The organism is Janthinobacterium sp. PLB04 (genome assembly GCF_021165895.1).
Classification (GTDB): Bacteria; Pseudomonadota; Gammaproteobacteria; order Burkholderiales; family Burkholderiaceae_D; genus Janthinobacterium; species Janthinobacterium lividum.
On record NZ_CP088968.1, the window covers coordinates 1,138,025 to 1,194,770 of the forward strand.

Sequence of the window (56,746 nt, forward strand, 5' to 3'; positions counted from 1 at the left end):
CCCTGTGGTATGCGGGTTCGTTTGCGCTGGGCACCATCGCCGCGCGCATGGGCGACGGCCGCAGCCTGGGTTTTGTGGTGGAAACGGAACGCCAGGTGGAAGCGCACCTGGCCAGTCACTTGCAGGAATTGCCGCCGCAGGACGCCAAGTCGCGCGCCATCGTCAAGCAGATGGCCATCGACGAAGTGGAGCACGGCGCCGCCGCCCAGCGACTGGGCGCCATCGATACCCCGGCGCCCGTGAAGGCGCTGATGGGCATCATGGGGAAGGTGATGACGAAAACCGCGTATTACTTGTAGGTCGGATTAGGCCGCAGGCCGTAATCCGACAACATTGCTGGCGTCGGCGGTGTTGTCGGATTACGCGCTGGCGCGCTAATCCGACCTACTCTTCGATGATCTCGAAGGAATGGGTGATTTCCGCCGTCTTCGCCAGCATGATCGACGCCGAGCAATATTTGTCATGCGACAAGGCCACGGCCCGTTCCACGGCCGTCGGTTTCAGGGCCTTGCCCCGCACGGTGAAGTGGAAGTGGATCTTGGTAAATACTTTCGGGTCGGTGTCGGCGCGGTCGGCCTTCAGGGTCACTTCGCAGCCGCTGACGGCTTCGCGCCCGCGTTTCAGGATCAGCACCACGTCATAGGCGGTGCAGCCGCCCGTGCCCAGCAAGACCATTTCCATGGGGCGTGGCGCCAGGTTGTGGCCGCCGCCATCGGGCGCGCCATCCATGGTCACCAGGTGGCCGGAACCCGTTTCTGCCCGAAAACTCATGCCCGACGGGCCATTCCAGCTGACTTTGCATTCCATCGTACTCTCCGAAAATTGTAAGCGTTTTGTATTGTAATAGAGGAATGCCTGTCCATGTGCCGCCCGCCGGCCCGCAGCCGGCCTCGATTGCGGCTTGACGCGGCAAGGCAAAGCCGCTTATACTTGTCGGCTTTCCGTTCGCTCAGGAAAAGTAAATAAGGCAGAGTCCGCACGGCAGCATCGGCGGAACCACCATTTGAGCGTGTAATCTATTAGGAAGTCAACATGAAAACATTTTCCGCTAAAGGACATGAAGTCCAGCGCGATTGGTTCGTGGTTGACGCGACGGACAAAGTCCTCGGACGTGTTGCCAGCGAAGTGGCACTCCGACTGCGCGGCAAACACAAACCAGAATTTACTCCTCACGTCGATACCGGCGACTTCATCGTCGTCATCAACGCAGGCAAACTGCGTGTGACCGGTACCAAAGCTACTGAGAAAATTTACTACCGTCACTCTGGCTATCCAGGCGGCATCTACGAAACCAACTTCCAGAAAATGCAACAGCGTTTTCCAGGTCGCGCGCTTGAGAAAGCGGTCAAAGGCATGCTGCCTAAAGGCCCACTCGGCTACGCAATGATCAAGAAGCTGAAAGTGTACGCGGAAGGTTCCCATCCGCACGCTGCTCAGCAACCTAAAGCACTTGTTCTCTAAGGAACTGACATGATCGGTAATTACAATTATGGAACCGGCCGTCGCAAAAGTGCAGTGGCTCGGGTTTTTATCAAAGTTGGCACAGGCTTGATCGTTGTTAACGGCAAACCAGCAAACGAATACTTTTCGCGCGAAACGGGTCTGATGGTCATCCGTCAACCACTGGAACTGACCGGCAATGTCGAGCGTTTCGACATCAAAGTCAACGTCCATGGCGGCGGTGAGTCGGGCCAGGCTGGTGCAGTTCGTCACGGCATCACCCGCGCTCTGATCGACTACGATGCAGCGTTGAAACCGGAACTGGCGAAAGCCGGCTTCGTTACCCGCGATGCACGTGAAGTCGAGCGTAAAAAAGTTGGTCTGCGCAAAGCACGTCGCGCAAAGCAATTCTCGAAGCGTTAATTTCTACGCTACAGCACCTTCCGGGGTGCTGGTCGAAAAGCCGCTGGACTTCGGTCCCGCGGCTTTTTTGCATTTCAGCGGGATGCGCCGTTGCGCTGTAAAATACGCGAAAACCCGCAGGGGGAGCGTTTCCCCTCTTCTTTATGCAATCTTATGCAATCTATACACAAGGAAAGAACATGATCAAAGTTGGCATCGTCGGCGGCACTGGATATACGGGCGTGGAGTTGCTGCGCTTGCTCGCTACCCATCCAGATGTCGAGTTGACGGCGATTACTTCGCGCAAGGAAGATGGCTTGCCCGTTGCTGACATGTATCCTTCCCTGCGTGGCCATGTGAAACTGGCATTTTCCTCGCCGGACAAGGCGAATCTGGAGCAGTGCGACGTGGTCTTCTTTGCCACTCCGCATGGTGTTGCTATGGCGCAAGCGCCAGCCTTGCTGGCCGCTGGCGTGAAAGTCATCGACCTGGCTGCCGATTTCCGCCTGAAAGACCAGGCCAAGTTCGAGCAGTGGTACAAGATTCCCCATACGGCTCCCGAGCTGATCGAACAGGCCGTGTATGGCTTGCCGGAACTGAACCGCGAAGACATCAAGCAAGCCAAGCTGATCGCCAACCCAGGTTGCTACCCGACCACCATGCAGCTGGGCTTTTATCCGCTGCTCAAGGCTGGCCTGGTCAACGCGGGCGGCTTGATCGCCGACTGCAAGTCGGGCGTGTCGGGTGCCGGCCGCAAGGCGGAAATCGGCATCCTGTTTTCGGAAAGCAGCGACAGCTTCAAGGCCTATGGCGTGGCCGGCCACCGCCATCTGCCGGAAACGACGGCGCAATTGCAGCGTTTCACGGATGAGAAAGTGGCGCTGACCTTCACGCCACACCTGGTGCCGATGATCCGCGGCATGCATTCGACCCTGTACGCGCAGCTGAACAAGGATGTCAGCAATGAAGAATTGCAATCCTTATTCGAAGAGCAATACAAGGATGAGCCTTTCGTCGACGTGATGCCGTTCGGTGCGCACCCGGAAACCCGCTCCACGCGCGGCTCGAACATGCTGCGCCTGGCCTTGCACCGTCCCGAAGGCGGCAATACCGTCATCGTGCTGGTGGTGCAGGACAATCTGGTCAAGGGCGCGTCGGGCCAGGCCGTGCAGTGCATGAACTTGATGTTTGGCTTGAAAGAAACGGCCGGTTTGCAACATATCGCCCTGTTGCCGTAATTATCGGCGCCGCTGCTTGCGCGGGTCCGGCGCCTTTTTGCCGGACCTGTGATAAATTGGACTGCCACGTACCCCGACAGGATGACGTTCATGTTCGAGCGCAATGCGAAAAACCCCATCGACACCCTGATCGGCGCTTCCACGCGGATCGAGGGCGACCTGCTGTTTTGCGGCGGCTTGCGCATCGATGGCCATGTGCGCGGCAACGTCACGGGCGAGCCGGGCGAGCCCACGTATGTGGTGCTGGGCGAGGCGGGCCGCATCGATGGCGAAGTGCGCTGTTCGAGCCTGGTCGTCAGCGGCGAGATCAATGGCCCCGTGTATGTGTCGGAAATGCTTGAAATCCAGCCAAAAGCCCGCATTGTAGGAGAGGTCTATTACAAAGTGCTGGAAATGCACAGCGGCGCATTGGTGCAAGGCAAGCTGAGTCGCCACGACAGCGCTGACCCCGTGCTGCACCTGGCCGTATCGGAAATGTGAGCAGGAACAACACCGTCCAGCCGCATCAGCGGCGGCCGCAGCGCGAGTTGCGCCAACAGTCTATAATGACTTAATGTTTTCTAGTAGGAGTGCCTGATATGAATGCCGTCGCTGAAATGCAAGATGTGATCCCTTCCCCTATTATCTTTACCGATAGCGCCGCCGAAAAAGTCGCGCAGCTGATCGAAGAAGAAGGCAATCCCGACCTGAAATTGCGCGTGTTCGTGCAGGGTGGCGGCTGCTCCGGTTTCCAGTATGGCTTCACCTTCGATGAAATCGTCAACGAAGATGACACCACCATGGTCAAGAACGGCGTCCAGCTGTTGATCGATTCCATGAGCTACCAGTACCTGGTCGGCGCGGAAATCGACTACAAGGATGACCTGGAAGGCGCGCAGTTCGTGATCAAAAACCCAACGGCGACGTCTACCTGCGGTTGCGGTTCGTCTTTCTCCGTTTAAGCACTAAACTGGGCAAGCAAGAAAATAGCGGATCGTTGATCCGCTATTTGTGTTTCTACGCCGGCTCAGCGCGGATACAGCGCGCCCAGTACGCGTAAGCCCTGCGCACCCGTCACGGCCGGCAAGTTGCCCGGCTTGCGCTGGTTAAAACGCCAGGCCAGCCAGGCGAACGCCAAGGCTTCGACCTGGCTGGGCGCCACGCCCAATGCTGCCGTCGATGCCACCGCCATGCCCGGCAATTCATGGGCCAGCGCCGCCATCAGGCTGGCGTTCTGCGCGCCGCCGCCACACACATACACGGTTTCCGCCCGTGCGCCGTCGCGCAGGATGGCGTGCGCCAGGCTGGCGGCCGTCAGCTGGGTCAGGGTCGCCTGCACGTCGGCTGGCTTGGCTTGCGGATAGCTGGCCAGCTTGGCGCCCAGCCAGTCGGCATGGAACAGGTCGCGTCCCGTGCTTTTCGGCGCAGGCAAGTCAAAATAGGGATCGTTGAGCAAATCCGCCAGCATCGCGGGCAAGACTTGGCCCGTGGCGGCCCAGGCGCCGTCGGCGTCGTAGGGCTGGCCCAGGTGCTGCAAGACCCAGCCATCCATCAATGCATTGCCGGGACCCGTGTCGTAGCCCGTCACCGTGCCGTCCGCGTGCAGCACGCTGATATTGCTGATGCCGCCGATATTGGCCAGCACGCGCGTGTGGCCCGGCAGATTGAAGATGGCCTGGTGGAAGGCGGGCACCAGCGGCGCGCCCTGGCCGCCGGCGGCCACGTCGCGGCTGCGCAAGTCGGCGATGACGTCGATGCCCGTCAGTTCGGCCAGCAGGGCCGGGTTGTTCAGCTGACGCGTAAAGCCCAGCTCCGGGCGGTGGCGGATGGTCTGGCCATGCGCGCCGATGGCAGCGATGGCGTCCGGGCCGATACCCGCGTTGCTCAGAAGCATGGCGACGCAATCGGCGTAATGACGCACGAGTCGGTTTGCCGCCAGCGCTTCGCGTTCGATTTCATTCTGGCCCGCACTTTGCAGCGCCATCAGGTCGGCGCGCAGGCTGGCGGGAAAGGGAATGTACGCGTCGCCCAGGCTGCGCGTGCCCTCGTCGGAAAAGTCGACCAGCGCACCGTCGACGCCATCGAGACTGGTGCCTGACATTAAACCGATATACAGCATGGGGTATTCCTTGAATGCGTAAGTGGTGAGGTGCATTGTGCCGCATTTGTGCCGGCCGCAGAAGCGCACGGGGAAAAACAAAGGCACCGGCCATTTGCATGGGCGGTGCCTTTCTTTATATGTTGCCCGAAGGCAGTGTTGCTTAGCGCGCAGCCAGTGCCGTGTCGTTCGGACGCAGCAGCGTGAAGCGGTGCATCATGTCAGCCGACACCATGCGGAAACGGCTCAGCTCGGCGGCCGTCAACGGGGCCTGGGCTTGTACGTTCAGTTTGCTTGGATCCTGTGCCACGCCGCCGACGCGGAATTCATAGTGCAAATGGGCGCCCGTCGACCAGCCGGTGGTGCCGACGTAGCCAATCACATCGCCCTGGCTGACTTTTTGACCTTTTTTCAGGCCCGAAGCAAAGCGGCTCATGTGCGCGTAGGCGGTGGAATAGTTGGCCCAGTGTTTCAGGACAACAACATTGCCATAGCCGTTTTGGCTGCCGACGGAATCGACCACGCCATCGCCCGAAGCGCGGATAGGGGTGCCCGTTGCTGCAGCGAAATCGATGCCCTTGTGCGCTTTCCAGTTGCCGGAAATCGGGTGCACGCGCATGGAGAAGCCGGACGAGATGCGGGAGAATTCGAGGGGGGATTTCAGGAAGGCTTTTTTGAGGGACTTGCCGTCGAAACTGTAGTAACCGCCGCCTTGCTTGCTGGCTGGGTCTTCGAACCAAACGGACTGGTAAGTCGTGCCGCGGTTGGTGAATTCACCGGCCAGGATGCGGCCCGCTCGGACAAATTCGCCATCTTGCCAGAATGTTTCGTAGACAACATTAAACGAGTCACCGCGCTTCAGGTCGGAGCGGAAGTCGATATTGGTGGAGAACATTTCCACGATTTGCGCGGAAATCGAATCTGGCAGGCGGGTGCCGTCCAGGCTGGAGTCGGTGGCGGCGAAGAGGGTGGAAGTAATCTTGCGCGCGTGCATTTCAACGCGGCGTTCCAGCTGGGCAGCTACTTCCGTGGCCACGAACTTGTCGCCCTTGCGGGTGATCAGGATGTTCTTGACCGATTTGTCCGTGCCGTCGACGAGCGTGGCGCGCATCCAGTTGAGGTCGCCGTTTTCGGACGTTTGCGCTTGCACGCGCTTGCCCGATTTCAGCAACATCACGCCGCGCGCGATCTTGTCGGTTTTAATGAAATTGGCGGCCGCCGCATCATCCACGCCGAGACGGGTCAGCAGGGTGGCGAGGGTATCGCCAGCGCGGACTTTTTCTTCGTGGGTGAAATTCTGGTCTACCTGTTCCATCGCGGAAATTTGCGAGGCGAGATCAGGCATTTCCAGGTTCTGGGCGATGGACGTGACCGGCAAGTCCGATGCGTCGGGCGCCATGGGCGACACAGCGACCGCGCCGAAGGCGGCCACGGCGAGCAGCACTGCGGAGGCACCGATAATGCGTGCCTTGCGTGTCGTCGTCAGCTGTGTGTACAAGCGTGAGCCTGTGATTTTATGTATAGGGTTCATGCAATCAGTTAAAATTTGCCCTTGAACGTGACCTGAACTAATGCTCTTTGTTATTGTTATTTTGGTTCGTTTTCATACGGCAAGATTGATGGGATCGAGCATTATAGCAAACTCCGCAAACCTACTACCATTTTGAGATCTACAGTCAAATTTTATGGAAATCAACACCACCGCATCGCCTACAAAGGCTAACGCCGCTCAGACCGCGCTTCCGCTGTCGGACAGAGTACAAGAAGCCCTCGCGATTACCAAGCGTGGCGTCGACGAACTCTTGATCGAAAGCGAATTTGCGCAAAAATTAGCCCGCTCCGAGAAAACCGGTGTTCCGCTGCGCATCAAACTGGGCCTGGACCCGACTGCCCCCGACTTGCATCTGGGCCACACTGTCGTGCTGAACAAGATGCGCCAGCTGCAAAACCTCGGCCATCAAGTCATTTTCCTCATCGGCGACTTCACGTCCATGATCGGCGACCCTTCGGGCCGCAACGTCACGCGCCCGCCGTTGACCAAGGAACAGATCGAGATTAACGCGATGACGTATTTCGCGCAAGCATCTTTGGTGCTGGACGCCAGCAAGACCGAAATCCGCTATAACTCCGAGTGGTGCGATCCGCTGGGCGCGCGCGGCATCATCCAGCTCGCTTCCCACTACACGGTGGCGCGCATGATCGAGCGCGACGATTTCACCAAGCGCTTCCAGGGCGGCATTCCTATTTCCGTGCATGAATTCCTGTACCCGCTGATGCAGGGCTACGACTCGGTGGCCCTGAAGTCGGACCTGGAACTGGGCGGCACGGACCAGAAGTTCAACCTGCTGGTGGGCCGCGAACTGCAAAAGCAGTACGGACAGGAGCAGCAGTGTATTTTGACCATGCCTCTGCTGGAAGGTTTGGACGGCGTGGAAAAAATGTCCAAGTCGAAGAATAACTACATCGGCATCACGGAACCGGGCAACACCATGTTCGCCAAGCTGATGAGCATTTCCGACGTCATGATGTGGCGCTACTACGAGCTGCTGTCGTGGCGCTCGATCGCCGAACTGGCCCAGTTGAAGCGCGAAGTCGAGGAAGGCCGCAATCCACGCGATGCCAAGGTTGCGCTGGCGCAAGAGATCGTTGCCCGCTTCCACTCGCAGCAGGCGGCGGAAGAGGCGCTGGCCGACTTCGTCAACCGCTCGAAGGGCGGCATCCCCGACGATATCCCGGAAGTGACGCTGGCTGGCGCCCCGCTTGGCATCCCGCAATTGCTCAAGCAAGCGGGCCTGTGCCCATCGACGTCAGAAGCCATGCGCAAGATCGACCAGGGCGGCGTGCGCATCGACGGCACCGTCATCAGCGACAAGGGCTTGCAAGTGGCGGCTGGCCAGTTCGTGTTGCAAGTTGGCAAGCGCAGCTTTGCGCGCGTCACCTTGACGGCATGATCGCGCTGCTGCAGCGCGTTACGCAGGCCAAGGTCGACGTGGCCGGCGCCACCATCGGCGCCATTGATGCCGGCCTGATGGTGCTCGTGTGCGCGGAGCGGGGCGATACGGAGAAGGAAGCGGACGCCCTGCTTATAAAACTGCTGGGCTATCGCGTGTTTGCCGACGAGGCGGGCAAGATGAACCGCAGCGTGACGGACGTGTCCGGCGGCTTGCTACTGGTACCGCAGTTTACGCTGGCGGCCGACACCAAGTCCGGCACGCGCCCGTCGTTTACGCCGGCGGCCGCGCCGCAGGACGGCTTGCGCCTGTTCACGCATTTCGTGGACCAGGCGCGCAGCCGCCACGCGACCGTGCAAACGGGACAGTTCGGCGCCGACATGCAGGTGTCGCTGACGAACGACGGGCCCGTCACCTTCTGGCTGCAGGTAAACGCAAAGCAATAACTAAAAAATATAAAGAGGAGCAAGCGATGAAATTGTGGAGCGAGACGTTTCGTGATGGCGGCCTGATGCCGGCCGACCATGCCTTTGCCGAGATCGATCCGGCCAGCCGCGTGCGCCTCGCCGGCAACCGCAATCCTCATCTGGCCTGGGACGAGGTGCCTAACGGCACCGAGTCGCTGGCCCTGTTCTGCATCGACCCCGATGCGCCGCAAGACGCCAGCCTGGCCAACCGCGATGACCAATCGCTGCCGCTGACGGCGCCGCGCGGCGACTTTTATCACTGGAGCTTGCTTGATATTCCCCTGGCCATGCGGGTTATTGCCGCCGGTGAGTTTTCCAGCGGCATCACGCCGCGCGGCAAGCCTGCCGCCAGCGGCGGTGCGTTGCCACTGCGCCAGGGCCTCAACGACTATACGGCCTGGTTTGCCGGAGATGCCGCCATGGCCGGGGACTATTACGGCTATGATGGCCCGTGCCCGCCGTGGAATGACGAGCGCATCCACCATTATATTTTTCGCCTGTACGCGCTCGACGTGCCGCGCCTGGCGCTGCCCGAGCGTTTCACGGGGCAGCAAGCCCATGCAGCCCTGTACGGCCACATCCTCGACGAAGCCCAGCTCGTCGTCGCCTATTCGCTTAACCCCGAATTGGCACTTACCCTGAAGAAATAACGCATGAGCACCACGATTTTACTGATACGCCATGGCGAGACGGCCTGGAATGCGGGCCGCCGCCTGCAGGGCCATATCGACATCGCGCTGAACGAGGCGGGCCTGGCGCAAGCGGAGGCGCTGGGGCAGGCGCTGGCGGACGAACCGCTGGCGGCCATTATCGCCAGCGATCTGCAGCGCGCGCAGCAGACGGCGCAAGCCGTGGCCGATGTGAAAGATTTGCCCGTGCAAACGGATTCCTTGCTGCGCGAGCGCTGCTATGGCGCCTTCGAAGGCTTGCTGTATGCGGACATTGCCGCGCGCTATCCGCACGAATATGCACAGTGGCAATCGCGCCAGATCGATGCCGTGATGCCGTCGGGCGAGCGCCAGGCCGAAAGTTTCCGCCAGTTCTATGCGCGTGCGAACGGTGCCATCGCCCGTTGGGCCGGGAAATATGACGGCCAGACGATCGCCATCGTCGCCCACGGCGGCGTGCTCGAATGCGCCTACCGCGAGGCGGTCGGCATGACGCTCGACAGTCCGCGCGACTTCCAGGTCAAAAATGCCAGCGTCAACCGCTTTTCTTACGCGGAAGGCAAGCTGCATTTGGTGCATTGGGGAAATATCGAACACTTGAGCGCGCCCGCGATGGACGAGCTGGGCTAAGAGCCGGGCGAACCGACGGACGGGCTCGCCGAGCCCCTGTTTTGCTGTGCTGCACAAGCGCGGCGCCCGCCCAAGCGCACTGAAGCAAAAAAATAGTGCTTATTAATTAGGCAGGGAATCGGTTAAAATAGCAGGTTCCTCCGTCCATTCCAGGTTCTTCAGTGCAAATCGGCCCTCACATTCTGCGCAACAACGTTTTCGTCGCTCCCATGGCGGGTGTGACGGATCGGCCTTTCCGCCAGTTGTGCAAGCAGTTGGGTGCCGGCTACGCCGTGTCGGAAATGGCGGCGTCGAATCCGCGCCTGTGGGCGACGGAAAAAAGCTCGCGCCGCACGGACCACGAAGGCGAAATGGAGCCGAAGGCCGTGCAGATCGCCGGTGCCGATCCGCAAGACCTGGCCGACTGCGCCAAGTTCAATGTGGACCGGGGCGCGCAGATCATCGACATCAACATGGGCTGCCCCGTCAAAAAAGTGTGCAACAGCTGGTGCGGTTCGGCCCTGTTGCAAGATGAAAGCCTCGTCGAAAAGATATTGCACGCCGTCGTCAATGCCGTCGATGTGCCCGTCACCCTGAAATTCCGCACGGGCTGGAACCGTTCCAACAAGAATGCCCTGACCATCGCCCGCATCGCCGAGCAAGCTGGCATCCAGATGCTGACTTTGCACGGCCGCACGCGCGCCGATGGCTACAAGGGCGATGCCGAATATGAAACGATTGCCGCCGTGAAAGCATCGGTGGGCATCCCCGTGGTGGCTAACGGCGACATTACCAGCCCTGAAAAGGCCCGCTTTGTGCTGGATCAAACGGGCGCCGATGCCGTCATGATCGGCCGCGCGGCGCAGGGTCGGCCGTGGATTTGCCGTGAAATCGACCATTTCCTGCGCACCGGCACCTTGCTGCCGGCGCCGTACGTGGATGAAGTGCGCACCCTGATGGACGAGCATTTGCGCGCCCATTACGCGTTTTATGGCGAATTCCTCGGCGTGCGCACGGCACGCAAGCACATTGGCTGGTATGTCAAGGATCTGGAAGGCGGCGAAGCGTTTCGCCAGCAAATGAACTTGCTGGAATCGACGGACGCGCAATTGCTGGCCGTCGATCAATTTTTTGAGTCGCAATGGAAATTTGGCGAACGGTTACAATACCGCCTCTCCGAATCCAGTGAAAGTGGCCTGATCGATGTGATCAAACCTGTGGCCACGGCAGCATGAGCAGATAGCAAGGCAGTGATATAAGTTATAAGCAATAGTGACAAGCAAGAGTGATCAGCAGTACAAGGGCGAGCGCCTATACAGAGCGTCATGCAATATTAATTACAACACCGAGGCAAGAGGGCAGCACGCGGACCGCATGGGCGGCGCGGCGCCGGATTGCCAGGTGTTCAGCCGGTTGAAGCATAAAAATGAGCAAAGAAAGCATTCAGGAAGTCGTACAGAAAAGTCTAGAAGATTACTTCAATGACCTGGGCGAACAGCAAGCATCGAATATCTATGACATGGTCGTGCTGACCGTGGAAAAGCCCATCCTGGAAGTCGTGATGACACGCGCCGATGGCAATCAGTCGCACGCCGCGCAGATGCTGGGCATCAACCGCAATACCCTGCGCAAGAAATTGCAGGAGCACGGTTTGCTGTAATGCCGGCATGCAAGTGACGCCAAGATTTGAATCCGCCGCAGCCCGGCACCGGGCCTGCGCCATTCGCCAAGAACACTTAACCACCTAGCCACAGCCATGATCAAACAAGCTCTCCTCTCCGTTTCCGACAAGACCGGCGTTCTCGAATTCGCCCGCGCCCTGTCCGCCCTCGGCGTCAACCTCCTGTCCACGGGCGGCACCGCAAAATTGCTGGCTGACAACGGTGTTCCCGTCACGGAAGTTGCCGATTACACGGGTTTCCCGGAGATGCTCGATGGCCGTGTGAAGACCCTGCACCCGAAAGTGCACGGCGGTATCCTGGCGCGCCGCGATTTCCCTGAGCACATGTCGAAACTGGTCGAGCACGACATGCCGACCATCGACATGGTGGTGGTCAACCTGTACCCGTTCCAGGGCACGGTCGCCAAGGCCGATTGCACCCTGGAAGATGCGATCGAAAATATCGATATCGGTGGCCCGACCATGCTGCGTTCGGCAGCCAAGAACCACAAGGACGTGGTTGTCATCTGCGACCCGACCGACTATGACGTGGTGCTGGCGGAAATGCGTGCGGCCGACGGCAAGGCAGGCGACGTCAGCTACGATACCAAGTTCATGCTGGCGAAAAAAGTCTTTGCGCACACGGCGCAATACGATGGCGCCATCACCAACTACCTGACCAGCCTGGGTCCGACGAAAGTGCACGCCGAGCGCGGCGCCTATCCGCAAATCTTGAACGTTGCCTTTGAAAAAGTGCAAGACATGCGCTACGGTGAAAACCCGCACCAGAGCGCCGCCTTCTACCGCGACCTGGTCACCACCGATGGCGCGCTGGCCAACTACCGCCAGCTGCAAGGCAAGGAATTGTCGTATAACAACATCGCCGACGCCGATGCTGCTTGGGAATGTGTGAAGAGCATGGGCGGTTTCGAGCAAAGCGCCGCCTGCGTCATCGTCAAGCACGCGAATCCATGCGGCGTCGCCCTGGGCAAAAATGCGGCGGAAGCGTATGCGCGCGCCCTGCAGACGGACCCGACCTCGGCATTCGGCGGCATCATCGCGTTTAATACCGAACTGGATGGGGCCACGGCCGGCGAAATCGCCAAGTTGTTCGTCGAAGTGCTGATCGCCCCGTCGTTCTCCGCGGAAGCGAAACAGATTCTGTCGAGCAAGCAAAACGTGCGCATGCTGGAAATCCCGCTGGGCGGAGGCGTGCACGCCATGGACTTCAAGCGCGTCGGTGGCGGCTTGCTGGTGCAGTCGCCGGATGCGAAAAACGTCGGTATCGGCGACTTGCGTGTGGTCAGCAAGCTGCAGCCAACGCCGCAGCAACTGGCCGACCTGATGTTCGCCTGGAAAGTGGCGAAATTCGTCAAGTCGAACGCCATCGTCTTCTGCGGCAATAACATGACCCTGGGCGTGGGCGCAGGCCAGATGAGCCGTATCGACTCGGCCCGCATCGCGTCCATCAAGGCGCAAAACGCCGGCCTGTCGCTGACGGGTTCCGTCGTGGCGTCGGACGCCTTCTTCCCGTTCCGCGACGGCCTCGACGTCGTCGTCGACGCGGGCGCAACCTGCGTCATCCACCCGGGCGGCTCCATGCGCGACCAGGAAGTGATCGATGCGGCGGACGAGCGCGGCGTCGTGATGCTTTACACGGGCACGCGTCACTTCCGTCATTGATAATTGAACCCAACGGCAATGACCGGGGTCGGACCCTAAGGGGCCGACCCCAGATGTTGGTTTGGGTTGCTGCGACACAATACGGCAGGCACCGGTTATTCACCGGTGCCTGCCGTATTCATTATAGAATCTGGCGATGATTATTCTTGGCATCGATCCTGGCCTGCGCACGACCGGCTTTGGGGTCATTGAAAAACACGGCAACAAGCTGCGCTATATCGCGTCGGGTACCGTCAAGACAGGTTCCGAAGGGGAATTGCCGCCGCGCCTGAAGGTCATCCTGCAGGGCGTGAGCGAAATCGTCGGCACCTACCAGCCCGATTGCGCGGCCATCGAGAAAGTGTTTGTCAACGTCAATCCCCAATCGACCTTGCTGCTGGGCCAGGCGCGCGGCGCGGCCATTTGCGCGCTCGTCCATGCCGACCTGTCGGTGGCCGAGTACACGGCGCTGCAAGTGAAACAGGCTGTCACGGGCCACGGCAAGGCGGCCAAGGAGCAGGTGCAGGAAATGGTGTCGCGGCTGCTGTCCTTGCCCGGCTTGCCCGGCACGGATGCGGCCGATGCCCTGGGCGTGGCCATTTGCCACGCCAACAGCATCGATGCGCTGGCCATGCTCGGCGCGCTGGCGCCCCAGCTGCAGGGGCTGCGCATGAAGCGCGGCCGTTTAGTGGGATAGCTGCATGGCCCTCATATATATACACAACATTAGGAACACGCGATGATAGGCCGTCTCTCCGGTATTTTGCTTGAAAAGAATCCACCACAATTGCTGGTCGATTGCCAGGGCGTCGGCTATGAAGTCGACGTGCCGATGAGCACCTTTTACAACCTGCCCCACGTGGGCGAAAAAGTCGTGCTGTTCACGCACCAGGCCATCCGCGAAGATGCGCACCTGTTGTTTGGCTTCGGCAATGCGGCCGAGCGGGCCGTGTTCCGCCAGTTGATCAAGATCACGGGCGTGGGCGCGCGCATGGCCTTGTCGATCCTTTCGGGCATGACGATAGCCGACCTGGCGCAAGCCATCACCCTGCAGGATTCCGGCCGCCTCGTGAAAGTGCCGGGCATCGGCAAGAAAACGGCCGAGCGCCTGTTGCTGGAATTGAAGGGCAAGCTGGGTGCCGATATCGGCGCCGGCGGCGCGCATGCGGCGCCGGATGCGCAATCGGACATTTTGAATGCCCTGGTTGCGCTCGGCTATTCGGACAAGGAAGCGCTGGCCGCTGTGAAAAACGTGCCGGCTGGCAGCGGCGTGTCGGAAGGCATCAAACTGGCGCTGAAAGCGCTGTCGAAAGGCTGATAACGCATGAGCATCCAGACCGACAGCTTCACGGAACAGCGCATCATCGATGCGGCGCCCATTTCGCACAACGAAGAGGCGATCGAACGGGCCTTGCGCCCCAAGCAGCTCGACGAGTATGTGGGACAGGAAAAGATCCGCGACCAGCTCGAGATTTTCATCACGGCTGCGCGCCAGCGCAAGGAAGCGCTCGACCACACTTTGTTGTTCGGCCCGCCGGGCCTGGGCAAGACGACCCTGGCGCACATTATCGCGCGCGAAATGGGCGTCAATCTGCGCCAGACCTCCGGCCCCGTGCTGGAGCGCCCGGGCGACCTGGCCGCGATCCTGACCAACCTGGAAGCGAACGACGTCCTGTTCATCGATGAAATCCACCGGCTGTCGCCCGTCGTGGAAGAGATTTTGTATCCGGCGCTTGAGGATTATCAGATCGATATCATGATCGGCGAAGGCCCGGCCGCCCGTTCCGTAAAGCTCGATCTGCAACCGTTTACATTGGTGGGCGCCACCACGCGCGCCGGCATGCTGACCAATCCGCTGCGCGACCGCTTCGGCATCGTCGCGCGCCTGGAGTTTTATAACACGGGCGAATTGACGAAGATCGTTACGCGCAGTGCGGCCTTGCTGAAAGCGCCGATCGACCCGGAAGGCGCGCACGAGATCGCCCAGCGTGCGCGCGGCACGCCCCGCATCGCCAACCGCCTGCTGCGCCGCGTGCGCGATTTCGCGGAAGTCAAAAGCAATGGCGAGATCACCAAGGTGGTGGCCGACCGCGCGCTGGCCATGCTCGATGTCGATTCCGCCGGTTTCGACGTGATGGACCGCAAGCTGCTCGAAGCCGTGCTGTTCAAGTTCGGCGGCGGCCCCGTCGGCATCGGGAATCTGGCTGCGGCCATCGGCGAAGCGGCCGATACCATCGAAGATGTGCTGGAACCGTATCTGATACAGCAAGGTTTCCTGCAGCGCACGCCCCGTGGCCGCGTCGCCACGCCGGCCGCCTACCTGCACTTTGGCGTCAGCGCCCCGCGCATGGGCCCGGGCGGCGAAGCGTGGGAACTGTGATGGCGGAAGGCAGCCGGCAGACCACGCCTGGCATGCAGATATGGATCGACGCCGATGCGTGTCCCGTCGTCATCAAGGAAATTTTGTATCGCGTGGCCGACCGCCTGGAATTGCCGCTCACCCTGGTCGCCAACCAGGGCTTGCGCGTGCCGCCCTCGCGTTTTATCCGCACCGTGCAAGTGCCGTCCGGCGCGGACGTGGCCGACCAGGAAATCGTGCGCCTGTTGAATCCCGGCGACCTCGTCATCACGGGCGACATCCCGCTGGCTGCCGACGTGCTGAGCAAGGGCGGTTTTGCGCTCAATCCGCGCGGCGAGTTTTACACGAAGGATAATATCGCCCAGCAACTGACGATGCGCGCTTTCATGGAAGAATTGCGCAGCGGCGGCGTCGACACGGGCGGTCCGGCCGCCTTCAGCCAGTCCGACCGGCAACAGTTTGCCAATAGCCTGGACCGGCATTTGAGCAAGCACCACCGCAAGCCTGCGCCAGCGCAATAATCTCTGGACGAAAAAAAACCGGCGTCAGCCGGTTTTTTTATGTGCATGCAACTTAGCGTGCAACTTTGCGCGTGCCTACCACTTCCACCGTCACGCGGCGGTTCTTGGCGCGGCCGGCGGCACTCGTGTTGTCGGCCACCGGTTGCGTTTCTCCCTTGCCTTCCGTGTAGACGCGGCTCGTTTCCACGCCTTGCGCCACCAGATAGGCCTTGACGGCTTCGGCGCGGCGCTGCGACAGTTTCTGGTTGTAGGCGTCGGAACCGACGGCATCCGTATGGCCGACCGTGACGATGACCTCCAGGTCCATGCCCGTCAATTGACCGAGCAGCTGGTCCAGCGCCGCCTTGCCTTGCGGCTTGAGTGTCGATTGATCGAAATCAAACAGCGCTTCGGAGGCAAACGACACTTTTTCCGCTACGGGGACAGGCGCCGGTGCGGCCACGATGACAGGTGCCGGCATGGCGACGACAGGGGCGACTTCGGGCGCCGGCTGGTAGGCGGGCGTGGCGCTGGCCGGGCGGCCCAGTTTATACACGAGGCTGACGGAATACAGGTCCGCATCGCCGCGGTTGCCGACGGCATCGTTCAAGCGATAACGCTCGACTTCGCCGCGCAGGGCCAGCGCTTCGCTGAACTTGTATTCGAGGCCGAAGCCCAGCTTGGCGTTGAGCTTGCGCTCGCTGGCATGGGTATTGGTCGAACCGAGCAGGCGGTTACCGCTGAACTCCGTGTTGGTCTTGGTGTAGTGCATGCCGACACGGCCCAGCAACGACAGGCGCTGCGACAGCGGCAGCTGGCCCAGCAGGTCCAGGTTCACGCCGCGAAACGCCGCTTGTCCGTTGAGCACGCCGTTGCCGCTGGTGGTCGACTTGAAATCGAACTTGCCCAGGTCAAAGTAGCCCGCTTCCACGGCGACATACTGGTTCAGTTGGCGGCCGACAAACAGCTTATAGCCGGTGTCGCGCTGGTCCTTGCTGAAGCCGGTGACGGTTTCGCCGTTGGCGGCCAGGCTGGCGCGCAGGCGCGGCTCGTCGATGGTGGCGCGCGACTGGCCCACGCCCGCGCCGATGTACCAGGCGCTGTTGGCCCAGTCCGGGTTGATGAAAGTGTTGTCCTGCGCCTGCGCCGATTGCGCCGCCAGCAAGGCGCCGGCCATGACGCTCAGGGCGCCCAGTGTGTGTGCGATAGTCATCGTCATGTCCCGATTATTTGGTGATCTGGTTGTTGCGCAGGGTAACGGCGGCAGCCGTCAGCACGCGGCCATTGAGCAGGGTCGTGTTGTCGCCCACCGTGATGGCGGCCGACTGGCCCAGGATATTGCCCTTGAAGACGCTGTTCGCGGCCAGGGTGGTGGGGCCGACGGGCAGCCAGCTGACGTTGTCGGCCGTGGCGCCGTTATTCAGGGCAACTACCGAATTGACGGTCGAGTCCAGGGTCAGCGCCGTGCGGAAGATGTACACGCCGGGACCGTTCAGTGTCAGCGTACCGGTAATGCTGATGGCACCGGCATAGCAATACACGCCGGGGCCGAAGGTCTGGCCACCGAGGTCGATGCCGCCGGCAAAGGTGACGTCGCAAGTCCGGCTATTGCCGTCCGTGATCGCCGCTTGCAAATCCGTCATGGCGCCGGCCAGGATGGCGCCCGACTTGTAGTTGGTAAAGCCGGCCGCCTGAGTCGGATCGGTGGTCTGCGAAGGCGCGCCGACGTCGCCCGTGATCAGGGTGGTGCCGCCCGAGTTGTTCGTGATCGAGGTGCCGGCCAGTACGCCGAACGGCGCCGCGCGGCCCAGGACGATCGGATTGAGGACGGGCGGGATGGCGACGGCCGTGACCGTCAGCAATGCGCTGCCCGACTGGCCGCCGGCTGTGGCCGTGATGCTGCTGGTGCCGGCGGCGATGCCGGTGGCGACGCCCGTGTTCAGTACGCTGGCGTTGGCAACGGTGCCCGACGTCCAGGCGGCGCTGTTGGTGACGATGGCGTTCGAGCTGTCCGAATACGTTGCGGTGGCAATGAATTGCTGTTGGGCACCAACAGCGATGCTGGCCGTGGCTGGCGTAACGGCGATGCTGACCAGGGTGAGGGCAGGTACGGTCACGGTGGTGCTGGCCGTCTTGCCGTTGAAGCTGGCATTCATGACGCTGGTACCAAAGGCAACGCCGGTGACGAGGCCGCCGCTGGCGACGGTGGCCGAGGCGGGCGTGACTGAAACGAAGGTGCTGCCGGTCGTGACGTCCACGCTGCTGCCATCCGAATACGTGGCAAGGACGGCCAGCTGGCGCGTCGCGGCGGCCGGGATGACGGGGTTTTGCGGCGTGACGGCGATAGCCAGCAGGGTCGCTGGCGTGACGGTCAGCACGGTGCTGGCTGTCAAGGTGCCCGTGGTGGCCGTGATCTGTGTCGTGCCGGCAACCTTACCCAGCGCCAAGCCGCCAGCGGCGATGCTGGCCGTGGTAGGGCTGGCCGAAGCAAAGGTCGACACAGCCGTGACGTCGCGCGTGGCGCCGTCGCTGAAGCTGCCGCTCACCGTGAATTGCTGTGTTGCGGCGATGGCGATGGATGGCGCGAGCGGCGTGATGGCGATCGCCGTCAAGGTGGCCGGCGAGACGGTCAGCTGGGCCGCCGCGCTCTTGCCGCCGAACGCGGCGCTGATGCTGCTGCCGCCTGCAGCGATGCCGGTGCTCAAGCCTGTGGCGCCATTGACTGTCGCACTGGCTGGCGTGGCCGACGTCCAGGCCGACTTGGCGCTGACGTCTTGCGAAGAGCCGTCGCTATACGTGGCGATGGCCGTGAATTGCTGGCCCGCGCCGATGGCGACCGTGGCCGTGGCTGGCGTGACGGCCAGGCTGGACAAGGTGGCAGCCGGCAAGCCGAGGATGGGATCGCGTCCCTGGTCGCCGCCGCCACAGCCGGCCAGGGCGGCCATGGCCAGCAGACCTGCCGAGACGAGCAGCGGGTTCAGATATCGCTTGAAGAGATTCATATAATTCCTTTGTGCATGGCAGTCACTGCCGGGCATCCGCGGATGAGGTCATCCGGCAGAGCCATGCCGCCTTTCGCTACAGGGCGATGGCGTCACAGGCATGCACTATTTCATTTAGGAAACTGAAGGTATGTGCGCTGGCGCGCTTAGCTTGTCTTTGACGGGGAATGGGTTCAAAAGGGAACGATTCGGCCTGAAAAACAACGGCCGTGTGCGGAAAGCAGGCACAAAAAAGCCGGCGCAGGGCCGGCTTCGACAGGGCGGGGCGGTTGCTTACTCTTCGCGCACCCACGTTTGCGAGCGCCCAAACATCGGCACGCCGACATAGCCGCGCACTTGCAGCTTGGTGCCGCCTTCCGTCAGTTCTGCCTTGCTCTTGTAGACCTTGCCGCTGGCCGGGTCCGTGATTTCGCCGCCCGTCCATTCCTTGCCGTCATATTTCAGGCCGGACAGGATCACCAGGCCGATGATGGGCTGGTCCTTGTTGGCGCCCGTGCACTTGTCGCACTTGGGATTTTGATCTTCATTCGGGCCACGGAACAGCTTTTCGATCTTGCCTTGCAAGACACCATTGTTTTCCGTGATGACAACGAGGGATTTCGGCTTGCCGCTGGCGTCATCGATGGTTTTCCACGTGCCGACGGGGGTGTAGTTGCCGTCGCGCGCGGTGGCGCTGCCGGCGATGGCCAGGGCGGCCACCAGTACGCTTGCTTTGAATAGTTTATGCATCGCTAGTCTCCTGTGGTTTTTTTGATCTGTTACGAAACAGTATAGATACCAAGGCAAGACCAGCAGTGCTGCGCGGCGTCAGGAGATGACGCCGCGCAATCCTTCCAAACTTGCCTTATGCGCTGGCTAGTTTAGCAAACTGTTCGCGCAGTTTTTCAATTGTCGCCGAAAAACTGAGCAAACGCTCGTTTTCTTGCGCAACGATGGCGGCAGGGGCGCGCGCAACAAAGCTTTCATTGCCCAACTTGCTGTTGACCTTGGCAATTTCCGCTTCGATGCGGGCGATTTCCTTGCCCAGGCGCTCGCGTTCGGCAGCCACGTCGATTTCCACTTTCAGCATCAGCTTGGTGGTGCCGACGATGGCGACGGCCGCTGGCGAGTCCGGCAGCGCATCGACGATCTGCACTTCGGCCAGCTTGCCCAGCGACTGGATGTACGGTGCGTACGACGCCAGCGCGGCTTTTTCCGTGGCATTGCCCGCTTCGACGATCAGCGGCACGCGCACGGAAGGCGAGATCTGCATTTCGCCGCGCAGGTTGCGCGTTGCATCCGTCAAGGCTTTCAGCTGCTGCATCCACGCTTCCGCACTTTCATCGATCTTCTCGGTGTTGGCGATCGGATACGGCTGCATCATGATCGAATCGCCCTCTGGCTTGAGCGTCTTGCCGGCCAAAGGCGCCACCGTTTGCCACAACGCTTCCGTAACGAACGGGATGATCGGATGGGCCAGGCGCAGCACGACTTCCAGCACGCGCAGCAGGGTGTGACGGGTGGCGCGCTGCTGGCCTTCCGTGCCCTGTTGCACTTGGACTTTCGCGACTTCCAGGTACCAGTCGCAATACTCGTCCCACACGAATTTGTAGATGGTGGCGGCGATATTGTCGAAACGGAAGTCTTCAAAGCCCTTGGCCACGTCCAGTTCCGCTTTTTGCAGCAGCGAGATGATCCACTTGTCCGCTTGCGACAGGTCGGCGTCATTCGGTGTGCAGTCCTTGCCTTCCGTATTCATCATGACGAAACGGGTGGCGTTCCACATCTTGTTGCAGAAGTTGCGGTAGCCTTCGCAGCGGCCCAGGTCGAAATTGATGTTGCGGCCCAGCGATGCATAGCTGGCCATGGTGAAGCGCACGGCGTCCGTGCCGTAGGCGGAAATGCCTTCCGGGAATTCCTTGCGCGTTGCCTTGGTGATCTTTTCCGCGTCGCGCGGGTTCATCAATCCGGTGGTGCGCTTGACGATCAAGCCTTCCAGGTCGATGCCGTCGATCAGGTCGATCGGGTCCAGGGTGTTGCCCTTCGACTTGGACATCTTCTGGCCCGTCGAATCGCGCACGAGGCCGTGCACGTAGACGGTTTCAAACGGTACCTTGCCCGTGAAGTGCGCCGTCATCATGACCATGCGCGCGACCCAGAAGAAGATGATGTCGAAACCCGTCACCAGCACGGACGATGGCAGGAAGGCTTTCATGTCCGGCGTTTCTTCCGGCCAACCCATGGTCGAGAACGGTACGAGCGCCGACGAGAACCACGTGTCGAGCACGTCGTCGTCGCGTTTCAAGGGGCCCGTGCTGCCGGCCGCCTGCGCCTTGGCGATGGCTTCCGCTTCCGTCTTGGCAACGAAGATATTGCCGGCATCGTCGTACCACGCCGGGATTTGATGGCCCCACCACAGCTGGCGCGAGATGCACCAGTCCTGGATGTTGTTGAGCCATTGGTTGTAGGTGGTGCTCCAGTTTTCCGGCACGAACTTGATTTCGCCATTGGCGACCTTGTCCAGCGCCGTTTCCGCGATCGACTTGCCTGGGAAGAAGGTGCCTTCCGGGGCCGGTTTGCTCATGGCGACGAACCACTGGTCCGTCAGCATCGGCTCGATGACGACACCCGTGCGGTCGCCGCGCGGCACCATCAGCTTGTGCGGCTTGACTTGTTCCAGCAAGCCTTGCGCGTCGAGGTCGGCGACGATCTGCTTGCGCGCGGCGAAGCGGTCCATGCCGCGGTAGGCTGCCGGCGCGTCGTCCGTGATCTTCGCGTCCAGGGTCAGGATGACGATCTGCGCCAGCTTGTGGCGCTGGCCCACGGCGTAATCGTTCATGTCGTGCGCCGGGGTGATCTTCACGCAGCCGGTGCCGAATTCCTTGTCGACGTATTCGTCGGCGATGATGGGGATTTCGCGGTCCGTCAGCGGCAGTTTCAGCATCTTGCCCACCAGCGCCGTGTAGCGCTCGTCCGTCGGATCGACGGCCACGGCCACGTCGCCCAGCATGGTTTCAGGACGGGTCGTGGCCACCGTCAGGAAACCGCTGCCGTCGGCCAGCGGGTACTTGATGTACCACATGGAGCCGTCTTCTTCCTCGGACACCACTTCCAGGTCGGACACAGCCGTGCCCAGCACGGGGTCCCAGTTGACGAGGCGCTTGCCGCGGTAGATCAGGCCTTGCTCGAACAGGCGCACGAAGACGTCGGTGACGACTTTCGAGCGCGGTTCGTCCATCGTGAAGTATTCGCGCTGCCAGTCGGCCGAGGCGCCCAGGCGGCGCATCTGGCCGGTGATGATGGAACCGGATTTTTCTTTCCATTCCCACACTTTTTCCACGAATTTTTCGCGGCCCAGGTCATGGCGCGAAATCTTTTGCGCATCCAACTGGCGTTGCACGACGATCTGCGTGGCGATGCCCGCGTGGTCGGTGCCGGGTATCCAGGCCGTGTTGTGGCCCAGCATGCGGTGGTAGCGGGTCAGGCCATCCATGATGGTCTGGTTGAACGCATGGCCCATGTGCAGGGTGCCGGTGACGTTCGGCGGCGGCAACTGGATGCTGAAGGAAGGTTTTCCCGCATCGAGGGTGGCGGTAAAGTAACCGCGCTGTTCCCACTCGGTGCGCCAGAATTGTTCAATGTCGGCGGGCTCGAAAGACTTGGCTAATTCCATGATTTGGCGTGTGATTGGCAAAAGGAACCATTATAGATGACGCGGCATCGCCTGCAGCGTGGCAAGCCGCCTTTTTCAGTGTTTTGGCGGCTTTGCGGGCCGTTGACGGGCAACAGAACGGGGATAAAAGCGCTGCCGATGTTATAATGCCGGCCTTGGCGCCTCCTGCCCTATCTTTGCGGAGAGTGCCAGCGGGCGCAGTTGTATCAAAGTTTCACTCCAACTCTCGTCCGCGTCACCCGGCCAGCGCATCTGCGATGCCAGCCACTTTCAGAGCGTCCCCTGCGGGCTGGGCGCCTGAGCCACGCGCACCGCCAGCGGTGCACCATTCACGGCGGAATCAAGGCGGCTCGTCATTGCACGCCGCTGCCGCCACAGCTTAGCCAGGAATGTTGTTATCTGGCCCGTCGTCTTTCGATACGGCATGTTCCACAGCGCCTGGCCGCTGTGGCGATGCCATGGCCGCGCGCTTTCCCGGTTTTGCCTGCATAAGGAAACCAGCATGAAAAAACTCTCGATCAGTGTCGGCCTCGTTTCGACCATCGCCACCCTGGGCGCCTTGCCTGCCGCCCATGCCCAGTCCTCCGTCAACGTGTATGGCTTGATGGATGCGGGCCTGGTGCAGGAAGGCGGCGTCAGCAAGCTCACCAGCGGCGTGTCGGCCGGCTCGCGTCTGGGCTTGCGCGGCACGGAATCCCTGGGTAATGGCTTGCAAGCCGTGTTCACGCTGGAAGCGGGTGTCCTGAGCGACACGGGGCGCTCGGACCAGGCCGGCCAGTTGTTTGGCCGCCAGGCGTTTGTCGGCATCGACAGTCCGCTGGGCATGCTGACCGTGGGACGCCAGTACAACCTGCAGAGCCAGGCGCTGACCGACGTGGCCGATCCGTTCGAGGGCGGCATGGCGGGCGCGTCGACCAACCTGGCCGGCTATTCGGCCACGCGCATCGACAATACCGTGCGCTACACCTCGCCCGAGCTGCGCGGCGTCACTGCCACGGTCATGGTCGGCTTTGGCGAACACACGGGGATTGCGGCGGACCAGCGTTCGCTGGGCCTGGCCCTCGGCTATGTCAACGGTCCATTGACCTTGCGCCTGGCGCGCCAGAGCCGTGCCGGCGAGCCGGGCAAGGCCGACGTGAACAACACGATATTGGCCGGTAACTACAACTTCGGCGTGGCCACGGCGTTTGCCGGCTATGGCCGCAATACGGGCGATGGCAGCAGCATGTTCTTTGCCGAGAATCCATACGGCGCGGCGCAGGCGCCGGCCCAGTCCACCGACAGCCGCGACGCCATCGTCGGCGTGTCCGTGCCGCTCGGCGCGACTACCCTGCTGGCCTCGTATGTGCGCAAGGATGACCGCGACGCTGCCAACCGCGATGCGCAGCAGCTGGCCATCGGCGCCACGTATGCCTTGTCCAAGCGCAGCAAGGTGTATGTTGCCTACGCGCACATCCGTAACCGCAACGATGCCGCCTACATGGTGGGCAATGCCACCGAAGTGGGCAGCGGCAACCGCGCCTTCAACGTCGGCCTGCGCCACGCGTTTTAAACCGTCACGCTAGGCGGGCAGCATGCTGCCTTCGTGCAGCAGCGCTTCGAAGGCGGGGGCGGCCAGGGGGCGGCTGAACAAATAGCCCTGCATCTGGTCGCAGCCTTGCTGGCGCAGGAAGGCCAGCTGCTGTTCCGTTTCCACGCCTTCGGCGATGACTTTCAGGCGCAAGCTGTGCGCCAGCGAAATGATGGCGCGCACGATGGCGGCGTCGTCGTCGCTGTGCGTGATGTCGCTGACGAAGGTTTTGTCGATTTTCAGCACGTCGATAGGGAAGTGGCGCAGGTAGGCCAGGCTGGAATAGCCGGTGCCGAAGTCGTCGATGGACAATTGCACGCCCAGCGCCTTCAAGTTGGCCATGATGGCCGTGGCTTGCTCCACGTTATGCATGACCATGCTTTCCGTCAATTCCAGTTCCAGATGGGCCGCATCGAGGCCTGTCTCGGCCAGTGCCTGCGCCACCGCGTGCAGCAAATTCCTTTGCTTGAATTGTCGCGCTGACAGGTTGACGGCCAGGCGCAGCGGACCATGGCCGGCCAGTTGCCAGGCGCGCGTCTGGGCGCACGCCGTGCGCAGCACCCAGTCGCCAATGGGGGTGATCAAGCCCATTTCCTCGGCCAGGCCGATGAAGCTGGCAGGTGGAATACGCCCCAGTTGCGGATGTTGCCAGCGCAGCAGCGCTTCCATGCCCACCACGGCGCCGCTGGCCAGGTCCAGCTGGGGCTGATATTCGAGGTGGAATTGCCCGCGTTCCAGGGCGTGGCGCAACTCGCTCTCCAGCCCCAGGCGCTCCAGGGTGCCCGCATTCATGCCCGAGGCATAGAATTGCCAGTTGCCCCGTCCCTGTTCCTTGGCGCGGTACATGGCGATGTCGGCGTGCTTGATCAGGGTGTCGGCATTCTGTCCATCATCGGGATACACGGCCACGCCCATGCAGCAGCTGAGAAAAAATTCATATTCGCCCAGTTGCAGCGGCTGCGCCACGGCGTCCTGGATGCGCTGCAGAATGGCCGCGCCCGGTTCGCCATTGCCATGCTGGGGCAGCAGCAGCACGAATTCGTCGCCGCCCAGGCGTGCCACCGTGTCGACTTCGCGCGTGGCGTCGCGCAGGCGCTCGGCCACGCTTTTCAGCACCAGGTCGCCGGCATCATGGCCCAGGGTATCGTTGACGAATTTAAAGCGGTCGAGGTCGATGAAAACCACCCACAGGGGAAGGCCGCTGCGCCGCGTCACGGCCATCGCCTGCTCCAGCCGTTCGCGCAGCAGTGCCCGGTTGGCCAGGCCCGTCAGGATATCGTGCCTGGCCTGGAATTCCATTTCCTGTTCGAAACGCATGACGGTGCTGATGTCGTATTGCGCCACGACAAAGTGGCTGAGCGCGCCATCGCCATCGTCGCGCACGGGCGCGACGAACAGCTCGCTCCAGTAGCTGCTGCCATCCTTGCGGAAATTGCGCACGATGGCCTTGCCTTCGCGCTGTTCGCGCAGCGCCGCCGTAATGGCGTGCATGTCTTGCCGCCCCTGCTCGGGACCCTGCAAGTCTTCCAGGCGCTGGCCGATGACTTCGCCGGCCGCATAGCCGGTGATGCGCTCGAAGGCGGGGTTGACGTATTCGATCAGGTAGCCCGGTGCATCGGCGCTGCACAGGATGATGGCATTGGCCGACACTTCGATGATGCGTTCGCGCAGCCGCAGCGACTTTTCATTGTGCATGCGCGCGGCGATGTCTTCGGACAGGCGCAAATTGGCAAACTGCAGCGCCGCCGTGCGCTCGCCCGTGATGCGGGCAATCACGGAATTGCGCGAGACCAGCTGATACACATACGCGGCCGCCAGCAGGCTCGACAGCACACCACCGAGCAGCACATACAGCGAGCCGCGATGGTTCGCATCCAGGCTCATGCCGTTGGCCGGCAGCAGGGCGGCGCCCAAGGTGTGCCCGCTGGCGTGGTACTGCAGCAGCAGCCGGGTGCTTTCCGACTCGATCTGGCGCGCCGAGACATAGCATAGGGCCGTCAGGCACAGCCCGACTGCCAGGGTGATCAGGGCCGAGGTGGAGACGGAAATGGAGATGCGTTTGAAGAATGATTGCATGGCGGTCCCGTGGCAGCGCCGGTGCCGATCCATGATCAGGCAGGCCGGGCAGTGACTGACTGTAGGGCGGGCGGCGAAATGTCGTCCGTTCGCTACCGAACGGACGGTAATGCCGACAAGAAATATAGTCGGGTCACTGTGCCAGTGCTGTGTTACGCTGCCGCATATGGCGCCCCTCGTTCGGACGTCTTACCTCTACCCCCTAGCTGACGACTGGAAACCAGGAAACCTGCCCATGTCGAGTTCGCATGCCCAGCTACACAACCCGAATCAAAACCATTTGCTCGCCGCCATGCTCGACGCCGATTTCGCGCGCCTGGCCCCCCACCTGGAGCAAGTATCCATGTTGCTCGGTGACGTGATCTACGATTCGGGCGACAAGCTGCAGCATGTGTATTTCCCCACCACGGCCATCGTTTCCATTCACTACCTGCTGGAAAACGGCGGCTCGTCGGAAATTGCCGGCGTCGGCAATGAAGGCGTCGTGGGCGTGTCGCTGTTCATGGGCGGCAATTCGACGCCGAGCCGCGCCGTCGTGCAGACGGGCGGTGTCGGCTACCGGCTGAAGGCGCATTTGCTGATGGAAGAGTTCGACCGCGCCGGTCCCGTCATGCGCTTGCTGCTGCGCTATACGCAAGCGCTGATCACGCAAATGTCGCAAACGGCCGTCTGCAACCGCCACCATACGGTGGAGCAGCAGCTGTGCCGCTGGCTGCTGCTGACCATGGACCGCCTGCCGAACCGCGAGCTGACGATGACGCAGGAGTTGATTGCCAACATGCTGGGCGTACGCCGCGAAGGCGTGACGGAGGCGGCCGGGCGCCTGCAGGCGCGCGGCTTCATCAGCTACCGGCGCGGCCATATCTCCGTGCTGGACCGTGCCGGCCTCGAAGGCCACGTGTGCGAATGCTATGGCGTGGTCAAAAAGGAATTCACGCGCCTGTTGTCGGATGTGCGCCAGCGCCAGGCGCACTGAACACCGCATCTTTTTTTTATCGTTGTTACAGCTCAGGCTACCCCATGCAATCTGTTGAAAACATTCCCCCGCGCGCACCGTCGCGCTGGCCCATGGCGCTGGCGTTTTCGTTCAGCGCCATCGTGCTGCTGGCCATCGGCCTGCTGGCCATCGGCCTGCTGGCCTGGCGCGCGCCGTTCGAGACGGCATGCGTCATCGACGCGCTGGTCTTCTTGCTGCTGATGCTGCTTGTCGCGCTGTACCGGCGCACCTTGGCGGCCAGCCTGCCGCGCCAGCTGCTCAAGGCGGGCGCCTTGCAGGATGCGATTTTCAACAGCGCCAATTTCTCGTGCATCGCCACCGATGCGCAGGGCGTGATCCAGATCTTCAACGTGGGCGCCGAACGCATGCTGGGCTATGAAGCGAGCGACGTGGTGGACAAGCTGACGCCGGCCGGTATTTCCGATGCGCAAGAAATCGTCGCGCGCGCGGCCGCCCTCAGTGCCGAACTCGACAGGGTCATCACGCCCGGCGTGGAAGCGCTCGTGTTCAAGGCCACACGCGGCATCGAAGACATTTATGAACTGACCTACATCCGCAAGGATGGCAGCCGTTTCCCGGCCATCGTCTCCGTGACGGCCTTGCGCGACGTGCAGAACAAGGTCATCGGTTACTTGCTGATCGGCACGGACAATACGGCACGCAAGCAGGTCGAGGCGGAACAGGCGCTGCTGGACCAGCGCCTGCGCGAACAGCAGGCGTATACGCGCTCGCTGGTAGAGACCAACAATGCGGAGTTGAAGAAGGCGCGCCTGGTGGCGGAAAAGGCCAACCGCGCCAAGTCCGAATTCCTGTCGAGCATGAGCCACGAATTGCGCACGCCCCTGAATGCCGTGCTGGGCTTTGCCCAGCTGATGGCGTCCGACGTGCCGCCACCGAGCCCGCCGCAGCAGCGCTCGATCGAACAAATCCTCAAGGGCGGCTGGTATCTGTTACGCCTGATTAACGAGATCCTCGACCTGGCCATGATCGAATCGGGCAAGGTCACCTTGTCGCAGGAAGCCATGTCCCTGCTCGACGTACTGCAGGATTGCCAGGCGATGATCGCGCCGCAGGCGGAAAAGCGCGGCATCCGCATGCACTTCCCCCGCTGCGGCCAGGCATTCTATGTGCATGCGGACCGCACGCGCGTGAAACAGGTGATGGTCAACCTGCTGTCGAACGCCATCAAGTACAACCAGGGCGGCGGCACCGTTACCGTCGATTGCAGCCAGCGCGGCGCCAAGGTGCGGGTCAGCGTGCGCGACAGTGGCGTCGGCCTCGATGCGGGCCAGGTGGCACAGTTGTTCCAGCCCTTCAACCGCCTGGGACAGGAAAACAGCACGGAAGAGGGCACGGGCATCGGTCTCGTCGTCACCAAGCAATTGATCGAATTGATGGGCGGCACCATCGGCGTCGACAGCACGGTGGGCGTGGGCACCACGTTCTGGTTCGAGCTCGCTTCGAGCAGCGCGCCGGCATTGGTGCTGGGCGACGGCGACGCGCTGCCGCAGGTGCAGGTGCCGCAGGAAAGCCAGCGCACCTTGCTGTACGTGGAAGACAATCCCGCCAACCTGGCGCTGGTGGAGCAACTGATCGCCCGCCGCAGCGATTTGAAGTTGCTCACAGCCATCGATGCGCACCTGGGCATCGACCTGGCGCGCACGTATCAGCCGGACGTGATCTTGATGGATATCAACCTGCCCGGCATCAGCGGCTTCGGCGCACTGCATATCCTGCACGACGACCCGCTCACCAGCCACATTCCCGTGATGGCCCTGTCGGCCAACGCCGTGCCGCGCGACATCGAGAAAGGCCTGGAAGCGGGTTTCTTCCGCTATTTGACCAAGCCGATCAAGGTCGTCGAATTCATGGATGCGCTCGACGTGGCCCTGCACCATGCGGCCGCGCACGGCCTGGCCGACGACACTCACGCAGTACGCTAATTCAGCACTTAATTTTAGGAATACCGCCATGCTTCAAGCCACCGAGATCCTGAACGCCAGCATCCTCATCGTTGATGACCAGGAGGCCAACGTCATGCTGCTGGAACAGGTGCTGCGCAATGCCGGCTATACGCGCATCACCTCCACCATGGATCCGCAAGCCGTGCATGCGCTGCACCAGCAGCACCGTTACGACCTGATCCTGCTCGACTTGCAGATGCCGGAAATGGATGGCTTCGAGGTGATGGAAGGCTTGCGTGATATCGAGGCGGGCAGCTATCTGCCCGTGCTGGTGATCACGGCCCAGCCCGGCCACAAGCTGCGCGCGCTGCAAGCGGGCGCCAAGGATTTCGTCAGCAAGCCCTTCGACCTGGTGGAGGTGAAAACGCGCATCCACAACATGCTGGAAGTGCGCTTGCTGTACCAGAAGCTGGCCGAATACAACAAGTCGCTGGAACAGATGGTGGAAGCGCGCACGGCGGAGCTGCGCGAAAGCGAAGCGCGCTTCCAGCGCTTCACGGAACTGTCGTCCGACTGGTACTGGGAACAGGATGCGCAAGGCAATCTGACGCGCTTTTCCGGCCCCGTGGCCGAAATGCTGGGCATTGGCAGCGAGGAAGAGCCACAGCGCTGGAACGCCACCGAACGCGCGCTGCTCGACGCAAAAATTGCCGCACGCGAACCGTTCCTTGATTTCATCTACAGCCGCGCCAACCTCGACGGCAGCACGCAGTACCTGCAAGTGAGCGGCGAGCCGATGTTCGACAATGGCAGCCGCTTCATCGGCTACCGCGGCATCGGCCTCGATGTCACGGAGCGCTTGCGCATCGCCTGATTTATACTTGGTGCCATCCACATCCACAAGGAAAGCATCATGGCTGACAAATCTCCCTCCTATTGGTTCCCCGCCAAGACCTATGGCTGGGGCTGGGGCTTGCCCATCACCTGGCAAGGCTGGCTGGTGTTCCTGGCCGCGCTGGCGCTGTTCGCCTGCGGCGCCTTCCTGTTTCCGCCGCAAACCATGCTGGTCGGCTATATCGTCTATGAAGTGGCCATCGTTGCCGTGCTCATTTTCATCTGCCAGCTGAAGGGCGAACCGACCAGCTGGGGCTGGGGCAAGAAGAAATAAGCGCGATGGCGCCTGTTGCAATGCAGCAGATGCGCAAAGACGACACCTGCAAGAAATCATCTGGCCACGCGGCGTGAACCGCGTATAATTGGCTCGCTGCCGCAAGGCGGCAAACGCTAGGGGTCCTGCCTTTCGCTGTGGAAACACGGTGCAAGCGCGGGTGAGAAATACCCTCCGAACCTGATCTGGATAATGCCAGCGAAGGGAAGCTTTAGGATGAACGCACCCCGCTTTTCCGCGTGCGCGCAGCCGAACCTCCTTAGCTGGCTCCAGGCTTAAAAACAGTCTAGCCAAGGAGCCAAAATGAACGCCAACCCGAAATTCCTCTCCGCCACCGCCACGGTCGACGAAGCCGCCATCGCGCCGCTGCCCAATTCGCGCAAGATTTACGTGCAAGGCAGCCGCCCCGACATCCGCGTGCCCATGCGCGAGATCAGCCAGTCCGACACGGAAGCGTCGTTCGGCGGCGAAAAGAATCCGCCGATCTACGTCTACGATACGTCCGGCCCCTACACGGATCCGGACGTGCAGATCGATATCCGCTCGGGCCTGGACACGCCGCGCCTGCCGTGGATCATGGAACGGGCCGACACGGAAGAATTGCCCGGTCCGACCTCCGATTACGGCATCGCCCGCCTGGCGGACCCGAAACTGGCCGAGCTGCGTTTCAACCTGCACCGCAAGCCGCGCCGCGCCATTGCCGGCAAGAACGTGACGCAAATGCATTACGCGCGCCAGGGCATCATCACGCCGGAAATGGAATTCGTCGCCATCCGCGAAAACATGCGCCGGCAGGAATATTTGCGCGAGCTGAAAGCTTCCGGCCCCATGGGCGAACGCCTGGCCGACCTGATGGGCCGCCAGCATCCTGGCCAGTCGTTCGGCGCCAGCATCCCGGCGGAAATCACGCCGGAATTCGTGCGCGAGGAAATCGCCCGCGGCCGCGCCATCATTCCCGCCAACATCAACCACCCGGAAGTGGAACCGATGATTATCGGCCGCAATTTCCTCGTGAAGATCAATGCGAATATCGGCAATTCCGCCGTCACCTCGTCGATTGGCGAGGAAGTGGAAAAGATGACCTGGGCCATCCGCTGGGGCGGCGACAATGTGATGGATCTGTCCACAGGTAAACATATCCACGAGACGCGCGAATGGATCGTGCGCAACAGCCCCGTCCCCATCGGCACCGTGCCCATCTACCAGGCGCTGGAAAAGGTCAATGGCAAGGCCGAAGATTTAACTTGGGAAATTTTCCGCGACACCCTGATCGAGCAGGCCGAGCAGGGCGTCGACTACTTCACCATCCATGCAGGCGTGCTGTTGCGCTATGTGCCGATGACGGCCAAGCGCTTGACGGGCATCGTCTCGCGCGGCGGTTCCATCATGGCGAAATGGTGTCTGGCGCACCACCAGGAATCGTTCCTGTACACGCATTTCGAAGAAATCTGCGAAATCATGAAGGCGTATGACGTGTCGTTCTCGCTGGGCGACGGTTTGCGTCCCGGTTCCATCTACGACGCCAACGACGAGGCGCAGCTGGGCGAACTGAAAACCCTGGGCGAACTGACGCAGGTTGCGTGGAAGCACGACGTACAGGTGATGATCGAAGGTCCCGGCCACGTACCGATGCAGCTCATCAAGGAAAACATGGACTTGCAGCTGGAGCAGTGCGGCGAAGCGCCGTTCTACACCCTGGGACCGTTGACGACGGATATCGCGCCCGGCTACGACCACATCACCTCGGGCATCGGCGCGGCCATGATCGGCTGGTATGGCACGGCCATGCTGTGCTATGTGACGCCGAAGGAACACCTGGGCCTGCCTAACAAGGCGGACGTCAAGGATGGCATCATCACGTATAAAATCGCGGCGCATGCGGCCGACCTGGCCAAGGGCCATCCGGGCGCGCAAATCCGCGACAACGCGCTGTCGAAAGCCCGCTTCGAATTCCGCTGGGACGACCAGTTCAACATCGGCCTGGACCCGGACAAGGCGCGCGAATTCCACGATGAAACCCTGCCCAAGGATTCGGCCAAGGTGGCGCATTTCTGCTCCATGTGCGGCCCCCATTTCTGCTCGATGAAGATCACGCAGGAGGTGCGCGAATACGCGGCCGGCATGGGTATCGCGGAAGACAAGGCGCTCAAGCAGGGCATGGAAATCAAGGCCATCGAATTCATCAAGAACGGCGCCGAGCTGTACCGCAAGGTCTGAAGGAGAGCGTGATGCCTGCATTGATATCCATCACGCTCAACGGCGCACCGCACCAGGTGCCGCCGGGCCAAACCCTCGATCAATTGATCGCCGCCCTGTCGCTGGAAAACCAGGCGCTGGCGCTGGCCGTCAACCGCAGCGTCGTGCCGCGCAAGGCGTGGCAGGACCGGGTCCTGGAAACGCAGGATCACGTGGAGATAGTACGCGCCATCGGCGGTGGCTGAAAACGTCCAAGCAAACCTACTGCGCGTCGCGCTTTGCGGCCTGCGATGCTCACCGTGCTCAAGCACGGTTGCGCGTCTCGGCCACAAATCATCGCCGCTCGCTACGGTTTTCTTCGAACGTTTAAAAACTTAAGGAAGAACACATGAATACCGCAACAAACAACGACCTGCTGACCATCGCAGGAAAGCAGTACCCATCGCGCCTGCTGGTGGGCAGCGGCAAGTACAAGGATTTGCCGCAGACGCGCGAAGCAACGGATGCGGCGGAAGCGCAGATCATCACGGTGGCGATCCGCAGGGTCAATATCGGCCAGGACCCGAACGCGCCCAGCCTGCTCGATTTCGTGCCACCGGACCAGTACACGATTTTGCCGAACACGGCCGGCTGCTACAACGCAAAAGATGCCGTCTACACCCTGCAACTGGCACGCGAGCTCTTGGGCGGGCGCAATCTGGTGAAGCTGGAAGTGCTGGGCGACGAAAAAACCTTGTTTCCGCACATGCCGGAAACCCTGGTTGCGGCAGAAGCGCTGGTCAAGGATGGCTTCGACGTGATGGTCTACTGCAGCGATGACCCCATCCAGGCGAAGATTCTGGAGGACATCGGCTGCGTGGCCGTCATGCCGCTGGCGTCGCTGATCGGCTCGGGCATGGGCATCCTGAATCCGTGGAACTTGTCGCTGATCATCGATCAGGCGAAAGTACCCGTGCTGGTGGACGCAGGCGTGGGCACGGCGTCGGATGCGGCCATTGCCATGGAACTCGGCTGCGATGGCGTGCTGATGAATACAGCCATCGCCGGTGCGCGCGACCCCGTGCGCATGGCGCATGCCATGAAGCTGGCCGTGCGGGCCGGGCGCGAAGCATTCCTGGCGGGGCGCATGCCGCGTAAATTCGCTGCTTCGCCATCGTCGCCGATGGCGGGCCGCCTGGCGTGAAGCCGGGGAGCCGGCCGACGGTGCTGGTGTTTGCCGGCGCCGATCCGTCGGGCGGCGCCGGCATCGCCGCCGATATCGTGGCGATTGCCGCGCAGGGCGCGCATGCCTTGCCTGTCATCACGGCGCTGACGGTGCAGGACAACGACCGCGTGTTTGCTGTCGAGCCTGTGGCCCCGGAATTGCTGCGCCGCCAAGCGCAGGCGCTGATCGACAAGATCGCCATCGATGCCGTGAAGATCGGCATTCCCGGCAGCGCCGCGAATGCGGCCGTCATCGCGCAACTGATCGCGCAATTGCGGCTGGTCCGGCCGGATTTGCCTGTCGTGCTCGATCCCGTGCTGGCCAGCGGCCATGGCGACGTGCTCAGCCGGGACGACGCCGTGCTGGCGCTGGCGCCCTTGTTGCCGGTGACTACCGTCATCGTACCGAACGGGCCGGAAGCGGCGGCCCTCGGTGGCGAGAAAAACCTGCGCGCGCAAGGCTGCAAGAACGTGCTGGTGACGGGCGGCCATGGCGAAGGCGAGGTGATCGTCAACCGTTGGCACGATGGCGAGGACAGGGCGCGCGAGTGGCGCTGGCCGCGCCTGCCCGGCGAATTCCACGGCAGCGGCTGCACCCTGGCGTCCGCCATCGCGGCGCGCCTGGCACTGGGCCAGGCATTGCCCGAAGCGCTTGATGGAGCGCAAGCCTATTGCCATGCGGCCCTGGCCGGCGCGTATGCGGTTGCGCCAGGCCAGCTGATACCGCAACGATTCATTCAATAAGGAAAACATCATGCGTGGACTGTATCTGGTTACCCCGAACTGGGATGACACCGACCGCCTGCTCGATATCACGGAACAGGCTTTGCACGGTGGCGTGGCCCTGCTGCAATACCGCCACAAGAGCGCCGAGGCGGAACAGCGGCGCGAGCAGGCGGGCGCCTTGCTGGCCCTGGCCCGCAAGTATGGCGTGCCTTTCATCATCAACGATTTTATCGAGCTGTGCGAAGAGCTCGACGCGGACGGCGTGCACGTGGGCGGCACGGATGCGTCCGTCGCGCAGGTGCGCGCGCGCCTGGGCAAGGAGAAGCTCATCGGCGCCTCGTGCTATGGCGACATGGCCCTGGCGCGGACGGCAGACGCTGGCGGTGCCAGCTATGTGGCCTTCGGCGGCTTTTATCCCTCGCTGGTGAAAAAGTATCCGGTCACGACACCATTGGATATCGTGCTGCAGGCCAAGCGCGAGATCGCCTTGCCCTGCGTGGTGATCGGCGGCATGACGCCGGAGAACGCGGCGCCGCTGGTCGCGCGCGGCGCCGACATGGTGGCGGCCATCAGCAGCGTCTTTGGCAAAGAATACCAGGCGGACGATGTGAATATTGCGGTGCAGCAATTCAATCACTTGTTTGCGGCATGAGCATGCGGGTGCAGGGCTGGTTTGGGCGGATAATCGGCATATAATAAGAGCATCATTCATTACCGAGGTCCCTTTGCCCATGAGTCAGCCAGCCGCCGCGAAACGCCTTATCCTGATCGTTGACGATGACCAACTCCTGTTGGAATTCCTCGGCGAAGTCCTGCGCCATGCCGGCTACGAGACGGCCCTGGCCCATTCGGCCGAAGTGGCGCTGCAGCTGATTGCCCAGCGCGAGCCCGACCTGGCCTTGCTCGACATCCACATGCCGGGCATGTCCGGCCTGGAGCTGGCCAAGCGCCTGCATGGCGAAACGGCCGTGCCGTTCATGTTCCTGTCCGGCAGCGGCGACAGCGAATCGGGCAAGCAGGCGGCCGCCTATGGCGCCGTCGGCTATGTCGTCAAACCCGTCGATGAAGGCCGCTTGATGCCCGCGTTTGAAGCGGGTCTGGCGCGCGCCGATGAAATCCGCCAGCTCCGGCGCACCGAACTGAACCTGAATGCGGCGCTGGCCGCCGGCCGCGAAACGAGCCTGGCTGTCGGTTTGCTGATGGGTAAGTTCCAGACGGACCGCAACACGGCCTTCGAAGTGCTGCGCGACCACGCCCGTTCCAGCCGCCGCAAGATCAATGAAATCGCCAGCCAGCTGCTGCTGGCCGAAGAAACCCTGAACGGCCTGCACGGCGCCTTTTTGAACCGGGCGAAAACCAAGTAAGTGTTTCAAGTAAGCGTTGCACCGGCGCCGGCGTGGCACGTCGGCGCTTGCCTTGTTATGATGTGGCGATACGGCGCGCTGGCGCGCCTGGTTCAACCATAGACAGGACACACATGAAAACCAAAGCAGCGATTGCATGGAAGGCGGGCGCCCCGCTGACGATCGAAGAAGTCGACCTGGCCGGCCCGCGCGAGGGCGAAGTACTGGTCGAGATCAAAGCCACGGGCATTTGCCATACCGATTACTACACCCTGTCGGGCGCCGATCCGGAAGGCATCTTCCCGTCGATCCTCGGCCATGAAGGCGCCGGCATCGTCGTCGACGTGGGCCCGGGCGTGAAAAGCCTGAAGAAGGATGACCACGTCATTCCCCTGTACACGCCGGAATGCCGCCAGTGCAAATTCTGTCTGTCGCAAAAAACCAACCTGTGCCAGTCGATCCGCTCGACCCAGGGCCGCGGCCTGATGCCGGACGCGACGTCGCGCTTTTCCATCGACGGCAAGCCCATCTTCCACTACATGGGCACGTCCACCTTCTCGAACTACATCGTCGTGCCGGAAATCGCCCTGGCGAAGATCCGCGAAGATGCTCCATTCGACAAAGTCTGCTACATCGGCTGCGGCGTGACGACGGGCGTGGGCGCCGTGCTGTTTACGGCCAAGGTCGAGGCGGGCGCCAACGTGGTCGTGTTCGGCCTGGGCGGCATCGGCCTGAATGTGATCCAGGCGGCGAAGATGGTTGGCGCCGACAAGATCATCGGCGTGGACATCAACCCGGCGCGCCAGGCCATCGCGCGCAAGTTCGGCATGACGCATTTCGTCAACGCCAACGAGGTGGAAAACGTTGTCGACACTATCGTGCAGCTGACGGACGGCGGCGCCGACTATTCGTTTGAATGCATCGGCAACACCACCACCATGCGCCAGTCGCTCGAGTGCTGCCACAAGGGCTGGGGCCAGTCCATCATCATCGGCGTGGCGGCGGCCGGCCAGGAAATTTCCACCCGTCCATTCCAGCTGGTGACGGGACGCGTGTGGAAGGGTTCCGCCTTCGGCGGCGCGCGGGGACGCACGGACGTGCCGAAGATCGTTGACTGGTATATGGAAGGCAAGCTCAATATCGACGATTTGATCACGCACAGGCTGAAGCTCGATGATATTAATCAAGGTTTCGACTTGATGAAGAGCGGTGAATCGATCCGCTCCGTCGTGCTGTATTAATTCATTGAAATTTAATTGAAATACGCCGTACCACGGCGTTTTTGCGGAGGCTGCGGCCTCCGTTTTTTTTTGCCCGGATGCCATCCATCGCCGGTGTTTGCCATTCAGTCAGGTCTTTTTGCAGCCTGTCGCAACGCGCTGGAGGCCAGATTCGGTTGCCGCTACAGTCAATGCTCCACTACTTTTGCGACGAGGCAGCCATGTCCACTTCCCACCGTTTGATCCTCAGCCTGGCCGGTATCCTGCTTGGCGGCAGCGCGCTGGCCGTGCAGCCGCCGCAACCGCCCGCGCCCCCGGCCGCACCAGCCGCGCCCAGCGTGCAGGTCAGCCGCTCGCTCGACAAGGGCGAAAGCTATGCGCTGGTCGATGGCACGAGGGATAGCGAGGGCGTCATCGTTATCGACAGCGATATTCATTCGCAGCAGGTGGAAAAGCTCAAGCGCTCGATCAAGGGCCCCTTCCTGTGGTTCCGCGACCAGGGGCAGGCCTACGTGCTGCAGGATGCGGCCTTGCTGGGCAAGGTGCGTACGGCATGGCTGCCCTCGAAACAGCTGGGCAAGGAGATGAGCGCGCTTGGCGATCAAATGGGCGCGCACGGCAAGGCCATGGGTGAAATGGGCCGCAAGATGGGCGCCCGCAGCCTGGAAAAGGGCAGCGCGCGCGAGTCGGAACAGCTGCGCGCGCTGGGCCGCCAGCAGCAGGAGCTGGGCCGCAAGCTCGGCGACGCCTCGCGCCGCCAGGCGCTGGCAACGAGCGGCACGGCGCGCCGTGAGGCCGAGCGCGACGTGGAACGCCTGCAGCAGCAGATGGAAGATGCGCAGGAAGAAATGGAAAAGATCAACGACCGCATCGCCGACGTGCACGAGCGCGAGGCCGAGAAAATGGAGCAGATGTCGCGCCAGATGGAGCAGCGCAGCAAGCCGATGGAAGCGCTGGGCAAGCAAATGGACGACCTGGGCCGCCAGCAGGAAAAAGTCGTCAAGATCGCCGACAAGACCACGCGCCAGGTGATCGCCCAGGCGCTCAGCGAAGGCAAGGCAAAGCTGGTGCGCTGAATGTTTTGCTGAATCAGCGGGCCAGTGGCTTGCGCATCAGGCAGCGCAGCGCCGGATCGTGCCCGTCCTGCGCTTCGCGCGCCAGCTTGAGCGCGTGACCCGCGCCCAGCGCCGCGGCCTCGATTGCGCTGAAACCGTGGCGCGCATAGTAGGGCGCGTTCCATGGCAGGTGGCGATAAGTGCTCAGTGTCAGGTATGCGCAGCGCAGCGCCCGGGCATGGGCCGCCGCCGCGTCGAGCAGGCGCGCCCCCAGGCCCTGCCGTTGATGTGGCAGGGCAACGGACAATTCCACGATGAACCACTGGCCGTCGAGCGGCTGGGCGGCCAGGAAACCCGATGGCCGGTCCTGGCCATCGGCGGCCACCCATACGCCGCCATGCTGCCGCAGCATCTGCAAGGTGCTCAGTGGCAAGGGTTCTCCCTGCGCCAGCCACGCCAGTTCGGGGCCTGCCTGGGCAAACAGGGTTGCGGCGCTGCGCTCGACCTGGGCCAGCAGGGGCAGGTCGGCGCCGGTGGCTGCGCGGATGGCGTAACTCACGGTGTGTTCCACACGGCGGCCACGGCGCGGTATTGCGCCGGCAGCTGCTCCCTGGCGTCGTGCTCGCCGGCATGCACCTCATCCTGTACCGTTTCCCAATGCGCGTCGCAGCTGAAACGGTAGACTTGCGCGTCGTCCCCATAGCGGCACACGGCCAGGCCGTGAATGGCGATGGGGGCGGCGCCGTCTTCACTGGTGACGTGGCCGAAGGGCAGGCCGGACCAGGCCCAGGCCAGTACGCGGGCGCCATCGAGGTGGCTGGGAGGTGTCATGGGCATGTTTTCGTCAGCTGTGCAGTGATGCCGATTGTAGCGCGCACGCGGCGAATACGGCGCGACCGCTGGACAAATGCACAGTATTTTTAGCCATGCCGGTATAATCACGGCATGCAAAATCTTCTTCACAACCTCAATCCCGAACAATTGGCTGCCGTCACCTTGCCGGCGCAGCATGCGCTGATCCTGGCAGGCGCCGGTTCTGGCAAGACCCGCGTGCTGACCACCCGCATCGCGTGGCTGATCCAGACCCAGCAGGTATCGCCGCCCGGCATCCTGGCCGTGACGTTTACCAATAAAGCCGCCAAGGAAATGCTCACGCGCCTTTCGGCCATGCTGCCGATCAACACGCGCGGCATGTGGATCGGCACCTTCCACGGCCTGTGCAACCGCTTGCTGCGCACGCACTACCGCGACGCGGCCTTGCCGCAGACGTTCCAGATCCTCGATTCGCAGGATCAATTGTCGGTGATCAAGCGCTTGTTGAAGGCGAATAACATCGATGATGAAAAATTCCCGCCGAAGACGGTGATGTATTTCATCAACAATGCCAAGGACCAGGGTTTGCGCGCCACGGACGTGGAAGCGTACGACGCGCACGAGCGCAAGATGGTCGAGCTGTATCAGCTGTACGACGACCAGTGCCAGCGCGAAGGCGTCGTCGATTTCGCGGAATTGCTGTTGCGCACGTATGAATTGCTGAGCCGTAACCAGCCTCTGCGTGAACACTACCAGGCCCGTTTCCGTCACATCCTCGTGGACGAGTTCCAGGATACGAATAACCTGCAATACAACTGGCTCAAATTGCTGGCCGGCCACGGCAGCCGCGATGGCGGCGCCCTGTTTGCCGTCGGCGACGATGACCAGAGCATCTATGCGTTCCGCGGCGCCAACGTGGGCAACATGAGCGCCTTCGAGCACGAGTTCCAGGTCAAGAACTTGATCAAGCTGGAGCAGAACTACCGCTCGCACGGCCACATCCTCGACAGCGCCAACGTGCTGATTGCGAACAACAGCAAGCGCCTGGGCAAGAATCTGCGCACGGACGCGGGCCATGGCGAGCAGGTGCGCGTGTATGAAGCTAGTTCCGATCTGCAGGAAGCGCAGTGGATCATCGAAGAGGCGAAAAGCCTGATCGCCGATGGCGCCTCGCGCAGCGAAATCGCCATCTTGTACCGCTCGAATGCGCAGTCGCGCGTGATCGAGCACGCGCTGTTCTCGGCCGCGATTCCGTATCACGTGTATGGCGGCCAGCGCTATTTCCAGCGCGCCGAAGTCAAGCACGCGATTGCCTATTTGCAATTGATGGACAATCCGCACAACGATTCGGCCTTCCTGCGCGTGGTCAATTTCCCCACGCGGGGCATCGGCATGCGCTCGATCGAGCAATTGCAGGCCGCGTCGGAGCAGTACGGCATTTCGCTGTATGCGGCCGTGCCGTATGTGGCGGGCAAGGCGGGCAGCGTGCTGGCCGGTTTCGTCAAGCTGATCGAGGGCGTGCGTTTCGAAACGCAGCAATTGTCCTTGCCGGAAATGGTCAGAGTGGTGCTGGAAGCGAGTACCTTGCTGCAACATTATCAAAATGAAAAAGAGGGCGCCGACCGCATCGAGAACTTGGAGCAGATGGTCAGCGCGGCCAGCCAGTTCATTTCCGAAGAAGGTTTCGGCCAGAGCGCGCCGGCCCATCTGGGCCCTGCCGCCCAGGCGCAATCGGGCGCGCCCGTCGTCAACCAGGACGGCATCGAAATCCTCGATGCCGACGCGCCGCTGCCGGCCGTGATGTCGCCGCTGTCCGCCTTCCTGTCGCACGCGTCGCTGGAAGCGGGCGACAACCAGGCGCAGGCGGGCCAGGATGCGCTGCAGATGATGACCGTGCACTCGGCCAAGGGCCTGGAATTCGACAACGTGTTCATCACGGGCCTGGAAGAGGGCTTGTTTCCGCACGAAAGCAGCTCGAAGGAAGACAATGGCGTGGAAGAGGAACGCCGGCTGATGTACGTGGCCATCACGCGCGCGCGCAAGCGGCTGTACATGAGCTTTTCGCAGACGCGCATGCTGCATGGCCAGACGCGCTACAACATGAAATCGCGCTTCTTCGACGAATTGCCGGAAGAATCCTTGAAATGGCTGTCGCCGAAGGTGCAGGCGAACTGGTTCGGCAACCGCAAGTCGGCCTGGGACGAGGCGCCCAAGGTGGCCAGCCTGGGTTCGGACAATGCGATTGCACAAAAGATCGCGCAAAAAGCCACGGGCGGCGGCTGGCGCATCGGCGAATCCGTGGCGCACGCCAAGTTCGGCGAAGGCGTGATCGTCAATATCGAAGGCGGCGGCGGCAATGCGCGCGCGCAGATCAACTTTGGCCAGCACGGCATGAAGGTGCTGGACCTGGGTATCGCGAAACTGGAACGCCTGGGGCGGTAATGGGCGTAGGTCGGATTAGCGGCGGAACGCCGCGTAATCCGACGCTGCGAGGCCAGCAATGGTGTCGGATGACGCCTTCGGCTAATCCGGCCTGTGTGTGGCATTGCAAGGCATTCGGCAAATAAGAAAAGGGCAGCCTGCGCAGGCTGCCCTTTTCTTATGCGGCGTAGCAATCAGTCGTTCGGCTTATCCAGCGACACCGTCTTGCTCTCATCGACGGGCAAGCCGAAGATCTGGCGGTAGGCGGCGTAGAACGAGCAATGCATGATGATGGTGAGAATCATCGACAGCGGCATCATCAGCTGCATCATCAGCGGCGTGCGGCCAAAGATGACGGCCAGCAATTGGCTGGTGACGACGCTGATGGCGAACCAGGTGGCGGCGAAGACGATGAAGGCCGACAGCGAACGCCAGACGGCGAAAAAGCTGAAGAACAGCGCCTTGCCCAGCCCGGTTTGTTTCCAGTAGATCAGCGGTGCGGCAAAGCAGAAGGCCATGGCGGCCGGCACGTACAGCACGATGGCCAGCAGGATGCCGAGGCCCAGGCGCGATTCGGGGATGGCGGTGCGCGCCGCCTCTTCCGTCAATTGCCCGGTGACCAGTTGCCACAGCAAGCCGTCGTCCACCAAAGTCGAGGCGCCGATGGCCACGATGGCCATCAGGATGTACAGCACGCCCAGGCCGAACAGGGAAGGAAACGCGGGCTTGCGGAAGCCCGAGATCAGCAAACTGGGCAAGACGCGCTTGCCCTGGTCGATGTTCAGGCAGCCTTGCACGAAGGCGACGGAAAACACGGGGACCAGGATGACGGGCAGCATCTGGCCGAGCACGGGCACGATGCTGACGGCCAGCATGCAGAACATATAGCCGAGAAACAGCATCGACATGCCGCCAGGTTGCTTGCGAAACAGGGCGAAGCCTTGTTTCACCCATTGCCAACCTGTACTTGCAGGTAATTTTTCCATGTTTAAAACAGTTCCGGAGCAGGTGTGGCGATACGTTCGCGCAGAATGCGTTCGAAATGCGTGGGATCGTGCGGGGTCAGCATTTCCGCTTCGCGCGGCTGGTAATAATCGTACAGGCGCGACAGCCAGAAGCGCAGCGCGGCGGCGCGCAGCATCGGTTGCCATGCCGTTTGTTCTTCGTGCGTAAACGGGCGCACGGCCTGGTAGGCGTCGAGCAGGGCGCGCACGCGCACCGTGTCGAGCACGCCCGTGTCCAGGTCCACGCACCAGTCGTTGACGGTGACGGCCACGTCGAACAGCCAGGTGTCGCAGCCGGCAAAGTAAAAGTCGAAAAAGCCCGTCAGTTGTTCGCCGTCAAACATGACGTTGTTGCGGAACAAGTCGGCATGCACGGGACCGCGCGGGATGGCTTTATACGTATCGCAGGCAGCAAACGCGTCCTGGAAATGGATTTCCGCGCGCAGCAAGTGCGCCCTGGCATCGTCGAGGTGGTGCAGGACCAGCGGCGTGGTGGTGTTCCACCAGTCCAGTCCCCGCAAATTCGGCTGTTGCAGGGGGAAGTCCTGCGCCGCCAGGTGCATCTTCGCCAGCATGGCTCCCACGGCCGCGCAATGCACGGCCTGCGGCGCCATCTGCGAGCTGCCGTCGAGTTTGCTGACGATGGCGGCCGGCTTGCCTTGCAGGGCCGTCACCAGTTCGCCGTTCGCATTGGCGATCGGCGCCGGCACCAGTACGCCCCGGTCCGCCAAATGGCGCATCAGTTGCAGATAAAACGGCAATTGCTCGAAGCTGAGGTTTTCAAAGATCGTCAGCACGTACTCGCCGCGCTCCGTGCTCAGGAAGAAATTGCTGTTTTCGATGCCGGACGCGATGCCCTTGAGCGCCAGAGGTTTGCCGAGTGGAAACTGCGTGATCCACTGGCCGATATCGTCCAGGTGTAGCGCGGTAAAAACTGCCATGGGAAAGAGAGGATTGGTCTAAAAGGTCAAAAAAAGCCGGCTGCCCCGCAGGTGGCCGGGGCAGGGCAGAAGAGAGTGGCTGCTTACTTCGCTGGTGCGGGCGGTGCTGGCGCGTCCGCTGCCTCTTCATCGCGTTGTTTCTGTTTCTTCTTGCCCAGATCAAATTCCAGTACTTTCCATTGCGGGCCGCGCAGGGCGCCGCTGTGGGCCTGGTCGCCGCCGGCGGCCGGCTTCATGTAATAGGTGCTGCCGCCGCTCGTCACTTTCACTTCGGACGTCACGCCCGCTTCGCGTTTCTCGGTAATCTGCTGCTTGGCCGCGGCCGGTGCCACGGTGATGGGCGCTTCGCCCATTTCCTCGATACGTTCGAGCTGTGGCGGCGCGTCACTCGGTTTGGCCGGCGTCTGGGTGCTGGCGATGGCCGAACATGCCAGCAGGGGCAGGGCGAGGAATGTCCAGAGTGTCGATGTACGCATCATGATGGGTTCGCTTCCATGTGAGGGACTGCAGCGCGTGCAGTGGTGTAGTGCCGTCAATTTATCTATAAGGCATTGTAACAAACTGGTAGGCAATGCTGCTTAATACGGCTGATTAATGCGCCGAAATGGCTCGCAGCGGCCGCCCGCGCGCCCGCACGGGGCTGCCGGGGTGATAAAAACGCCAGGAACGGCACGCGTTGCGGCCGGTGGCGCGGCCCTAAACTCTGCGATAATTGTGCGATATTCCGCCCGTCCGCCGCTGTTTCTTCCCGGCTGGCGCGGCTCACCTTATTTTATTGGCATTATGCAAAACACCCTGCTGTTAGTCGACGGTTCCAGTTACCTTTATCGTGCCTTCCATGCGCTGCCCGACCTGCGCAGCCCGGATGGCTATCCCACGGGCGCCATGCACGGCATGGTCAACATGCTGCGCCGCCTGCGCGCCGATTACCCGGCCGCCTACATCGCCTGCGTGTTCGATGCCAAAGGTAAAACTTTCCGTGACGACATGTATCCCGAATACAAGGCCACGCGCGCCTCGATGCCGGACGACCTGCGCCTGCAGATCGAGCCGATCCACGAAGCCGTGCGTGCCATGGGCTGGCCCATCCTGATGGTCGACGGCGTGGAGGCGGACGACGTGATCGGCACGCTGGCCGTGCAGGCGGCCGCCGCCGGCATGAACGTGGTGGTGTCGACTGGCGACAAGGACCTGGCGCAGCTGGTCAACAGCCAGGTGACCCTGATCAATACCATGAGCAACGAAAAGCTCGATGAAGCGGCCGTGCTGGTCAAATTCGGCGTGCCACCGAACCGCATCATCGATTATCTGTCGCTGATCGGCGATACCGTGGACAACGTGCCGGGCGTATCGAAATGCGGCCCGAAGACGGCCGTCAAATGGCTGACCTTGTACGACAGCCTGGAAGGCGTGATGGAAAACGCGGCCAAGGTGGGCGGCGCCGTGGGTGAAAATCTGCGCACGGCCCTGCCTTGGCTGCCGCAGGCGCGCGCCTTGATCACCGTCAAGACCGATTGCGACTTGTCCGAACACATGACGACCATCGCCGACTCGCTGGTGGCGAAACACGAAGACAAGGAAGCGCTGCTGGCCTTCTTCCAGCGCTACGGCTTCAAGGCCCTGCTGCGCGAACTGGGCGCGGTGCCGCCGCCGATGTCGCCTGTTGGCGCACCGGCAACTGCCGGTGCCGCTGCTGCCAACACGACGGGCGACATGTTCGCCGATGCAGCCCCGGCCGTGGAAGCCGCCTATGAAACCGTGCTGACGGACGAGCAGCTGGACAAATGGATTGCCCTGATCGATGCGGCGGCTTTGACGGCCGTCGATACGGAAACCACCTCGCTGGAGCCGATGACGGCGCAAATGGTCGGCATTTCCCTCTCCGTGGCCGAGCACGCTGCCTGCTACATCCCGCTGGCCCACGACTACGCGGGCGCGCCCGAGCAATTAACGCGTGAACACGTGCTGGCGAAATTGCGCCCGTGGCTGGAAGATGCGAACAAGCCCAAGCTGGGGCAGAACCTGAAATACGACAGCCACATCTTCGCCAACCACGGCGTGACGTTGCGCGGCATCGCTCACGATACCCTGCTTGAATCGTATGTGTTTGAATCGCACAAGAAGCACGACATGGACAGCCTGGCCCTGCGCCACCTGAACTACACGACGATCCCGTTCGAGGACGTGTGCGGCAAGGGCGCCAAGCAGATCACGTTCAATCAAGTCGAGGTAGAGCAGGCGGCGAAATATGCAGCCGAGGATGCCGACGTCACCTTGCGCTTGCACAATGCCATGTGGGGCAACGTGGCGAATGATGACAAGCTGACCTTCATCTATGAAAAGATCGAGATGCCGACGGCCGTGGTCTTGCAAAAGATCGAGCGCAACGGCGTGCTGATCGATGACGAATTGCTCAACATCCAGTCGGCCGAGCTGGCCGTGAAAATTCTCGAACTGGAAAAGAAGGCGTATGAACTGGCCGAGCAGCCATTCAACCTGGGTTCGCCCAAGCAGATCGGCGAGATTTTCTTTGAGAAATTGAAACTGCCGGTAGTCAAGAAAACCCCGACGGGCGCGCCATCGACGGATGAAGAAGTGCTGCAAAAGCTGGCCGAGGATTATCCATTGCCCAAAGTGTTGCTGGAATACCGCGGCATGGCCAAGCTGAAGTCGACGTACACGGATAAATTGCCGAAGATGATCAACGTCACCACGGGCAGGGTGCATACGAACTATGCGCAAGCCGTGGCCGTGACGGGACGATTGGCGTCGAACGACCCGAACTTGCAGAATATCCCCATCCGCAGCGCGGAAGGCCGGCGCATCCGCGAAGCGTTTATTGCGCCGCCCGGCAGCCACATCGTCTCGGCCGACTATTCGCAGATCGAATTGCGCATCATGGCGCATATCTCTGGCGACGAAGCCATGCTGCGCGCGTTTGCCGACGGCATCGACATTCACCGCGCCACGGCCGCCGAAATCTTTGGCGTGCCGGCCGCGGAAGTACAAAGCGAACAGCGGCGCTACGCCAAGGTCATCAACTTTGGTTTGATCTACGGCATGAGCGCGTTCGGCCTGGCCGGTAACCTGGGCGTGGACCGCACGGCCGCGCAAAGCTATATCGACCGCTACTTTGCCCGCTTCTCCGGTGTGAAACAGTATATGGAAGACACGCGCCAGCAAGCCAAGGCGCGCGGCTACGTGGAAACCGTGTTCGGCCGCCGTTTGTGGCTGCCGGAAATCAATTCGCCGAACGGCCCGCGCCGCCAGGGCGCGGAACGGGCGGCGATCAACGCGCCGATGCAGGGCACGGCCGCCGACCTGATCAAGCTGGCCATGATCGCCGTGCAAGGTTGGCTGGAAACGGACAACTTGCAAACGAAGATGATCATGCAAGTGCACGATGAACTGGTGCTGGAAGTGCCGGACGCGGAGCTCGAATTGGTCAAGCGCAAGCTGCCGGAACTGATGGCGGGCGTGGCCGCGCTGAAAGTGCCGCTGACGGCCGAGGTGGGCGTCGGCAGGAACTGGGACGAAGCGCATTGATGCTGCGTCGGCTTACGCGGGGCATGCCCCGCTAAGCCGACCTACATGTTTACTTGAGCAATGACCGTAGGTCGGCTTAGCCCAGCGTCAGCCGACATTTCCAAACGCAATACCTTCAGGAGAAACGCATGAGCGACATGATCACCGATTGTGAAAGTTTGCTGGGCCAGAGCAGCTTGTCCGGGCCGGATGGCCGGCGTGGTTTCCTGAAGGTGGCGCTGGGCACTGGCTTTGCCGTGGCCGTCTTGCCCGTGGCGGCGCAAAACGTCATCAAGACGGATTCCGCCGGGCTCGTCACGGGCCACATGTCGGTGATGGTCGATGGCCAGGCCGTGCCCGTGTATGCGGCGCAGCCGGAGGGCAAGACGGGTTTGCCCGTGGTACTGGTCATTTCGGAAATCTTTGGTGTGCATGAACATATCGCCGACATGGCGCGCCGTTTCGCCAAGCAGGGTTATCTGGCGCTGGCGCCCGATTTGTTCGTGCGCCAGGGCGATCCCACCAAGGTGGGCAGCATCCCGGAGTTGATGAAAGGCATCATCGCCAAGACGCCGGACGCGCAAGTGATGGCGGACCTCGATGCGGTGGTGGCATGGGCGAAACAGAATGGCGGCGATACGAGCCGTTTGGGCATCACCGGCTTTTGCTGGGGCGGGCGCATCACCTGGCTGTACGCGGCGCACAATCCGGCCGTCAAGGCGGGCGTGGCCTGGTATGGCCGCCTGGTCGGCGAGCCGACTGCCTTGCAGCCGAGCAATCCCATCGATATCGCCGCTACCTTGAAGGTTCCCGTGCTGGGCTTGTATGGCGGCAAGGATACGGGCATCAGCCAGGAATCGATCGGCAAGATGAAGGATGCGCTGGCCAAGGGTGGCAACCCATCCGAGTTTGTCGTGTATCCCGATGCGGGCCACGCCTTCAATGCCGATTACCGCCCCAGCTATGTGGCGGCCGATGCGAAAGACGGTTATGCGCGCTGCCTGGCCTGGTTCAAAAGCCACGGCGTGGCGTGATCTGCAACAGAAACATACCGCATCTTCCATAAATTGACGCGAAAGACGCACCGGGCTGTAAAATGCCCGGTGCGCGCCAATGCAGTACAATTGCATCTTCATCGCGCGACGCTGCCGCCAAACGCGCAAAAAATTAAACAATAGATAACAACGCATTCATCAGGCCAGACGCCAGCATCGCGGGCGCCAGTGACCCGGCGCCATTTTGAGGTAAGAAAATCATCGATCCCGTCCTTATATCCATTTTGCTCGCGACCACGATCGCGGGCGTGTTCAGCATTACCGCGGCGGCGATCTTTTCGTTTGCATTCCTCTCCAAAGTGGTCGAGCGCATGGTCAGCTTGTCCGTCGGCATCATGTTGTCGACGTCCCTGCTGCACGCCTTGCCCGAAGCGTTCGAATCGCAGGCGGATCCGCGCAGTCTATTCGCCACCCTGCTGGCGGGCTTGCTGGCCTTTTTCATGCTGGAAAAATTCGCGATTTTGCGCCATTCGCACCACCACGAAGGCGATGGCCACCACCATGCGCACGGCCACGACAAGCACGAGGCGGGCAAGGCCGGCTGGATGATTTTAGTGGGCGACGGCATGCACAACTTTACGGACGGCATCCTGATCGCCGCCGCTTTCCTGGCCGACCCGAAACTGGGCCTGGTGACGGGCCTGGCCATCATCGCGCATGAAATCCCGCAGGAAATCGGCGACTTCATCGTGCTGCTCAATGCCGGTTTCTCGCGCCTGCGCGCGTATATCTTCAATCTGCTGTGCAGCCTGATGGCGGTGGCGGGCGGCTTGCTCGGCTATTTCACCCTGGACCGCGCCAGCAATCTGATTCCTTACGTGCTCGTGTTCGCCTCGTCCGGCTTTATCTATATTGCCTTGAGCGACTTGATGCCGCAGATGCAGCGCCGCGCCACCTTGCGCGAAACCATTCCGCAAGTGCTGTTGATCGCACTGGGCGTGTGCATCGTGCTGTTCCTGACGCATAAGCGTCACGGTGGTTGATGCCTGGCGCTGCCGGCGCAGTGCTACCTATGCTATATTGCCTTTCTGACTAACTTGCACAGAAAGGAGGAAAATATAATGGAAGAAAACTTGTTGCTCGCCTTGTGGCGCGCACGCTCTTTAAGCGCATTTGCCAGCTCTTGCCCACGTTCTATCGCGCTGCGATAACCTGGCCAGAGCAAAGTCACCCTCCCAGACGAGTCCTTTCCTGGTACTCCGTTGTCGTTAGCGCTCCTGTTAACGCGGATGCTTGCATCCCGAACAAAGACAAGAGCCATGACTACCCTTATCTCTACACAAGCTTTACAACTAGATACCCACGACGGTTTCCTCTTCAACGAACTCGCCTTTACCTTGCGCCAGGGCGACCGGATCGGCCTGATCGGCCACAATGGCTGCGGCAAATCCACCTTGCTGGGATTGCTCAGCGGCACGCGAGAAGCCACTGCCGGCACCATCCACTATGCTCGTGCCTGCCGCTTGCAGCACGTGGAGCAGCACTTGCCGCCAGAACTTGCCAAGCTGAGCCTGTACGACGCCTTGCTGGCGCCCGTGCTGGAGCAGCCGGAATTGCATTGGCGGGTCGACAGCCTGCTGGCCGAACTGGGTTTTGACCAAGAAACGGCGCAAGTGCCCGTGCATTCGCTGTCCGGCGGCCAGCACACGAGACTATTGCTGGGGCGTGCCCTGCTGCAGGAGCCGAACGTGCTGCTGCTCGACGAACCGAGCAATCACCTGGACTTGCCGTCGCTGCTGTGGCTGGAGCAATTCCTGCTGGCCTGGCGCGGCGCCTTCATCCTCGTCTCGCACGACCAGCGCCTGCTCGACAACGTGGCCACGCGCAGCTGGATCTTGCGCGATAGCCGCCTGTACGATTTTGATTTGCCGTGCGGCCCCGCGCTGGCGGCGCTGGCCGAGGCGGACGTAGCCGCTGCCGCCCGGCATGCGGCTGAACAGAAAGAAATCGACCGCCTGTCGGCCAGCAGCGCCCGCCTAGCCTTGTGGGGCCGCACCTATGACAATGAAGACCTGGCGCGCAAGGCCAAGACCATGCAGCGGCGCATCGACAAGCTGAAGGATGTGCAATCGTTCGTCAGCGACGGCGCGCCCTGGCGCTTGAGTCTGCGCGGCAAGGCGCTGGCGGCCGACCAGCTGCTGGCGCTCGACTGGCTGGATGTGCGCGCCGTGCCCGCGTCTCCCGTGCTGTTCCAGGTCGGCCAGCTGTGGCTGAAACCGGGCGACCGGGTCGCCTTGCTTGGCGCCAACGGCAGCGGCAAGTCGTCGCTGCTGCGCCTGTGCTGGCAAGCGATCCAGGCACAGGAGGAGCGCAGCGACTTGCGCTATCACAAGGCGGCGAACATCGGCTATTACGACCAGTCGCTCAAACAACTGGCCGATACGGCCGACCTGTCCGACGCCCTGTATCCGTTTGCCGTGCAAAACGAGGCTGCGCGCAGCCAGGTGGCGCGCAAGCAAGCGTTGATCTCGGCCGGTTTCCCGTATGCGCGCCATGGCCAGACGGTGGCCACCCTGAGCGGCGGTGAGCGGGCGCGGCTGCTGTTCCTGGGGCTGTCCCTGGCCAGCTACCACTTGCTGCTGCTGGACGAGCCCAGCAATCACCTGGACATGCAGGGCAAGGCGGAACTGGGGCAAGCGTTGCTCAGCTTTGCAGGTGGCTGCCTGCTGGTGTCGCACGACCGCGACCTGATCGAGACGGCCTGCAACCGCTACTGGGTGGTGGCCGATGGCGGGCTGGAAGAGTGGCCGGATGCGGCCAGCGCGTATGCACGCCTGCGCCTTGAAGATGGGCAGGCTCCGCCGTCCCCGGCGCGAATGGAAACGGCTGCGCTGGCGCTAGCGCACAGTGACGTGGATCAACAGCTGGAACGCTTGTGCGAACTGGAGCAATTGCTGGCGCAAGACCTGGCAAGGAAGCCGCGCCACCAGAAGCCGGCAAGCCAGCAAGCGTGGCTGGCGGAACTGGAGCGCTTGAATCAAGCGCTGGGGATAACGTCGTAGTTACCCACAGGTGAAATGGCGGACCAGTTGGTCCGCCATTTTTTTTAACTCCCCGTCGCCACGGGCCGCGCCGGATCGGCGCACCATTCGCTCCACGAGCCCGGATACAGGGCCGCGCCAGGCAAACCTGCCACTTCCAGTGCCAGCAGGTTGTGGCAAGCCGTCACGCCGGAACCGCACTGCAGGATGGCTGCCTGCGGCGAGGCGACCAAGGCACTGAAGTCCTGCCTGAGTTCTTCCGCGCTTTTAAAACGGCCGTCTGGCAGCAGGTTGTCCTTGAAGAAACGGTTTTTCGCGCCGGGGATATGGCCGCCCACGGGGTCGATGGTTTCGTTTTCTCCGCGATAACGGTCGGGCGCGCGCGCGTCGATCACCGTCAACGCCTGGGTTTCCAGGTTGGCAACGACGTCCTGCACGCTGGCCGTGCGCGTCAGGCTGGCTTTTTCCGTCAGGTTGCCGGCAGGGCGGGGCGCCACCGGTGTGACCAGCGGCAAGCCTTGCGCCTGCCAGCCGGCCAGGCCGCCGTCGAGCACGGCCACGGCTGGATGGCCGACCCAGCGCAGCAGCCACCACAAACGGGCGGCGAACATGCCGCCTTGCCCGTCATAGGCGACCACTTGCGTGTCGTCATTGATGCCCCAGCCGCGCAGGGTGGCCAGCAGGGCGTTGCGGTCGGGCAGCGGATGGCGTCCGGTAAAGTCCGCGCCGCGCGCCGTCTTGGGGCCGGACAGGGCCGTGTCGATATCGGCGAACTGGGCGTTCTGGATGTGGCCGGCGGCAAACGCGTCGCTGCCGGCCGTCGGGTTGAGCAAGTCGTGGCGGCAATCGAGGATGACCCAGTTGCTGTCATTCAGGTGGCTGGCCAGTTCGCTGGCCTGTATCAGGGTGGTGTACATCAGGAACGCTCCTTTACACTTCGCTGGCGATGGGATCCGTGCGCGCGATCGCCGCGCCACGGGCCGTGTTGCGGGTATTGTAATAGGTTGCCGCGATGCCGGAAGCGAGAATGATGCCGATGCCGGCCCAGCCATGCCAGTCGAACAGGTCGCCAAAGATCACCACGCCCCAGAAGCTGGAAAAGACGATGCCCGTGTATTGCAGGTTTGCAACCACGAGGGTCTTGCCCAGGCGATAGGCGCGCGTCATGGCCATCTGCGCCATGGTGGCGCACAGGCCGATGGCGGCCAGCAAGCCGATGCCGTAGCCGCTCGTGTGCGCGTGCCAGACGACGGGGCCGCCGCCGGCGCTGGCCACGTGGCCGATCACGCCAGCGAGGAAATTGACGACCGAGAAATAAAACACGACCCGGTATTCGGGTTCGCCCAGCAGGCCCAGCTTGCGCACCTGCAGGTAGGCGAGGGCCGACAGCATGCCGGAAATCAAGGCCGTGATGGCGCCAGCCGCCTGGTCCGTCTCGAACACGGGTTGCAGCAGCAGGGTCACGCCGACAAAGCTCATGGCAATGGCCGCCACCAGCGGCCACTCGACTTGCTGCGTTGCCTTCCACCAGCCGCCCGCCAGCAGGATCACGGCGATCCAGATGGGCGCCATATAGTTCAGGGTCATGGCAGTGGCCAGCGGCAGGATGGCGATGGCATAAAACCACAGCCACAGGGCGATCACGCCTACCACGCCGCGCCACAGATGCTGGCCCGGCATCGTGGTTTTAAAGCTGCCGCCCTGATAGAGGATGGTGCAGCTCATGACGGTCATGCCGATGATGCCGCGGTACATGACGATTTCGGACGTCGAATACATATCCGACGCCAGCTTGACGCACACGCCCATGATGGCGAACATGAAACTTGCAAACAGCATCCAAAGAGATTGCATCTGATTCCTGAAAAACGCGGGGATAAAAAAAGGCCGCACGAGGCGGCCCTTGAGGGACTACAGTTCGATATTGTTGCGGTACCACTCGTGGAAATGCTGCATGCCATCTTCCATCGGCGACTGGTAAGGGCCCACTTCGCTGACGCCGCGCGCCATCAGGGCCTTGCGGCCCGCGTCCATGCGTTGGGCGATTTCATCGTCCTCGACACAGGTTTCCATGTAGGCAGCCCGTTCCGCTTCGACGAAGTCACGCTCGAACAACACAATTTCTTCCGGGTAATAAAACTCCACCACGTTGCGCGTCTTTTGCGGGCCGTCGGGCCACAGGGTCGAGACGACCAGCACGTGCGGATACCATTCGACCATGATGTTCGGATACAGGGTCAGCCAGATGGCGCCATACGGCGGCGCTTCGCCGCCGCGGAATTGCAGCACCTGCTCCTGCCATTTCTTGTAGGCAGGCGAGCCGGCTTGCTGCAAGCCGCGGTGCACGCCCACCGTTTGCACGCTGTAATCCTTGCCGAATTCCCAGCGCAGGTCGTCGCAGCTGACGAAGCTGCCCAGGCCCGGGTGGAACGGTTCCACGTGATAGTCTTCCAGATAGACTTCGATGAAGGTCTTCCAGTTGTAGTCGCACTCGTGGATTTCCACGTGGTCGAACATATAGCCGGAAAAATCGAGGTCTTTCGAGACGGACAAATCTTTCAATTTTTCCATCACGTTGTAGCCGTTTTGCTCGAACAGCAAGCCATTCCAGCTTTGCAGCGGCGTTTTCGACAGGTTCAGGCACGGCGTCTCGGGGAAATGCGGCGCGCCGATCAATTCACCCTTGAGGTCGTAGGTCCAGCGGTGCAGCGGGCAGACGATATGATTCGCATTGCCGCGGCCATTGAACATCAGCGCCTGCCGGTGACGGCACACGTTGGACAGCACTTCGATGCCATTGGCGTTGCGCACGAGCATGCGCCCTTCGTTCTCAGACGCCAGGGTCGCAAAATCGCCGGTTTCCGGCACCATCAGCTCATGCCCGACATAGCGCGGGCCGGCTTGGAACAATTGCTGCATTTCACGCTGCAACAGCGTTTCGTCAAAATAGACGTGGACCGGAAGTTGCGCGTTTGAACGCGCCAGCTTGGCGTGAGTAGCCAGATCGGACATCCCAACCCCCCATAAATGTACAACGGTCAGCAGTGCCCCAGGCCATTCCCTGGGCAACCGCTACAGAGAGAAAGAATCCGCAAAGACCTGAATTCAAATTTGTTGAAACGGTATTTCGGACAGAACCGGCGATTATAGCGCGGATCGGCCTCGGCATTATCAAACTACCCCGCGAAATAGCCTATTAATGAGAAACATTGTCATTTGGCGCGCAATTTTCGGCAGAGAGGGGGGATTCGGCTAAAATTCACTGACAAGCTGGCAACGCTATTGACTTTGAGCGCGCCGATTGCGCTTTAGTTTTCACTTAATAGTGTGGTTTGTTCTAAAATAACGCTTCTATGCTGGCCGGGAATCCCCGGCGTCTCCCTACAAGCCCCTCGTGCCACGAAGAGATCTGAGTCTATGTCGAAGAAATTAACTGCCGCTGCCGCAGCGCCGGCCTCGTTTGAAGAGGCAATGGCGGAACTGGCGCAGCTGGTAACGCAAATGGAAGCGGGCCAGTTGCCGCTGGAAGCATCGGTCGCGGCGTATCAGCGCGGCTCGGAACTGGTCAAGTATTGCGCAAGCCAGCTCGACAGCGTCGAAGCGCAGGTGAAAGTACTCGAAGGCGACATGTTGAAACCGTTCGTGGATGCCGGCGAGGCCGCCCAATGATGGCCAGCATGCAACAAGATGGCGTGACCTTCAGCGACTGGATGCAAGCCACCCAGTCCGGCGTGGAAGCCCGGCTCGACCAGTTCCTGCCGGCGGCCGATACCGTGCCGCACAAGCTGCACGCTGCCATGCGCTATGCGCTGCTGGGCGGCGGCAAGCGCGTGCGTCCGTTACTGGTGATGGCGGCTGGCGAATTGTTTGATGCCGATCAAGATACCCTCGCCCGTGCTGCTTGCGCGCTGGAAATGATTCACGTGTATTCGCTCGTGCATGACGACATGCCGTGCATGGATGACGATGCCTTGCGCCGTGGCAAGCCCACCGTGCACATCGCCTACGATGAAGCGACGGCCCTGCTGGTCGGCGACGCGCTGCAATCGCAAGCGTTCATGCTGCTGGCCGATGGCGCTGCCATTCCTCCGGCGCGGCAAATGGCGATGATCAAGCTGCTGGCGCACGCCTCCGGTTCGGCCGGCATGTGCGGCGGCCAGGCGATCGACCTCGACAGCGTCGGCCTGGCCTTGACCTTGCCGCAGCTGGAACAGATGCATCAACTGAAAACGGGCGCCTTGCTGCGCGCGGCCGTGATTCTCGGCGCGCTGGCCGGCAAGGACTTGACGGCGGACGAGATGACGGCGCTGAACACGTATGCGCGCGCCGTCGGACTGGCGTTCCAGGTGGTCGACGATGTGCTCGACGCAACGGCTGATTCGGCCACCCTGGGCAAGACGGCAGGCAAGGATGCGGCCGCCAACAAGCCCACTTACGTATCGATACTGGGGCTGGAACCATCGAGAGCCCTGGCAGAACAATTGCGGTGCGACGCCCATGCGGCGCTGGCGCCATTCGGGGACAAGGCACGCCGTTTGCGCGAGCTGGCGGACCTGGTCGTGCAGCGGAAGGCATAAATGAAACTGTTAGAAACCATCAATGAACCAGCGCAAGTGCGCAAGCTGGCCCGCTCGCAACTGGTGCCGCTGGCCCAGGAACTGCGCAGCTTCCTGCTCGACTCCGTTTCCAAGACGGGGGGCCACTTGTCGTCCAACCTGGGCACGGTCGAGCTGACTGTCGCGCTGCATTACGTGTTCAACACGCCGCACGACCGCATCGTGTGGGACGTGGGCCACCAGACCTATTCGCACAAGATCCTCACGGGCCGCCGCGAGCGCATGCACACGCTGCGCCAGAAGGATGGCATTTCCGGCTTCCCGAAGCGCGACGAAAGCGAATACGACACCTTCGGCACGGCGCACTCGTCGACGTCGATCTCGGCCGCGCTGGGCATGGCGCAGGCCGCCAAGATCAAGGGCGACCCGCTGCATGCGATCGCCGTGATCGGCGACGGCTCGATGACGGCCGGCATGGCTTTCGAGGCGATGAACAATGCGGGCGTGCAGGAAGACGTCAACTTGCTGGTGATCCTGAACGACAACGACATGTCGATCTCGCCGCCCGTGGGCGCCCTGAACCGCCACCTGGCGCGTCTGATGTCGGGCCAGTTCTATGCGGCAGCGAAAAATGTCGGCAAGTCCGTCTTGCCCGGCCCCGTGCTGGAACTGGCGAAGCGCTTTGAAGAGCATGCCAAAGGCATGGTCGTGCCCGCCACCATGTTCGAAGAGTTCGGTTTTAACTATATCGGTCCCATCGACGGCCACGACCTCGATTCGCTGATCCCGACCTTGCAAAATATCAAGCAATTGAAGGGCCCGCAATTCCTGCACGTGGTCACCAAGAAGGGGCAAGGCTACAAGCTGGCCGAGGCGGAGCCGATCCTGTATCACGGCACGCCGAAGTTCAATCCGCTGGAAGGCATCAAGCCGGCCACGGCGCCGGGCAAGATGACGTACACGGAAGTGTTCGGCAACTGGCTGTGCGACATGGCCGCCCACGACAAGCGCCTAGTAGGCATCACGCCAGCCATGCGCGAAGGTTCGGGCATGGTCAAGTTCGAACAGCAATATCCGAACCGTTACTTTGACGTCGGCATTGCCGAGCAGCATTCCGTGACGTTTGGCGCGGGCCTGGCCTGCGAAGGCTTGAAACCCGTCGTGGCCATCTATTCGACCTTCCTGCAGCGCGCCTACGACCAGCTGATCCACGACGTGGCCCTGCAAAACCTGGACGTGACGTTCGCGCTGGACCGCGCTGGCCTGGTGGGCGCCGACGGCGCCACGCACGCGGGCAATTACGAC

The 56,746-nt window shown here is 61.8% G+C and carries 54 protein-coding genes and 1 riboswitch (2 of these 55 cut by a window edge); of the genes, 38 read left to right on the forward strand and 16 right to left on the reverse strand.

Annotated features, from left to right (window positions below):
- Positions 1-299: the final stretch of a 2-polyprenyl-3-methyl-6-methoxy-1,4-benzoquinone monooxygenase gene (gene coq7 / locus LSO07_RS04980; RefSeq protein WP_034784757.1), read on the forward strand. 346 nt of this gene lie to the left of the window's left edge; 299 of the gene's 645 nt are visible here — the last part of the coding sequence; the start codon falls outside the window, past its left edge; its stop codon occupies positions 297-299.
- 85 nt (positions 300-384) lie between these two features.
- On the opposite strand, the gene LSO07_RS04985 is transcribed toward coq7, so the two are convergent.
- Positions 385-807, reverse strand: coding sequence for an OsmC family protein (locus LSO07_RS04985; protein ID WP_034749235.1), 423 nt, complete (start codon positions 805-807; stop codon positions 385-387).
- 225 nt (positions 808-1,032) lie between these two features.
- Here LSO07_RS04985 and rplM point away from each other — a divergent pair, with 225 nt between their 5' ends.
- The 5 genes from rplM to erpA all read left to right on the forward strand — a co-directional run bounded on the left by rplM (position 1,033) and on the right by erpA (position 4,021).
- On the forward strand, positions 1,033-1,461 hold the full coding sequence (rplM, locus tag LSO07_RS04990; RefSeq protein ID WP_010393282.1) for a 50S ribosomal protein L13: 429 nt from the start codon (positions 1,033-1,035) through the stop codon (positions 1,459-1,461).
- A gap of 9 nt (positions 1,462-1,470) precedes the next feature.
- Complete coding sequence (rpsI, locus tag LSO07_RS04995; protein WP_010393285.1) at positions 1,471-1,863, forward strand: 30S ribosomal protein S9; 393 nt, start codon at positions 1,471-1,473, stop codon at positions 1,861-1,863.
- 179 nt (positions 1,864-2,042) lie between these two features.
- Complete coding sequence (gene argC / locus LSO07_RS05000; RefSeq protein WP_034784759.1) at positions 2,043-3,080, forward strand: N-acetyl-gamma-glutamyl-phosphate reductase; 1,038 nt, start codon at positions 2,043-2,045, stop codon at positions 3,078-3,080.
- A gap of 90 nt (positions 3,081-3,170) precedes the next feature.
- Entirely contained in the window at positions 3,171-3,560 is a 390-nt protein-coding gene (locus LSO07_RS05005) for a bactofilin family protein (RefSeq protein WP_034785332.1), read from the forward strand.
- 98 nt (positions 3,561-3,658) lie between these two features.
- Positions 3,659-4,021 (forward strand): iron-sulfur cluster insertion protein ErpA, encoded by a 363-nt coding sequence (gene erpA / locus LSO07_RS05010; RefSeq protein WP_029496047.1) that lies wholly within the window; start codon positions 3,659-3,661, stop codon positions 4,019-4,021.
- Between the two features lie 65 nt (positions 4,022-4,086).
- On the opposite strand, the gene LSO07_RS05015 is transcribed toward erpA, so the two are convergent.
- Positions 4,087-5,178 (reverse strand): anhydro-N-acetylmuramic acid kinase, encoded by a 1,092-nt coding sequence (locus LSO07_RS05015; protein WP_151092629.1) that lies wholly within the window; start codon positions 5,176-5,178, stop codon positions 4,087-4,089.
- Positions 5,179-5,320: 142 nt separating this feature from the next.
- Entirely contained in the window at positions 5,321-6,688 is a 1,368-nt protein-coding gene (locus LSO07_RS05020) for a M23 family metallopeptidase (RefSeq protein WP_034784764.1), read from the reverse strand.
- 154 nt (positions 6,689-6,842) lie between these two features.
- On the opposite strand from LSO07_RS05020, the gene tyrS reads away from it, so the two are divergent.
- The 11 genes from tyrS (at position 6,843) to LSO07_RS05075 (ending at position 16,054) form a co-directional block, all read left to right on the forward strand.
- Complete coding sequence (gene tyrS, locus LSO07_RS05025) at positions 6,843-8,108, forward strand: tyrosine--tRNA ligase (protein ID WP_034784765.1); 1,266 nt, start codon at positions 6,843-6,845, stop codon at positions 8,106-8,108.
- Complete coding sequence (gene dtd / locus LSO07_RS05030) at positions 8,105-8,554, forward strand: D-aminoacyl-tRNA deacylase (protein ID WP_151092631.1); 450 nt, start codon at positions 8,105-8,107, stop codon at positions 8,552-8,554. Before tyrS ends, dtd begins: the two co-directional genes overlap by 4 nt.
- 26 nt (positions 8,555-8,580) lie before the next feature.
- A complete protein-coding gene (locus LSO07_RS05035; protein WP_034784769.1) occupies positions 8,581-9,225 on the forward strand; it encodes a YbhB/YbcL family Raf kinase inhibitor-like protein in 645 nt (214 codons plus the stop codon).
- 3 nt (positions 9,226-9,228) lie between these two features.
- Positions 9,229-9,873 carry a histidine phosphatase family protein gene (locus LSO07_RS05040; RefSeq protein ID WP_151092633.1) on the forward strand — a complete coding sequence of 215 codons (645 nt, stop codon included), beginning with the start codon at positions 9,229-9,231 and terminating at the stop codon, positions 9,871-9,873.
- A gap of 209 nt (positions 9,874-10,082) precedes the next feature.
- Positions 10,083-11,087: a tRNA dihydrouridine synthase DusB gene (dusB, locus tag LSO07_RS05045; RefSeq protein ID WP_034784773.1), complete on the forward strand. Its 1,005-nt coding sequence runs from the start codon at positions 10,083-10,085 to the stop codon at positions 11,085-11,087.
- Positions 11,088-11,278: 191 nt separating this feature from the next.
- The gene (locus LSO07_RS05050; protein WP_008445162.1) at positions 11,279-11,512 is read left to right on the forward strand and encodes a helix-turn-helix domain-containing protein; all 234 of its coding nucleotides are present in this window, start codon (positions 11,279-11,281) and stop codon (positions 11,510-11,512) included.
- Between the two features lie 96 nt (positions 11,513-11,608).
- Positions 11,609-13,195, forward strand: coding sequence for a bifunctional phosphoribosylaminoimidazolecarboxamide formyltransferase/IMP cyclohydrolase (purH, locus tag LSO07_RS05055; RefSeq protein ID WP_151092635.1), 1,587 nt, complete (start codon positions 11,609-11,611; stop codon positions 13,193-13,195).
- A 136-nt stretch (positions 13,196-13,331) separates the two neighbouring features.
- The gene (gene ruvC, locus LSO07_RS05060) at positions 13,332-13,871 is read left to right on the forward strand and encodes a crossover junction endodeoxyribonuclease RuvC (protein WP_099390050.1); all 540 of its coding nucleotides are present in this window, start codon (positions 13,332-13,334) and stop codon (positions 13,869-13,871) included.
- A gap of 42 nt (positions 13,872-13,913) precedes the next feature.
- A complete protein-coding gene (gene ruvA / locus LSO07_RS05065; RefSeq protein WP_151092637.1) occupies positions 13,914-14,492 on the forward strand; it encodes a Holliday junction branch migration protein RuvA in 579 nt (192 codons plus the stop codon).
- A gap of 6 nt (positions 14,493-14,498) precedes the next feature.
- On the forward strand, positions 14,499-15,554 hold the full coding sequence (gene ruvB, locus LSO07_RS05070) for a Holliday junction branch migration DNA helicase RuvB (protein WP_034749202.1): 1,056 nt from the start codon (positions 14,499-14,501) through the stop codon (positions 15,552-15,554).
- Positions 15,555-15,586: 32 nt separating this feature from the next.
- A complete protein-coding gene (locus LSO07_RS05075; protein ID WP_034785335.1) occupies positions 15,587-16,054 on the forward strand; it encodes a YaiI/YqxD family protein in 468 nt (155 codons plus the stop codon).
- A gap of 52 nt (positions 16,055-16,106) precedes the next feature.
- On the opposite strand, the gene LSO07_RS05080 is transcribed toward LSO07_RS05075, so the two are convergent.
- From LSO07_RS05080 to LSO07_RS05095, 4 genes are all read right to left on the reverse strand, one after another.
- A complete protein-coding gene (locus LSO07_RS05080; RefSeq protein WP_151092639.1) occupies positions 16,107-17,246 on the reverse strand; it encodes an OmpA family protein in 1,140 nt (379 codons plus the stop codon).
- A 13-nt stretch (positions 17,247-17,259) separates the two neighbouring features.
- On the reverse strand, positions 17,260-19,035 hold the full coding sequence (locus LSO07_RS05085) for an ice-binding family protein (protein WP_225317182.1): 1,776 nt from the start codon (positions 19,033-19,035) through the stop codon (positions 17,260-17,262).
- Between the two features lie 273 nt (positions 19,036-19,308).
- Positions 19,309-19,764: a DUF2147 domain-containing protein gene (locus tag LSO07_RS05090; RefSeq protein ID WP_034784781.1), complete on the reverse strand. Its 456-nt coding sequence runs from the start codon at positions 19,762-19,764 to the stop codon at positions 19,309-19,311.
- Positions 19,765-19,879: 115 nt separating this feature from the next.
- Positions 19,880-22,687: a valine--tRNA ligase gene (locus LSO07_RS05095; RefSeq protein WP_151092643.1), complete on the reverse strand. Its 2,808-nt coding sequence runs from the start codon at positions 22,685-22,687 to the stop codon at positions 19,880-19,882.
- A 502-nt stretch (positions 22,688-23,189) separates the two neighbouring features.
- Between LSO07_RS05095 and LSO07_RS05100 the strand changes: the two genes are divergently transcribed.
- Positions 23,190-24,239, forward strand: a complete 1,050-nt coding sequence (locus LSO07_RS05100; RefSeq protein WP_099395679.1) for a porin — start codon at positions 23,190-23,192, stop codon at positions 24,237-24,239.
- Between the two features lie 9 nt (positions 24,240-24,248).
- On the opposite strand, the gene LSO07_RS05105 is transcribed toward LSO07_RS05100, so the two are convergent.
- Positions 24,249-26,333 carry a putative bifunctional diguanylate cyclase/phosphodiesterase gene (locus tag LSO07_RS05105; RefSeq protein ID WP_225317183.1) on the reverse strand — a complete coding sequence of 695 codons (2,085 nt, stop codon included), beginning with the start codon at positions 26,331-26,333 and terminating at the stop codon, positions 24,249-24,251.
- Positions 26,334-26,568: 235 nt separating this feature from the next.
- Here LSO07_RS05105 and LSO07_RS05110 point away from each other — a divergent pair, with 235 nt between their 5' ends.
- The 12 genes from LSO07_RS05110 (at position 26,569) to LSO07_RS05165 (ending at position 38,166) form a co-directional block, all read left to right on the forward strand.
- Positions 26,569-27,309 (forward strand): Crp/Fnr family transcriptional regulator, encoded by a 741-nt coding sequence (locus tag LSO07_RS05110; protein ID WP_151092647.1) that lies wholly within the window; start codon positions 26,569-26,571, stop codon positions 27,307-27,309.
- A gap of 44 nt (positions 27,310-27,353) precedes the next feature.
- A complete protein-coding gene (locus LSO07_RS05115; protein WP_151092649.1) occupies positions 27,354-29,273 on the forward strand; it encodes a PAS domain-containing hybrid sensor histidine kinase/response regulator in 1,920 nt (639 codons plus the stop codon).
- A gap of 28 nt (positions 29,274-29,301) precedes the next feature.
- Positions 29,302-30,108, forward strand: a complete 807-nt coding sequence (locus tag LSO07_RS05120) for a response regulator (protein WP_034784792.1) — start codon at positions 29,302-29,304, stop codon at positions 30,106-30,108.
- Positions 30,109-30,147: 39 nt separating this feature from the next.
- On the forward strand, positions 30,148-30,402 hold the full coding sequence (locus LSO07_RS05125) for a hypothetical protein (protein WP_151092651.1): 255 nt from the start codon (positions 30,148-30,150) through the stop codon (positions 30,400-30,402).
- Between the two features lie 108 nt (positions 30,403-30,510).
- Positions 30,511-30,626: riboswitch (TPP riboswitch) on the forward strand.
- A 79-nt stretch (positions 30,627-30,705) separates the two neighbouring features.
- Positions 30,706-32,619 carry a phosphomethylpyrimidine synthase ThiC gene (gene thiC / locus LSO07_RS05130; RefSeq protein ID WP_034784795.1) on the forward strand — a complete coding sequence of 638 codons (1,914 nt, stop codon included), beginning with the start codon at positions 30,706-30,708 and terminating at the stop codon, positions 32,617-32,619.
- 20 nt (positions 32,620-32,639) lie between these two features.
- A complete protein-coding gene (thiS, locus tag LSO07_RS05135; protein ID WP_034785343.1) occupies positions 32,640-32,843 on the forward strand; it encodes a sulfur carrier protein ThiS in 204 nt (67 codons plus the stop codon).
- A gap of 143 nt (positions 32,844-32,986) precedes the next feature.
- Positions 32,987-33,781 (forward strand): thiazole synthase, encoded by a 795-nt coding sequence (locus LSO07_RS05140; protein ID WP_099390046.1) that lies wholly within the window; start codon positions 32,987-32,989, stop codon positions 33,779-33,781.
- Positions 33,778-34,545: a bifunctional hydroxymethylpyrimidine kinase/phosphomethylpyrimidine kinase gene (gene thiD, locus LSO07_RS05145; RefSeq protein ID WP_225317185.1), complete on the forward strand. Its 768-nt coding sequence runs from the start codon at positions 33,778-33,780 to the stop codon at positions 34,543-34,545. The genes LSO07_RS05140 and thiD overlap by 4 nt, the downstream gene beginning before the upstream one ends.
- Positions 34,546-34,555: 10 nt before the next feature.
- Positions 34,556-35,179, forward strand: coding sequence for a thiamine phosphate synthase (gene thiE, locus LSO07_RS05150; protein WP_151092653.1), 624 nt, complete (start codon positions 34,556-34,558; stop codon positions 35,177-35,179).
- Positions 35,180-35,258: 79 nt separating this feature from the next.
- The gene (locus LSO07_RS05155) at positions 35,259-35,891 is read left to right on the forward strand and encodes an ANTAR domain-containing response regulator (protein WP_034749164.1); all 633 of its coding nucleotides are present in this window, start codon (positions 35,259-35,261) and stop codon (positions 35,889-35,891) included.
- A gap of 113 nt (positions 35,892-36,004) precedes the next feature.
- Positions 36,005-37,111 (forward strand): S-(hydroxymethyl)glutathione dehydrogenase/class III alcohol dehydrogenase, encoded by a 1,107-nt coding sequence (locus LSO07_RS05160; protein ID WP_034749160.1) that lies wholly within the window; start codon positions 36,005-36,007, stop codon positions 37,109-37,111.
- A gap of 200 nt (positions 37,112-37,311) precedes the next feature.
- The gene (locus LSO07_RS05165; RefSeq protein ID WP_151092655.1) at positions 37,312-38,166 is read left to right on the forward strand and encodes a hypothetical protein; all 855 of its coding nucleotides are present in this window, start codon (positions 37,312-37,314) and stop codon (positions 38,164-38,166) included.
- A gap of 13 nt (positions 38,167-38,179) precedes the next feature.
- Here the strand turns inward: LSO07_RS05165 and LSO07_RS05170 are convergent, their stop codons facing one another.
- Both LSO07_RS05170 and LSO07_RS05175 read right to left on the reverse strand, forming a co-directional pair.
- On the reverse strand, positions 38,180-38,704 hold the full coding sequence (locus LSO07_RS05170; RefSeq protein ID WP_225317186.1) for a GNAT family N-acetyltransferase: 525 nt from the start codon (positions 38,702-38,704) through the stop codon (positions 38,180-38,182).
- A complete protein-coding gene (locus LSO07_RS05175; protein ID WP_208672451.1) occupies positions 38,701-38,976 on the reverse strand; it encodes a hypothetical protein in 276 nt (91 codons plus the stop codon). The genes LSO07_RS05170 and LSO07_RS05175 overlap by 4 nt, the downstream gene beginning before the upstream one ends.
- 114 nt (positions 38,977-39,090) lie before the next feature.
- Here LSO07_RS05175 and LSO07_RS05180 point away from each other — a divergent pair, with 114 nt between their 5' ends.
- The gene (locus LSO07_RS05180; protein ID WP_099395670.1) at positions 39,091-41,400 is read left to right on the forward strand and encodes a UvrD-helicase domain-containing protein; all 2,310 of its coding nucleotides are present in this window, start codon (positions 39,091-39,093) and stop codon (positions 41,398-41,400) included.
- A gap of 173 nt (positions 41,401-41,573) precedes the next feature.
- Here the strand turns inward: LSO07_RS05180 and LSO07_RS05185 are convergent, their stop codons facing one another.
- The 3 genes from LSO07_RS05185 to LSO07_RS05195 form a co-directional block, all read right to left on the reverse strand.
- Positions 41,574-42,365 (reverse strand): BPSS1780 family membrane protein, encoded by a 792-nt coding sequence (locus LSO07_RS05185; protein WP_034784808.1) that lies wholly within the window; start codon positions 42,363-42,365, stop codon positions 41,574-41,576.
- Positions 42,366-42,367: 2 nt separating this feature from the next.
- Positions 42,368-43,324, reverse strand: coding sequence for a homoserine kinase (locus LSO07_RS05190; RefSeq protein WP_151092659.1), 957 nt, complete (start codon positions 43,322-43,324; stop codon positions 42,368-42,370).
- An 83-nt stretch (positions 43,325-43,407) separates the two neighbouring features.
- Positions 43,408-43,803 carry a hypothetical protein gene (locus LSO07_RS05195; RefSeq protein ID WP_151092661.1) on the reverse strand — a complete coding sequence of 132 codons (396 nt, stop codon included), beginning with the start codon at positions 43,801-43,803 and terminating at the stop codon, positions 43,408-43,410.
- Between the two features lie 304 nt (positions 43,804-44,107).
- Here LSO07_RS05195 and polA point away from each other — a divergent pair, with 304 nt between their 5' ends.
- The 4 genes from polA (at position 44,108) to LSO07_RS05215 (ending at position 50,906) form a co-directional block, all read left to right on the forward strand.
- Positions 44,108-46,870: a DNA polymerase I gene (gene polA / locus LSO07_RS05200; protein ID WP_151092663.1), complete on the forward strand. Its 2,763-nt coding sequence runs from the start codon at positions 44,108-44,110 to the stop codon at positions 46,868-46,870.
- Between the two features lie 128 nt (positions 46,871-46,998).
- The gene (locus LSO07_RS05205; RefSeq protein WP_151092665.1) at positions 46,999-47,883 is read left to right on the forward strand and encodes a dienelactone hydrolase family protein; all 885 of its coding nucleotides are present in this window, start codon (positions 46,999-47,001) and stop codon (positions 47,881-47,883) included.
- Positions 47,884-48,128: 245 nt separating this feature from the next.
- On the forward strand, positions 48,129-48,887 hold the full coding sequence (locus LSO07_RS05210) for a ZIP family metal transporter (protein ID WP_052140365.1): 759 nt from the start codon (positions 48,129-48,131) through the stop codon (positions 48,885-48,887).
- 276 nt (positions 48,888-49,163) lie between these two features.
- Complete coding sequence (locus LSO07_RS05215; RefSeq protein WP_151092666.1) at positions 49,164-50,906, forward strand: ABC-F family ATP-binding cassette domain-containing protein; 1,743 nt, start codon at positions 49,164-49,166, stop codon at positions 50,904-50,906.
- Between the two features lie 44 nt (positions 50,907-50,950).
- On the opposite strand, the gene LSO07_RS05220 is transcribed toward LSO07_RS05215, so the two are convergent.
- The 3 genes from LSO07_RS05220 to LSO07_RS05230 are packed head-to-tail and all read right to left on the reverse strand — an operon-like array spanning position 50,951 to position 53,897.
- Positions 50,951-51,802: a sulfurtransferase gene (locus LSO07_RS05220; RefSeq protein WP_151092668.1), complete on the reverse strand. Its 852-nt coding sequence runs from the start codon at positions 51,800-51,802 to the stop codon at positions 50,951-50,953.
- A gap of 13 nt (positions 51,803-51,815) precedes the next feature.
- Positions 51,816-52,739, reverse strand: a complete 924-nt coding sequence (locus LSO07_RS05225; RefSeq protein ID WP_034784818.1) for a DMT family transporter — start codon at positions 52,737-52,739, stop codon at positions 51,816-51,818.
- A gap of 57 nt (positions 52,740-52,796) precedes the next feature.
- Positions 52,797-53,897 carry an aromatic ring-hydroxylating oxygenase subunit alpha gene (locus tag LSO07_RS05230; RefSeq protein WP_092612841.1) on the reverse strand — a complete coding sequence of 367 codons (1,101 nt, stop codon included), beginning with the start codon at positions 53,895-53,897 and terminating at the stop codon, positions 52,797-52,799.
- 405 nt (positions 53,898-54,302) lie between these two features.
- Between LSO07_RS05230 and LSO07_RS05235 the strand changes: the two genes are divergently transcribed.
- The 3 genes in view from LSO07_RS05235 to dxs are tightly spaced (at most 8 nt apart) and all read left to right on the forward strand, a layout consistent with a single transcriptional unit that may run on beyond the window.
- Positions 54,303-54,554, forward strand: a complete 252-nt coding sequence (locus tag LSO07_RS05235; protein ID WP_034784821.1) for an exodeoxyribonuclease VII small subunit — start codon at positions 54,303-54,305, stop codon at positions 54,552-54,554.
- Positions 54,555-54,562: 8 nt separating this feature from the next.
- A complete protein-coding gene (locus tag LSO07_RS05240) occupies positions 54,563-55,462 on the forward strand; it encodes a polyprenyl synthetase family protein (protein WP_151092670.1) in 900 nt (299 codons plus the stop codon).
- A protein-coding gene (gene dxs, locus LSO07_RS05245; RefSeq protein WP_034784823.1) for a 1-deoxy-D-xylulose-5-phosphate synthase crosses the window boundary here: on the forward strand, positions 55,463-56,746 show its 5' portion. 588 nt of this gene lie beyond the right edge of the window; only the first 1,284 of its 1,872 coding nucleotides appear in the window; the start codon lies at positions 55,463-55,465; its stop codon lies off the right edge, out of view.

Bases quoted from the DNA above. Each gene is read 5' to 3' on its own strand.
- LSO07_RS04985 (WP_034749235.1), bottom strand. From the start codon at position 807: ATGGAATGCAAAGTCAGCTGGAATGGCCCGTCGGGCATGAGTTTTCGG.
- rplM (WP_010393282.1), top strand. From the start codon at position 1,033: ATGAAAACATTTTCCGCTAAAGGACATGAAGTCCAGCGCGATTGGTTC.
- rpsI (WP_010393285.1), top strand. From the start codon at position 1,471: ATGATCGGTAATTACAATTATGGAACCGGCCGTCGCAAAAGTGCAGTG.
- argC (WP_034784759.1), top strand. From the start codon at position 2,043: ATGATCAAAGTTGGCATCGTCGGCGGCACTGGATATACGGGCGTGGAG.
- LSO07_RS05005 (WP_034785332.1), top strand. From the start codon at position 3,171: ATGTTCGAGCGCAATGCGAAAAACCCCATCGACACCCTGATCGGCGCT.
- erpA (WP_029496047.1), top strand. From the start codon at position 3,659: ATGAATGCCGTCGCTGAAATGCAAGATGTGATCCCTTCCCCTATTATC.
- LSO07_RS05015 (WP_151092629.1), bottom strand. From the start codon at position 5,178: ATGCTGTATATCGGTTTAATGTCAGGCACCAGTCTCGATGGCGTCGAC.
- LSO07_RS05020 (WP_034784764.1), bottom strand. From the start codon at position 6,688: ATGAACCCTATACATAAAATCACAGGCTCACGCTTGTACACACAGCTG.
- tyrS (WP_034784765.1), top strand. From the start codon at position 6,843: ATGGAAATCAACACCACCGCATCGCCTACAAAGGCTAACGCCGCTCAG.
- dtd (WP_151092631.1), top strand. From the start codon at position 8,105: ATGATCGCGCTGCTGCAGCGCGTTACGCAGGCCAAGGTCGACGTGGCC.
- LSO07_RS05035 (WP_034784769.1), top strand. From the start codon at position 8,581: ATGAAATTGTGGAGCGAGACGTTTCGTGATGGCGGCCTGATGCCGGCC.
- LSO07_RS05040 (WP_151092633.1), top strand. From the start codon at position 9,229: ATGAGCACCACGATTTTACTGATACGCCATGGCGAGACGGCCTGGAAT.
- dusB (WP_034784773.1), top strand. From the start codon at position 10,083: ATGGCGGGTGTGACGGATCGGCCTTTCCGCCAGTTGTGCAAGCAGTTG.
- LSO07_RS05050 (WP_008445162.1), top strand. From the start codon at position 11,279: ATGAGCAAAGAAAGCATTCAGGAAGTCGTACAGAAAAGTCTAGAAGAT.
- purH (WP_151092635.1), top strand. From the start codon at position 11,609: ATGATCAAACAAGCTCTCCTCTCCGTTTCCGACAAGACCGGCGTTCTC.
- ruvC (WP_099390050.1), top strand. From the start codon at position 13,332: ATGATTATTCTTGGCATCGATCCTGGCCTGCGCACGACCGGCTTTGGG.
- ruvA (WP_151092637.1), top strand. From the start codon at position 13,914: ATGATAGGCCGTCTCTCCGGTATTTTGCTTGAAAAGAATCCACCACAA.
- ruvB (WP_034749202.1), top strand. From the start codon at position 14,499: ATGAGCATCCAGACCGACAGCTTCACGGAACAGCGCATCATCGATGCG.
- LSO07_RS05075 (WP_034785335.1), top strand. From the start codon at position 15,587: ATGCAGATATGGATCGACGCCGATGCGTGTCCCGTCGTCATCAAGGAA.
- LSO07_RS05080 (WP_151092639.1), bottom strand. From the start codon at position 17,246: ATGACTATCGCACACACACTGGGCGCCCTGAGCGTCATGGCCGGCGCC.
- LSO07_RS05085 (WP_225317182.1), bottom strand. From the start codon at position 19,035: ATGAATCTCTTCAAGCGATATCTGAACCCGCTGCTCGTCTCGGCAGGT.
- LSO07_RS05090 (WP_034784781.1), bottom strand. From the start codon at position 19,764: ATGCATAAACTATTCAAAGCAAGCGTACTGGTGGCCGCCCTGGCCATC.
- LSO07_RS05095 (WP_151092643.1), bottom strand. From the start codon at position 22,687: ATGGAATTAGCCAAGTCTTTCGAGCCCGCCGACATTGAACAATTCTGG.
- LSO07_RS05100 (WP_099395679.1), top strand. From the start codon at position 23,190: ATGAAAAAACTCTCGATCAGTGTCGGCCTCGTTTCGACCATCGCCACC.
- LSO07_RS05105 (WP_225317183.1), bottom strand. From the start codon at position 26,333: ATGCAATCATTCTTCAAACGCATCTCCATTTCCGTCTCCACCTCGGCC.
- LSO07_RS05110 (WP_151092647.1), top strand. From the start codon at position 26,569: ATGTCGAGTTCGCATGCCCAGCTACACAACCCGAATCAAAACCATTTG.
- LSO07_RS05115 (WP_151092649.1), top strand. From the start codon at position 27,354: ATGCAATCTGTTGAAAACATTCCCCCGCGCGCACCGTCGCGCTGGCCC.
- LSO07_RS05120 (WP_034784792.1), top strand. From the start codon at position 29,302: ATGCTTCAAGCCACCGAGATCCTGAACGCCAGCATCCTCATCGTTGAT.
- LSO07_RS05125 (WP_151092651.1), top strand. From the start codon at position 30,148: ATGGCTGACAAATCTCCCTCCTATTGGTTCCCCGCCAAGACCTATGGC.
- thiC (WP_034784795.1), top strand. From the start codon at position 30,706: ATGAACGCCAACCCGAAATTCCTCTCCGCCACCGCCACGGTCGACGAA.
- LSO07_RS05140 (WP_099390046.1), top strand. From the start codon at position 32,987: ATGAATACCGCAACAAACAACGACCTGCTGACCATCGCAGGAAAGCAG.
- thiE (WP_151092653.1), top strand. From the start codon at position 34,556: ATGCGTGGACTGTATCTGGTTACCCCGAACTGGGATGACACCGACCGC.
- LSO07_RS05155 (WP_034749164.1), top strand. From the start codon at position 35,259: ATGAGTCAGCCAGCCGCCGCGAAACGCCTTATCCTGATCGTTGACGAT.
- LSO07_RS05160 (WP_034749160.1), top strand. From the start codon at position 36,005: ATGAAAACCAAAGCAGCGATTGCATGGAAGGCGGGCGCCCCGCTGACG.
- LSO07_RS05165 (WP_151092655.1), top strand. From the start codon at position 37,312: ATGTCCACTTCCCACCGTTTGATCCTCAGCCTGGCCGGTATCCTGCTT.
- LSO07_RS05175 (WP_208672451.1), bottom strand. From the start codon at position 38,976: ATGACACCTCCCAGCCACCTCGATGGCGCCCGCGTACTGGCCTGGGCC.
- LSO07_RS05180 (WP_099395670.1), top strand. From the start codon at position 39,091: ATGCAAAATCTTCTTCACAACCTCAATCCCGAACAATTGGCTGCCGTC.
- LSO07_RS05185 (WP_034784808.1), bottom strand. From the start codon at position 42,365: ATGGAAAAATTACCTGCAAGTACAGGTTGGCAATGGGTGAAACAAGGC.
- LSO07_RS05190 (WP_151092659.1), bottom strand. From the start codon at position 43,324: ATGGCAGTTTTTACCGCGCTACACCTGGACGATATCGGCCAGTGGATC.
- LSO07_RS05195 (WP_151092661.1), bottom strand. From the start codon at position 43,803: ATGATGCGTACATCGACACTCTGGACATTCCTCGCCCTGCCCCTGCTG.
- polA (WP_151092663.1), top strand. From the start codon at position 44,108: ATGCAAAACACCCTGCTGTTAGTCGACGGTTCCAGTTACCTTTATCGT.
- LSO07_RS05205 (WP_151092665.1), top strand. From the start codon at position 46,999: ATGAGCGACATGATCACCGATTGTGAAAGTTTGCTGGGCCAGAGCAGC.
- LSO07_RS05215 (WP_151092666.1), top strand. From the start codon at position 49,164: ATGACTACCCTTATCTCTACACAAGCTTTACAACTAGATACCCACGAC.
- LSO07_RS05220 (WP_151092668.1), bottom strand. From the start codon at position 51,802: ATGTACACCACCCTGATACAGGCCAGCGAACTGGCCAGCCACCTGAAT.
- LSO07_RS05225 (WP_034784818.1), bottom strand. From the start codon at position 52,739: ATGCAATCTCTTTGGATGCTGTTTGCAAGTTTCATGTTCGCCATCATG.
- LSO07_RS05230 (WP_092612841.1), bottom strand. From the start codon at position 53,897: ATGTCCGATCTGGCTACTCACGCCAAGCTGGCGCGTTCAAACGCGCAA.
- LSO07_RS05235 (WP_034784821.1), top strand. From the start codon at position 54,303: ATGTCGAAGAAATTAACTGCCGCTGCCGCAGCGCCGGCCTCGTTTGAA.
- LSO07_RS05240 (WP_151092670.1), top strand. From the start codon at position 54,563: ATGCAACAAGATGGCGTGACCTTCAGCGACTGGATGCAAGCCACCCAG.